Here is a 57,671-nt window from a genome sequence, read left to right as displayed (position 1 = left end):
CATTCAGCTTCATAGGCTACTAAATAGTCACCTACAGGAGCTAATAAGTTTCCAGAAGGATCACGAGTAACGCTGACAGTAAGTGCACCAGTAGCTTTAGCCTTTTTTAAAGCTTCTACTACTTCTTCAGTGTTTCCAGATTGAGATAGAGCGATCACTGCTGTTTTTTCATCTAAATTATAAGGTGTAGAATCTAAAAAGTCATAGCCACTATAAGCTTTAGAATTAATATTTGAGTATTTTTCAAATAATATAGTAGCAGTTTCACAAGCACAAAGAGGTGAACCACAAGCTACAAAATAAACTTTGTTAATTCCCCTTTTAGCCATTTCATTAACTATGTTTCTAATTTTAGGAACGTCCTTTTCTAATACTTTTTCAACTTCTGTAACCATATTTTCTGTAACAAGAAAATCTACAGTGGACTTATCAATATTCAACATATAAATACCTTCTTTCTATATCATTTATTAAAATGTACATTATAGTTACATTTATCTCCTCTTGTATAGGTCTTTGTAAATTCTATAACTCTTCCAGTATCATCATAGCTAGTACATTGAAATAACATTACCCAGGAAGGTGTATCTAGAGATAAAAGTTTACTATGCTTATCATCTAGTCGAATGATTTCCAAGGTTTCATCTGCAGTAACAAGATTTATATTATAAACCTCAAAGAGTTCATATATTGAAAAAAAGGATAGATTAATTTTATCTAAATTAGGTAGTATATATTTTGGAATATGAATGAATTCTAGGGATATAGGTTCTTTGTTGGCATAACACAGTCTCTTTATAACATAGATATCATCATCTTCATTTATATTAAACTTTTTACTCAAAAGTTTTCCAGCAGGTTTGGTAGTTTTATTTAGTATAGTGGTTTTTGAAGGTGTATTCTTATCTTTCATAGTTTTAGTAAAACCTCTTAAGGTATATAAGTCTCTTTCAATTTTAGAATTAAGAACAAATACACCCTTACCTTTAATACTCTTTAACAATCCTTCACGGATAAGAATGGATATAGCATTACGTACTGTTAGACGATTTATTCCATAGGTATTAGATAATTCATTTTCAGAGGGAATTGCTGTACCAACCTTGAATTCACCACTAATAATTTTATCCCTTAAGATATCCCTTAGTTGAGTATATAAAGGAGAGGAACCACTTAGTTGTTTTTTTGAATTATTCTCAGTCATTACCAAGCACCAAAATATTTTAATGTTTTAGATGCAGTTTTAGCACCAAGAAGCATGGATTCTTTTATGGAGCTTTTATTAAGAATACCCTTTAAAAAACCTGCTATGAAGGAGTCTCCAGCACCTAAAGTGTCAACTACCTTTGTTTCTATGATGTCTTGAAAAATAAATTCTTTACCATCATAGGCAACACTGCCCTTATTGCCAAGAGTTACAACTACTATTTTAGGTCCTTTACTATGAATATCCTTCATAAAGTTTTTTATATAGTCATCTATTTTAGAATAAGAAAAAAATGCATAGTCTACATAATGGATAGTTTTATTAATAAGAGAGTCTTCTAATTTAGTAGCATAATCAAAAGAAATAGGAATATTTTTTTCTTTGATGTGGCAAAGGTAGTTTTCAGTTTTACCCCAATAGGCTGTATGAAAAAGATCATGGTTACAAATGAAATCTAAATCGTCATTAGTAAGTGTAAATTTACTTAATACACCTTCATAATAATTTCCCATGACTCTATCTCCATTTATTAATGCAACCTCTGTTATAGCTGTAGCCCCTTCTAATACCCGAACATGAGAAGTATCTACCCCTTTAGAATTAATGGAATTAATCATTAATTCTCCATATTTATCATTACCAACCACTCCAACATAGGAAGAGATTTCATTTAATTCTTTCATATATACTGCTACATTTACGGGATTTCCACCAGGATAACTTTTACCTAAGTTTAAATATACATCCATACAATTATCACCTACAGTAGCTATTTTCAATATAATCAACTCCTATCTTGTTAATACACTTTTTAGTTTCACTCTATCTGCACGTATTACAGAGTAGAAAAATTCTACGGGAAAACCTTTTTCTTCTAGAACAGTACCCTTGAGGTAGAAAAGGGGAAAACCTTCTTCAACTTTTAAAAGTTCTGATTCTAAGGCTGTAGCATAGGTCATGGATATTTCTTCCCAACCACTCTTTAAATTTAGATTAAAATCCTTTTTTAAAACCTCATATAAAGAAGTTTTTTCAAAATCTTTTCTAATTAGCTCATCATAATATTTGGAAGATAGATAACTATTTTCTATAGCAAAGGGCACGGAGTCTACTGATCTTAATCTAATTAGTTCACATAAATTGTTATTAGAACTTTCCTTTAGGTTTTCATAGGCTAAAGTATTATCATTTAATAGCTTTAATGAAAGTAATTTGGTAGATAAATTTAAAGAATTTTCATCTATAAATTCATGGAAAGAGTTTAGACTTTGTAAATTTTTTTCAAGTTTAGGCTCTGATAAAAAAGTTCCTGAGCCTTTCTTTTTATATAATTTACCATGATTAATTAATTGGTCTATAGCTTTTTTTAAGGTAGTTCTATTACAATCCCACATACTACAAAATTCTCTTTCGGAAGGAAGTTTGGTATTAGGTAATAAATTATTTTCAATAATATAACATTGAATTTTTTCCATAAGTTTTTCTCTATTGAGAAGGAGTGAATTATCCATAACATTATCCTTTCTACAAGTTTCTATTTTCATATAAACAAGTTCACATAAAAACTATACCACTTACAATATAATATACTATTAAAATATTAAAAAGTAAATATTTACTTTTAAATACATAAAATAAAAAATAAAAGGCTATATGAAAATGATATAGTAATATTACTATTTCACTTTTATATAGTCTTTTAATTATATTTGAAGATATGTTGAATAGATAAATTTAATATAACTATTAAATCTTAATAATTATATTACTCAATACTATATTTCTTTTAAAAGCACTTCATTATAATCTAATCTTGGTCTTTGCTTAGGAGTTTGGTCAGGATATCCTATAGGTAATAAGGCCAAAACATCATATCTGTCTTCAAGATTTAGAAGTGCTTTAACTTTTTCTTTATCAAACATCATAACCCAACAGCTTCCGAGTCCTAAATCTGTAGCTCTAAGAGTGATATGATCAATAGCTATAGCTACATTTAAGTTTAGATAAGCTTTTAAGGAAGCAGTATCAATGCTTTGTTTCCCTTTATTATAATTTTCATCTGCATTATTTAGAGGGGTATCAACAAATGCTTGAGCTTCTTTAAGTTCCTTCATTCTTTCTCCAGTCGATGTGATAGAATTAGTATCAACACAACAAGCAATTATAGCTGGAGCAGCAGAAACAAAAGGTAAAGGAGTACAATCTTTTAGCTTAGTTCTTGCCTCCTCACTTTTTATTACTATATATCGTGCAGGTTGAAGATTTGTACCAGAAGGCGCCAATCTTCCAGCTTCAATTAATTGGTGAATGTACTCTTCAGGTACTTCATCAGGCTTAAATTTTCTTATACTTCTTCTGTTTTGTATTACTTCTAATAGTTCCATAGAAACACTCCTTATATTTTAAGTAGATTGTAATAAACTTATTTATTTTATATACTAATTATATATTTGCGTAATTAGTTTTAATAGTATGCACTTTTGTGTAAGATACTATATAAAAGGAGAGTAATGTTGAAATGTCTGGTACAAATAAAAATAAATATAAGTGTCCATTAGAATATACTCAAAAGTTAATTGGAGGAAAGTGGAAGCCTATTATTCTTTGGTATTTATCTACAAAAGGTATAATGAGGTATGGGGAGTTAAAAAGAGCTCTAACAAATATATCACATAAAATGTTATCTCAACAGCTTAAGGAGTTGGAAGGCGATAAATTAATTCATAGAGAGGAATACCATCAGATTCCACCCAAAGTAGAATATTCTATTACTGATAAGGGAAGGACATTACTTCCCTTATTGGAGCTTATGCATAAGTGGGCTGTAGAAAATATTGAAGAATGAAATCATATAGACAAATATAAATATTAATATTAGTATGTATAGAAAGTATGCTTTTAAATGAGCATACTTTTTTTATATAGATTAAGATTTTAGCAAATTAGGAACAGCTTAAATTTTAAAGTCTTGATATAATAAAGATACCCTAGGGAAAAGGTCGTGATAAAAGTGAATTACAGTAAGGATATTGATAGGTGTATTGAATTTATAGAAAATAATATTAAGGAAGTTATTACTGTGAGTGAAGTTGCTGAATATGTGGGATATTCTGTAAACCACTTTTGTAGAGTTTTTACTTTATGTAAAGGTATATCTATAATGGAGTACCTTAGAAAACGTAAGCTATCATTAGCAGCATTAGAACTATTTAAAGGAAGAAAAATTATTGATATTGCCCTTGAATATGGATTTGAAACACCTAGTGGATTTTCAAAGTCCTTTCGGAAAGCTTTTGGATATAGTCCAACACAATATATAGCTAGAATGGATGGATACTTTAATAATGGAATAACATTTAAAATTGGAGGTTATATTATGAAGCCTATTATTGTTAAAAAGCCAGCTTTTAAGGTAGCTGGATATGGAATAAATACTAATATTGGAGGAACAAGTTATACAAAGGATATTGCATCCTTTTGGAGCAATTATGATGGAGAAAATTTAGAAACAAAGATGTATGAAATCTTAAATCCTCCTAATCATGGGGAAGTTGGTCTATGCGTTCCAACTGATAAAGGGGGAAATGTATGCTATCTTTTAGGAGTCATTGTTGAGGATTTCTCTAAAGTTACAGAGGATATGATTACAGTGGAAGTACCAGAGGCGGAGTATGCAGTATTTACAACTCCTCCAGTGGATGTTACTGTAGACCCTAACCAAGATAAGTTTTCAGAAGTGATTAAAGAAACTTGGAAATATATATTTGAAGAATGGTTTAAAGATAGTGGATATATCTATGACGAAGATAAATTAGATTTTGAATTTTATGATGAGCGTTGTCATTATCGAACAGATACGATTATGGAAATTTATGTTCCAGTAAAAAGGCTACTTGAAAATTAGTTAAATATTAAAGTACAGGCTAAACTTTTGGTGAAAATCAGAAAAGAATTTTGAATTAGAGCATATGAAAAATAATAAATATAATACTTGATAAATGAGAGAGCATTGCTATATAAAGAGCATGCTCTCTAATTTTTATGTGCTTGTTAATAATACCTAATGTATTTTTAGCCTAGACTAAGGTGAAATATTTATATTAATATTGTAAACTATAAATTAATACGTTGGTTGACAATAAAGAGATTCTTAATTATAATCACAGTATAAAGTAAATATTTTAAGGAGAGAATTATGAAAACTACCAAGAATACGAGAAATTTGATTTTAGTAGCTATGTTTGCAGCCTTAACTGCTATTGGTGCATTTATTAAAATACCAATACCTTATGTGCCTTTTACTCTTCAATACTTATTTTGTGCTTTAGCAGGAGTTATCTTAGGCTCTAAACTCGGTGCACTATCCCAAATAATTTATGTTATGGTTGGACTTGCAGGTGTACCAGTATTTACTGAAGGGGGAGGGCTTAGCTATGTATTTAAACCTACCTTTGGATATCTTATAGGATTTATAGTGGCAGCTTATGTCATAGGAAAGATAAGAGAAAAGATTAAGGAATTAAGTTTTATTAAAGCTATAGGGATGCTTTTAGCTGGACTATTTTTTATTTATTTATTTGGAGTTATATATCTTTATGCTAGCTATAACTTATATCTAGGAAAACCAATGTCACTATATTTTGCATTTTTTAATGGCTTTGTACTATGCATATCTGGAGATTTGATTTTAACAGCCTTTGCAGCGTATGTAGCAATAAAAATAGTACCTATATTCAAAAGGTTTGGATACATTTAATAAAAGTGAAAGAAGGCTTGAGGTATGAAAAGTTTTATTAAGGATTTAGAGATAAGAATTTTATCAGGTGAATACATAAATTTTCAAGAAGCAATGGCATTAACAGAACTTAGAAAGAATGATGAGATTGAACAATTATGTCTTAGTGCTAATAATATAAGAAAAACCTTTTGCGGTAATAAGGTAGATCTTTGCTCTATCATGAATGCAAAATCAGGTAGATGTTCTGAAGATTGTAAATTTTGTGCGCAATCTGTTCATTATAATACTAATGCAGAAGTCTATGATTTAGCTTCAAAGGAAGTAGCATTAAAGTTAGCAAAGGAAGATGAATCAGAGGGAGTAAATAGATTCTCTTTAGTTACTAGTGGTAGAGGGATTACAAGTAACGATTTTGAGAAAGTTTTAGATATATATGAAAACCTTAATAGGGAATTAAAGATTGAGTTATGTGCCTCTTTAGGAATACTTGATTACCATAAGCTACTTAAGTTAAAGGCAAGAGGAATAACTATGTACCATCACAACTTAGAAACAAGTAGGGAATTTTATAAGGAAATATGTACAACTCATAGTTATGAAGAAAGAATAGACACCATAAAGGCTGCACAGAAGGCAGGTATACCTGTATGTTCAGGAGGAATTATTGGACTTGGTGAAAGTTGGGTTGATAGAATCAATCTTGCTTTTCAATTAAAAGAACTAAAGGTTATGTCTATTCCAGTGAATGTACTTAATCCTGTAAAAGGTACTCCCCTAGAAGATTCTAAAAATTTAAGTCAAGAGGATATTTTAAAGACCATTGCTATTTTTAGGTTTATAAACCCTAAAGCTTTAATCAGATTAGCTGGTGGTAGAAATCTCATTAGGGATTTGGGGAAAGAATGCTTTAACTCAGGTGCAAATGCTACTATTACTGGAAATTATTTAACCACTTCTGGTAATAAAATATGTGATGATAAGAAAATGATAAGTGAACTAAAGTTGGAGGTTAGAAGTAATGGCTAAGGGGATATTTGTAGTTGGAACGGATACAGATGTAGGAAAAACTGTTGTAACCGCAGGACTGCTTCATGTTCTTAGAAGTAAAGGGCACAGAGCAACATATTTTAAGGGAGCTTTAAGTGGGGCTATAGAAAAAGGTGATAAACTAATTCCTGGAGATACTGACTTAGTAAGCCAGGTTAGTGGATTAAAGGAACCCTATGAAAATATAACTCCATATATATTTAAGACAGCAATATCTCCACATTTAGCTGCCCAAATAGAAGATAATCCTATTGAGCTAAATATTATAAAGGCTAAATTTGAGAAGCTAAAAGAAAAATATGATTTTATAATTGCAGAAGGTAGTGGTGGTATAATATGTCCTCTAATAAATAGGGATGAAGAAATATATACACTAGGTGACCTTATTAAGGATTTAAATATGAGTACCGTGGTTGTAGCTAGAGGTGGAGTGGGAACAATAAACCACACAGTACTTACTGTGAAATATATAGAGTCCATGGGAATCAAAGTAAAAGGAATTATTATAAATAATTATGAAGACAATTATATAACTCAAGACAATATTAAGGTTATAGAAAAACTTACTGGAATTTCTATTGTAGGTAAATTTAAAACTATAGATAACTTGGATAAAGGTAATATAGATAATATAAGAACTGTTGCATCAAGGATTTTTAATGATAAAAGTATTATAGAATGGATGGAAGAATTGTAGTAAAGGGTAGGTGTTTATATGAAGGATTATGTAAAAAGAGATTTAGAATATATATGGCATCCTTGTGCACAGATGAAGGATTACGAAGAGCTTAATCCTATAGTTATTGAAAGAGGAGAAGGGGTTTGGCTTTATGATATTCATGGAAACAAGTATTTAGATTGTATATCATCTTGGTGGACAAATACCCTAGGTCATAGCAATAAAAGAATAAATAAAGCCATAAAGAATCAAATTGATGAAATAGAACATGTTATCTTTGCTAATTTTTCAAATAAACCGGCTATTGACTTAGCAGAAAAGTTAGTAAGCATAACACCAGAAGGATTAAATAAAGTATTTTATTCAGATAATGGATCTTCTGCAGTGGAAATAGCTTTAAAGATGAGCTTTCACTATAATATGCAAAGAAATAAAACTAAAAAGAAGAAATTTGTAGCTTTAAGTGATGCCTATCATGGAGAAACTTTAGGTGCTCTATCTGTGTGTGATATTGATGCCTTTAATATGATATATAAACCCTTACTTTTAGATACTCTTAGGATTGATGGACCAGATTGTTATAGGTGTAAATATGGTTGTACTAGAGATAAATGTAGTGCTAGATGCTTTGAAGCTATGGAAAAATGTTTAGTTGAAAATCATGAAGAGATAAGTGCTGTAATAGTTGAGCCAATGGTTCAAGGTGCAGCAGGAATGAAAATTTATTCACCTATTTATCTTAAAAAGCTTCGTAAGCTTTGTGATAAGTATGATGTACATTTGATAGTAGACGAAATTGCCATGGGATTTGGAAGAACAGGAGAGATGTTTGCATGTAATCATGCAGATATAAGCCCAGATTTTATGTGCCTTTCAAAGGGTATTTCTGCAGGATATATGCCAATGTCTGTAGTTATGACTACTAATGAAATATATAATTGTTTTTATGGTGATTACTCAGAAAGAAAATCTTTTTTACATAGTCATACCTATGCAGGAAATGCTATGGCTTGTGCTATTGCTTTAGAAAATCTAAAAATATTTGAAGAAGAAAATATAATAGAAAATAATAAAGTTAAGGGAAGATTAATAGAAAAACTTACAATAGAAAGAGCAAAGAATTGTAGTCATATAGGAGAAGTAAGAAGTATAGGCATGATAACTGCTATTGAAATAGTAAAGGATAGAGATACCAAGGAGAGATATTGTTGGCAAAGTAGAGTAGGTTATGAGATTTATAAAATAGCATTGAAGAAAGGGTTACTATTAAGAGCTATAGGTGATGTACTTTATTTCATACCTCCTTATGTAATAAGTAAAGATGAAATAGAATTTATGATAGATATTTGCTTTGAAAGTATAGAAGAATATTTTAAGTATAATTTTAAAATAGAATAACAGTAAAATAAATATGTAAATATTAAACTAGTATTATATATAGATATTTAACTATTAAACTAGTTAAATAATTAAATAGTTAAATAGTTGTTCTGTTTATGCGGGTTTCAGGGATGTTTATAGGCATATAAAAAATACAAAGAGTATGGGGGCATTAGGGGCATACTCTTTGTATTTTTCTGTACTTTACGATGTTTTTATCTTTAGTTTATTTAAATTATGTTTTTATCTTTAGTTATATAAGTAATATATATAAAAACTATTATTAGTTTTTATTTGATTTTTAATTACCCTTTTTTCCTGGATTTTCAGGTTTGTTAGGTGTTTTTTCTTTAGGTTTTTCAGTATTGTTGTTATTTTTTTTCTCAGTTACTTCAGATTTTTTATTAGCTTTATTCTCAGTCTTTTCAAGCTTGTTAGTAGCTTTTTCTATTTTATTCTGAGATTTTTGGCTAGATCTTTCCTGAGTAGCTTTAGTATCATTGGTATTTTCAGCTTCTTTAGTTAGGGCTTTATCAGTTTTTATTTCATCTGCCACTTCTGTACTATCTGTAGTTGATTCTTCAGTAGATTTATCTTCATCAGAAGTTTCAGTTTGTTCTATTTTAGCTTTCTTATTTTCCTTGATAGCACTCATAATTTCTTTAACAGGTTTATTTAACCACTCTTCAAGAATAATGCTTTCTGGATTTGAGGAACTATTTTGTAGTTTTTCAACTAAATTTAGTTTACCAGGTGTTACACCCAGTTCTTTGGCTTTTTGTACTCGTTCAAATCCAACACTTATAGTTTCAAGGGTAATATCTTCACCTATTTCTTCAATTTCAGTTTCTAAACTTTCTTGTAGTTTTTCAGCAAGTTCATCTGATTTTTCTTGATCTTCACCAGAAGTTGCAATAATAATTCCACCATCAATGTCATTATCAATGCTATTATCAAAATAACCATCTTCACTAATTTGATTAACTGTTTCAGCAACTGCATCTTCAATTTTTTGATTTTCAAGCTTGTCCAATTCAAGTTCATTAAGAATTTCCTGACCATCATCATTAACTGCAGTTATACTAATTACCTTGTCAAAACGATTTAAAGAATATTCAATAGAAGGATTTACATCTAAACTCACATAGGAGTAAGGTGTTTTATAGGCCCATAGTGTTATGCCTCCTACAATTGCAATCATAGCTGTTAAAGCAGAACACATTACCAATTTATTTATATTTTTTAAATTGCTACTTTTCATTTCAATCACCTGCCCAATGATATAATTTTTATCTTTTACTTTTGATATGCAGCCATCTTCAGAAAGAACTGCAGCATAGCCAGCCTTGATTTCTACAACAACAGATTTCATTTATTAATCTCCTCTCTGATGTACCTGAAATAGTAAGCTAGATTTGGATACTCTCCGGATAGTATCTCTACTGCTGCTATTATATATTTTCGGTGACGTTCTAATATTTTTCGGGGTACATTTAAATTTTTTTCAATTATTTTTAATGGTAGCTGTTTTGAACTTTGTAATTCATTAATTAATATTGGGTTATTGAGTAAATATACTACAACTTTTGCACAGGACGATTTTGTCTTTTTAGCTTTAGGTGAACATGTAGATAAATCTAAAAAAGAAAAGCCATAATAGAAAAATACTTCATTTGCAGCTTCAATCTCAAATTTTAGTGTATAATTTTCTTGGTGAATTATCTTTTCTGCGACTGCAAGTCCAAGTGCAATATCTTTATCATTTTCATTTTCGTCTAACTGACAATTAAATATGGCAGGATTTACGGACAATTCTAAGTTATATTTCTTCTGAAGCCTAAGATAATCAATAAGACGCCTACGAATTATAAGCTCGGCAAAACTGAGAAAATTTCCTTTAATTAATTCGTAGCCTTTAATTGCTTGTACAAATGCCTGAAGTGAAACAGACCATTCATCATCACTTTTAGTTATGTATTTTCGGGTTATTCTTGATGTACATTTCAAAATAAACAATTCATTTTGCTCAATGAAACTATTTAATAGATCCTGATTAGTAGCAGCATCTATAGCCATATAATCTATTTCTCTCAACATGGCACCTCCTTATTCTTATTATTCTATCATCTAAAAATTATTAGGTAAACCTTTAGAACTATAAATTACTAAAGCAAATTTCCGAATTTTAAAATAGATTTTTTAAAAACTTTAAGATATAATATATTTAGGAAAACGAAATATATTATATCTTAAAGGTGGAATATTATGAAGCAAATATTTAAGTATTTAAAACCTTATAGAGTAAACATGCTTATAGGATTTTCAATAAAGTTTACTGGAACTATTGTAGAACTAGCAATTCCATGGATTTTGTCTTATATGATTGATGAAATTATTCCATTAAAGCAGGTATCTCTAATTTTAATTTGGGGTGGAATTATGCTTTTATGTGCCATTTGTGCAGTAACTTTTAATATATTAGCTAACAGAATGGCTTCAAAGGTGGCAAGAGATACCACAGAGCGAGTTAGAAATGATTTATTCTCTAAAATGATATGTCTTTCTGATAGACAAGTGGATGCTTTTACACTACCTTCTTTAATTTCTAGAGCTACCACGGATACTTATAACATCCATCAGATGGTGGGAATGATGCAAAGACTAGGTATTAGAGCTCCAATAATGCTTATTGGTGGAATAATTATAACATTGACATTAGATCCATTACTAACTTTAGTAATGATTTCAGTAATGCCTATTATTTTTATCACTATTATGTACATATCAAAAGTAGGTATCCCTATGTATTCAATTGTTCAGAAAAAAGTAGATGATTTTGTACGTGTAGTTCGTGAAGATGTTACAGGAATTCGTGTAATTAAGGCTTTATCAAAGGAAGAACATGAGAAGGAAAGATTTAATGCTCGCAATGATGCTACAGTAATTCAAGAAAAGAAGAGTGGTATGGTTATGGCTATACTAAATCCAGTAATGAACCTTTGTTTAAATGTGGGGACAGTATTTGTTATTTTGGCTGGAGCTTACAGAGTAAATAGTGGAGCTATTAAACCAGGAGCAATAATTGCATTTTTAACATATGTAACGTTAATATTAAATTCACTTTTATTTATTTCTAGAGTGTTTACTAATTATTCCAAAGCAAGTGCTTCCGCTAAGCGTATCACTGAAATACTAAATGAGAAAGAAGAATTACCAATTAGGAATATACCAATTATAGATACAGATTATGCTATTGAATTTAGAAATGTCTCTTTTTCTTATAATCATAAAGAAGAAAATGTGAGTAATATAACCTTTGGAGTTAAAAAAGGTGAAACTCTAGGTATTATAGGAGCTACAGGCTCAGGAAAATCTACTTTAATTAAATTATTAATGAGATTTTATGATGTAGATCAGGGTTCTATTTATATAAATGGACAAGATATTAGATCTATTAATATGAAAAAATTAAGAGAAAAGTTTGGAGTGGTATTTCAAAACGATTTTATAAGCACGGATACAATTTATGAAAACATTAGGTTTGGAAGAACTCTAGAGAATAGTGATATAAGATCAGCAGCAGATTATGCTAAGGCAACTGAGTTTATTGAAGGCAAGGCAGAAGGCTTTAATACTAAAGTTGCAGTAAGAGGTGCAGATTTAAGTGGTGGACAAAAACAAAGAATGCTTATAGCCAGAGCCATAGCAGCACACCCAGAAATATTAATTTTAGATGATTCTTCTAGTGCTTTAGATTATAAGACAGACGCTGTACTAAGAAAAAATCTTACAGAACATTTTAAAGATACTACAACTATAATGATTGCTCAAAGAATTAGTTCAATTTTTAATGCAGACCACATCTGTGTATTAGAAGATGGTTATGTTGTAGGGTATGGAACTCATGAAGAACTTATTGAAAGTTGTGATGTATATAAAGAAATTAATAAGTCTCAGATGGGAGAATAAGTTATGGAAATCAAAGTAAAAAGGAGGACATTTTTAATTTATGAAGGATAGAAAAAAGAATACATTAAAAAGAGTAATGTCCTATTTATTTGAATACAAGATATTAATTATCATAGCAATTATATTATCCATAGGTTCTAACGTATTTGCCTTAATCGGTCCAATGTTATCAGGTTATGCTATAGATAATATTAATGTTGGAAGAGGGGCAGTAAATTTTTCTAAGATATATTATTACTGTGGACTTATGATTGGATTCTACATTTTATCTTCTATTTTAGCTTATATTTTATCAGTACTTATGCTAGAAATTAGCAAGAGAATATCCTATAGACTAAGAAAAGATTTATTTGATAGATTATTATCTCTTCCAGTGGGATATTTTGATACCCATGCAACAGGAGATATCATAAGCAAAATTTCCTATGATGTAGATACTTTAAATTCTACCTTAACATCTGATTTAGTGAGCATTTGCTCAAGTATAATTACTGTGATTATATCCTTTGGGTCTATGGTTATGATATCTGAAAAGTTAGTTTTAGTATTTGTATTTACAGTTCCTATGTCTATTATACTTACTAAAAGAATAACTAGGGTAACAAGACCAATGTTTCGTAATCGTTCAAGAAAATTAGGGGAACTTAATGGAATGGTAGAGGAGTTTGTATCAGGTCAAAAGACTTTAAAGGCTTATCATCAAGAAGAAAACACAAAGAAAAAATTTGCAAGTAAAAATGAAGAAGCAGTAAATGCTTATTATCGCGCTGATTATTATGGTTCTATGGTTGGTCCTTCAGTTAACTTTATGAATAATTTATCACTAACTCTTATCAGTATTTTTGGTGCTATTATGTATCTTTTTGGACAAATGACTTTAGGAAACATATCTTCCTTTGTACTGTATTCTAGAAAATTTTCAGGACCTATTAATGAAGCGGCTAATATCATGGGAGAATTTCAATCGTCCCTTTCTGCTGCTGAAAGAATTTTTCAGTTAATGGATGAGCTATCGGAGGTAGCAGATAAGGAAGGAGCTAAAGAGCTTGTGGATATGGAAGGAAATGTGAAGGTAGAGAATATTTCCTTTGGATATAATAAGAATAAGATTATTCTTAAGAATCTTAGTATGAATGTACCTGCTGGAAGTATGATTGCTATAGTAGGCCCTACAGGAGCAGGAAAAACTACTTTAATTAATCTTCTCATGCGATTCTATGATGTTAATGAAGGGGATATTAAGGTAGATGAAAATTCAATATCACAGGTTACACGTAAGAGTTTAAGAAAAGCTTATGCTATGGTACTTCAAGATACATGGCTATTTGAAGGAAGTATATTTGAAAATATTGCTTATGGCAATGAAAATGCAACTATGGAAGATGTGGTAGAAGCAGCTAAGGCAGCTAAAATTCATTCATATATAAAAAGACTTCCTAAGGGCTATGATACAGTAATTACTGATGATGGAGCTAATGTATCTAAAGGACAAAAACAATTACTAACCATAGCAAGGGCTATGCTTTTGGATGCAAAGATGCTTATTTTAGATGAAGCAACTTCTAATGTTGATACTAGAACAGAAATTCAAATTCAGCAAGCCATGAGAAATTTAATGAAGGATAAAACCTGCTTTGTAATTGCACATAGGCTTTCTACCATAAGGAATGCAGATCATATTCTAGTGGTTAATAATGGGAATATAGTTGAACAAGGAAATCATGTGGAGTTATTAAAACAAAAGGGTTTTTATAGTCAATTATATAATTCTCAGTTTGAATAATTAATAAAAAAGGCTATCTTCAAATAATTAACTAATACTATAAAAATAAATTTGCACTTAACAATATAAGTGTAAATTTATTTAATGGTATTAGTTTTTTTAGATAGCCAAATTTATATTCAATTTAAGTAATTACTTTAAATTAAAATTTAATGTTGTTGCTTTTATTTATTATAAGATGAATCTTATCTATTCTTCTATCATCTAAGGCTAAAAGTTTTAGGGTTACATTATCTATTTGAACTTGATGGTTATTTGTGTCCTTAGGGAAAGTTCCAAAGGTTTCAAGGAATAAACCACCTATGGTATCTGCAACCTCTGAATCTAAAGAGAGATTTAAAAAATCATTCAAATCAGATAGAGTAAGTAATCCACTAACTATATAGTTTTCCTCATCTACTTTTTCTATTTCAGGTTGTTCATCATCATATTCATCACAAATTTCTCCCATTACTTCTTCAATAATGTCTTCTATGGTAACAATACCTGAAAATCCACCATATTCATCTATTAATATAGCCATATGATTCCTGTTTGTCTGAAGTTCTCTGAATAAATTATCAATAGAATTTGTCTCAGGAACAAAATAAGGTTTTTTCATTATATCTTTAATAGAAATATTATCTATGCCCTTTTCTACTATGCTTGCAAATATATCTTTCATATAAAGCACGCCTACAATATTATCAAAGTCCTTATCATAGACAGGTATTCTAGAAAAACTTTCACTCAGGATATAACTTATGTTATCTTTAATGGAATCATTTACTTCTAGTAGATAAGCCTCTGTTCTTGGTGTCATAATTTCTTTAGCCATGGTGTCATCAAACTCAATTATACCATCAATCATCTCACGTTCTATCTTATTAATAGCGCCCTGTTCTTGGCCAATTTCAATAAGACTTCTGATTTCTTCTCTTGAAACCTGATCTTCCATACCATCTGTCTTAATTCCAAAGAGTTTCATTATAAGATTAGTGGAGCAAGATAAAAACCATACGAAAGGTTTAGTAAATTTAGCTATAAGAACTATAGCTTTTATAGAAAACATAGCTACCTTCTCTGAATTTTGAAGAGCTATTCTCTTTGGAACTAGTTCTCCTAGAACTAACGTTAGATAAGATATAAGCAAGGTTATAACAACTAGAGCTATTTTATCACTGTATGGTATACCAAATCCAGATAGTGTATCTGAAAAGCCTACAGAAATAGATGTAGCTGCTGAAGCAGATGCAAAGAAACCTGCAAAGGTAATTCCTACTTGGATAGTAGATAAGAAATTATTAGGATCCTTTAAAATTTTTTGAAGAAGTAAGGCCTTCTTATTACCTTCATCCGCTAAAAGATTTAGTTTAGTTTTGTTTAAAGATACAATTGCCATCTCTGCAGATGCAAAGAAAGCATTTATTAAGATTAGTAAAAAGATTAGAATAAAACTGCCACTGGGGCTCCCGTCCATTCTTATATTCCCCCTTATTTTAAATGTAGTGAGCTTATTATAGCATACTAATTTATAGGTAATCAAATAACAGACTTAATTATTTAAGGTTAAATATGGCAAAAGAATCAAGTCTCCTTATTAAATCTATGGATATATAGTATTTACTTTAATACTCTATGGTTTAATTAGCTATTAAATAAAAAAGCTATTGACATAGATATTCATAGTCATTATAATGATATGTAATAAAATATTTAATATAATACTTATCAAGAGAGGTGGAGGGATAGGCCCTATGAAACCCAGCAACCAATGTGTTCATCTACATATATGGTGCTAAATCCTACAGTATGAGCTGAAAGATAAGAAGACGATTGTTACAACCTCTTTCAGTGAAAGAGGTTTTTTGTTTTCAAATTGTTTTTAGAAATTATACTATTTAAAATTTAATAATGAAACTCTTATCAAGAGAGGTGGAGGGATAGGCCCTATGAAACCTCGGCAACCTTCAGACCCATTTGTCTGAAAAGGTGCCAATTCCTACTCTAATTTTACAAATTTAGAGAAAGATGAGAGGGAGCTATAACATGGGTACCCTTGTATGTAAATCCCCTTTCATCTAGATTATTTAGATTTAGATGAAAGGGGATTTTATGTTATCTAATAAAATATTTTAAGGAGAGATTAAAATGGGAGAAAGAAAATTTAAATTTGATACGTTACAAGTTCATGGAGGTCAGGAAGTAGATAGCGCAACAGGCTCTAGAGCAGTTCCCATATACCAGACTACATCCTATGTTTTTAATAGCGTTGAGCATGGAGCTAATCTATTTGCTTTAAATGAAGAAGGAAATATTTACACTAGAATAATGAATCCAACAACGGATGTTTTTGAAAAAAGAGTGGCAGCTTTAGAAGGGGGTGTGGGTGCTCTTGCAGTTGCATCTGGTTCTGCTGCAATCACATACGCAATAATTAATATAGCAGGAGCAGGAGATGAAATAGTTGCAGCTAGCACTTTATATGGAGGCACATACAATCTTTTATCTACTACTCTTACTAAGTTAGGTATTAAAACCGTATTTGTAAATCCAGATATCATAGAAAATTTTAGAAAGTCTATAAATAACAAAACTAAGGCTATTTATTTGGAAACTATAGGAAATCCAGGGATGAATCTTATTGATATTGAAGAGGTAGCCAACATTGCTCATGAGCACAATATACCACTAATTATAGATAATACATTCGGGACACCATACCTTATACGTCCAATAGAACATGGAGCTGATATTGTAGTTCATTCTGCAACAAAGTTTATAGGGGGACATGGAACTTCAATAGGTGGAATAATTGTAGATTCTGGAAAATTCCAATGGTTGAATAACCCGAGATTCCCTGAGTTTAACAAACCAGATTCTAGTTATAACGGTATAGTATATGCAAAAGATATAGGAGCAGCAGCTTATATTGTAAAAGCTAGAGTGCAACTTTTAAGAGATACAGGAGCATCCTTAAGTCCTTTCAACTCATTTTTATTTTTACAAGGACTGGAGACTCTTTCATTGAGAGTAGAAAGACATGTGTCAAATGCTAAAAAGATTACGGAGTTTTTACAACAACATCCACTTGTATCATGGGTAAATTATCCTAGTTTAGAAGGTAATAAATATTATGCTCTTTCACAAAAGTATTTTCCAAAGGGTGTTGGTTCCATATTTACATTTGGGATAAAAGGTGGAGTAAAGGAAGGAGTAAGATTTATTGAATCACTTAGCATATTTTCTCATCTTGCTAATGTTGCAGATGCAAAATCTCTTGTAATACACCCAGCAAGTACTACTCATGCTCAATTAAATGAAAAAGAACAATTAAATGCCGGAGTTACATCAGATATGATAAGACTTTCTATTGGAATAGAAGATGTGGATGACCTTATAGAAGATATAGATCAAGCTCTTAAAAAAGCAGTTTTAAAGGAATGGTGATGGAATGTCCTTAATAATAGATAAAAATCTTTTATCAGTAAATAAGTTAATTGAACATGGAATCCAAATAGAAGATGCTTCTCACAGTTACCATTCAGATGTGATACGTATTTTAATTGTAAATTTAATGCCTAAAAAGTGTGAAACAGAATTTCAGTTTTTAAGTATATTTGGCAATATGAATACAAGTATAAAGGTAGATTTCTTGTATATGAAAACCCACACACCACGAAATACAGATAAAACCTATTTAGAGAAACATTATAAATCCATAAGTCAGGTAGCAAATAGTAATTATGACGGGGCTATTATTACGGGAGCTCCCTTAGAATTTTTAGATTTTAATGATATCGAATACTGGAAGGAACTACAGAGAGTAATTGATTATTCTAATAAAAAGGTTAAGTCTACATTATATATATGTTGGGCAACAATAGCAGGATTATATCACAATTTTGGAATAAATAAATGTGTAACAACAGAAAAGATCTTCGGAGTTTTTCCTCATGTAATTGTAAATAAAAAGGAGCCTCTATTAAAAGAGCTTAGTGATGGATTTATAGTTCCTCATTCAAGATATGGGAGAGTTAGAAAACAGGATATAGAAAAAATAAAAGAATTAGAAGTCCTATGCGAATCAGAAGAATCAGGTATCTATATAGTAAGCACTAGAGATAAAAAACAAATTTATATTACAGGACATCCTGAGTATGAGAGCTGTACTTTAAAAAAGGAATATGAAAGAGATATAAAAAGTGGATTTAATATAAGCGTACCTAAAAATTATTTTCCAAGTGATGATTCTAGCCAAGAAATTAACTTAGATTGGAGTAGTAATTCACAGCGTTTATTCTCAAATTGGGTAAGAGAATGTTTAGTAAAAAGTTAAAATATGCAACTAATTATATTAAAAGAGGAGTGATATTTTTATGAATATAGGATTATTAGGATTTGGAACTGTAGGCACAGGAGTTTATGAAATTATATATAAAAGAAAAAGGATTTTTAGAACATTAGTGGGTGATGAACTATCTATAAGTAAAATTCTTATTAAAGATATAAATAAGGATAGGAGTATAAAGGAGTGTAAAAATAAACTAACAGATAATCCTTATTTTATTTTAGATGATCCAGATATAGATATAGTCATAGAAGCAATAGGTGGAATAAAAGAAGCTTATGAATATATAAAATATGCTTTAACAAAAGGGAAACATGTTATAACTGCAAATAAGGCGGTGGTTGCAAGGCATATGAAGGAACTTATAGATTTAGCAAATAAAAATAAAAGAGCATTTTTATATGAAGCTAGTGTGGCAGGTGGGGTTCCTATTGTTAAACCTTTAAAACAACAAGTAACCTTAAATGATATTAAAGAGATAAATAGTATATTAAACGGTACTTCTAACTTTATATTAAGTAAGATGATTAAAGAAAACCTAGACTTTTCACAGGCACTAGATATTGCTCAAAAGTTAGGTTATGCGGAAGCAGATCCAACGGATGATATTGACGGATATGATGTTAGAAGAAAATTAGCAATTTTATCTACCATAGCTTTTAAAAGAGAGATAAAAGAAGAAGATATTTACTGTAGAGGCATTAGAACTATTAAGTCAGTAGACATAAAGGCAATAAAGGAATTAGGATATACGGTAAAACTATTAGCAAAGGCTTCATTTAAAGAAAATAATTATTATTTATCTGTAGAGCCCAATATTTTGTCTAAGGATTCATTTTATGCAAAGATAGAAGATGCTAATAATTTAGTGTCTATTATTGGGAATGATATAGGAGAGCTGAAATTTTATGGTGCAGGTGCGGGTAAACTACCTACAGCAAATGCTGTGGTAAGTGATGTTCTTGATATTATATATAATAATTATGGAAGTTGTGGAATAAATCGGGAAGAAGATAAATTATGCAATAATACAGATTTAGTTAAAGATATATATTATATAAGAATAAGTCCTAAATATGGATTAAATGAGAAGGTATTAAACCTTATTAAAGAAGAAAAAATAGTTGATAAAATGATAAAAACTGGTGAAAATATTATATTTACCTCTAAAGATATAGATTATGTGAAAATAAGTAAATTTATTAGTAACATTAAAAACTTCATTAATGATGAGTTTTATGCTGTTATTAGATAACAAATATTATATTATTCTAAGAGGGGGTATAGTAAATGCATATAAAAGAGTTATTTAAGGAAAAAGAAGTAGTTTTTTCTTTTGAAATATTTCCACCTAAACTTACATCGCCAATAGAGACTGTATACAATACTTTAGAGGGATTACAAGGTTTGAATCCTGACTATATTAGCATTACCTATGGAGCAGGTGGAAGTGTTAATAATAATAGAACATGTGAGTTATCATCTTTAGTTAAAAATAAATATGGTATAGAGGCATTAGCACATTTAACGTGTATAGGTTCTACTAAAAGTGAAATAAATGAAATTTTAGAAAATTTGAATGAAAATGGAATCGAAAATATATTAGCTTTGAGGGGAGATGTTCCTGAAGGAAATCCCTCAATAGGGGAGTTTAATAATTCTCAAGAACTAATAAACCACATAAAGGAAACCAAGGAATTTGGAATAGCAGCAGCTTGCTATCCTGAAGGACATATTGAAAGTAGAGATATAGAGAGGGAAATTGAAATATTAAAGTTAAAGGAGAATGCAGGAGCAGAGTATTTAATTTCCCAGTTATTCTTTGATAATAAGTATTTCTATAAATTTTTAAATTCTGTAGAGAAGAGTAATATAGAGATACCTATTCAAGCAGGTATTATGCCAGTAACCAATAAAAAACAAGTTGAAAGGATAGTTTCTCTTTGTGGAGCTAATCTACCCTCCAAGTTCATAAAAATAATAAATAGATATGAGCATGATAAGGATGCACTGAGGGATGCAGGAATAGCCTATGCATTAGAACAAATAGTAGATTTAGTTTCTACTGGTGTAAGGGGAATACATCTTTATACAATGAACAATCCATATATAGCTAAAAGAATCACTAATAGCATTGGCTCAATACTAAATTCTATAAATAAAAGACAAGTAATTTAATATATAATTAATGAATAAGGGAGGTGGAGCTTGCCCATGAATAAATTTCTACAAAATAAAGATGAGGTTTTAAGATATTTAGGCTATAAAAATCAAGTTTTAGATAAAGTTACTAATGATTTAATTGATGAATTAATGGATGAAATGAGAAGTTTAATTAAAGCTAGATATGTATATAAATTCTTTAACATTAAGAAAGAGAAGGATAGAATATGTATTTTAAATAGCAATTTTAGTATAGCAGGAGAAGATATTAGAAAGCACTTGGATAAATCAGAAGTCTTTATCTTAATGGCTGCAACTCTAGGAAATAGTGTAGATGAAAAAATAAGATATTATGAAAAGATAAGCATGACTAAGGCATTAATACTAGATGCCTGTGCTACAACAGCTATAGAAGAACTATGTGATAGAATATGTGAAGAGTTGGAGGAAGTTGTACAAAATGAAAACAATACACTAACATCTAGGTATAGTCCTGGATATGGGGATTTATCCATAGATATACAAAAGAGATTTCTCGCTATGCTCAGTGCAGAAAAATCTATAGGGCTTACTGCATCCTCTAATAGTATTTTAATACCAAGAAAATCCGTTACAGCCATAGTAGGGGTTGTTAAAAGAGAGAATAATAGCATAAAAAAGATAAGCTGTTTACAGTGTAATAAATATTCTAATTGTATGTTTAGAAAAGGGGATGATAGATGTGGGAATTAAAGAAAAATTGAAAGAAGGAATTTTAATTTTTGATGGTGCTATGGGTACTATGTTGCAAAGTAGTGGATTACAGTTAGGTGAATTACCAGAAATATTAAATATTACTGATTCAAAAATAATAATTGAAATACACAAAGCTTATATTGAAGCTGGTGCAAATTTTATTACTACCAACACCTTTGGAGCTAACGAAATTAAGCTTAAAAATAGTAATTTTAGTGTAGAGAAAATAATTCATTCAGCAGTAGAAAATGCAAAAATAGCTACTAAGAATAAACAAGTATATATAGCTTTAGATATAGGTGCCATTGGTGAATTATTAGAGCCTATGGGGACTTTAACCTTTGATGAAGCTTATAATATTTTTAAAAGGCAGATTATTCAAGGGGTAAAAAGTGGTGTTGATTTAATTTTAATAGAAACAATGACAGACTTATACGAAGCAAAGGCCGCAGTATTAGCAGCTAAGGAAAATTCAGATTTGCCAGTATTTTGTACAATGAGCTTTGAGGCAGACAAGAGAACTTTCACAGGGTGCAATGCCACATCTATGGTAATGGTACTAGAAGGGTTAGGCGTAGATGCTCTTGGAGTTAACTGTTCTTTAGGACCTAAAGAAATAGAACCTATAATAGATGAAATATTAAACATATCTAAAGTGCCTGTAATGGTACAACCTAATGCAGGATTACCTAATATTATAAAGGGTGATACGATATTTAATATTTTACCAGAAGAATTTGCAGTTTACGGAGCAAAGTTTAAAGAAAAAGGTGTAAAAGTAATAGGAGGATGCTGTGGTACAACAGATAGACATATAGAAAGTTTAGTAAAAGCTTTAAAGAAAGTAAAAATAAAAGACAAGAAATATAGTCCTTTAAGTGGTGTATGCACTCCTACTAAAGCAGTAATTATTGATCAGGTCAAAGTAATAGGAGAAAGGATAAATCCTACAGGTAAAAAATTATTTAAGGAAGCATTAAGAAACGGAGATATAGATTATATTCTAAGGGAGGCTATAGCTCAAGTTGATGCAGGAGCCCATATTCTAGATGTTAATGTAGGTCTTCCGGAAATAAATGAAGAAGAAATAATGGTTAAGGTTATTAAAGAAATACAATCCATATTAGACGTACCTCTTCAGATAGATTCTACAAATGCTAAAGCTATAGAAATGGGATTAAGATATTATAATGGTAAGGCTATAGTTAATTCAGTAAATGGAGAAAATAAAGTGTTAGAAAATATATTACCTATAGTAAAAAAATATGGAGCTGCTGTAGTGGGGCTTACTTTAGATGAAAGAGGAATACCTTCAAGTGGGGAAGAAAGATTTAGAATAGCTGAAAAAATAGTAAAAACAGCAGAAAGTTATGGTATAGATAAAAAAGACATATATATAGATTGCTTAACATTAACAGCTGCTGCCCAACAGAAAGATGTTAAGGAAACTTTAAAAGCACTTTCTTTAGTAAAAGAGAAGTTAAATGTAAAGACTGTACTTGGAGTATCCAATGTATCTTTTGGATTACCTAATAGGGAAATTCTAAATAAAACATTTTTAGCAGCAAGTTTATTTGCGGGTTTAGATTTACCTATAATAAATCCCTTAAATAAAGATATCATGGACACAATAGTAGCCTCTAAAGTTTTATGGAATGAAGATAAGGGAGCAAAGGAATATTTAAAATATAATAAAAATACATCTAAAGAGCAAACACCTATAAAAAAAGATGTAAACAATATTCAAGATGATTTATTTAAAATAATATTAAAAGGTATTAAAGAAGAAGCCCAAATAGCTACAGTGAAGTTATTAGAAAATAAACAGCCACTAGAAATTGTAAATGAATATATAATTCCTACCTTAGATATTGTAGGAGAAAAATATGAAAATGGACATATATTTCTTCCACAACTAATCCAATCTGCAGAAACAGTAAAAGAATCCTTCAAGGTCATAAAAGATAAGTTAAGCAAAGGAACTGATGCTGAGATTTCAAAAGGAAAGATAGTATTAGCTACTGTAAAAGGTGATATACATGATATAGGAAAAAATATAGTAAAGGTACTTCTGGAGAATTATAACTATGAGATTATCGATTTAGGAAAAGATGTTTCTAAGGAGAAAATAGTAGAAGCTGTTATTAAAAATAATGTTAAGCTAATAGGACTTAGTGCACTAATGACTACTACTGTTAAAAATATGGAAGAAACCATATTCGAACTAAAAAGGACTAAGTCAGATTGTGTAGTTATGGTGGGTGGAGCGATACTTAATGAGGAATATGCAAATATGATTAAAGCAGATTTTTATGCTAAAGATGCAAAGGAATCTGTAACCATAGCTAGGAAAGTATTGGGATAAAGCAAGTTACATCTTATTAAAAATTAATAATAATAAAATATATGTACATAAATAAAATAAGTTGACATTTTTTATTTATGTGCATATAATAAAATATAATAATTTAAATATACAAATACATTGAAGAAGGAAAGTAGTATTTAATGAAGATTCAGAGAGAATATCCATTAGCTGAAAGGATATTTATTAGAATTATATATGAAGTGCCCTTTGGAGTACGATACCGAATTAAGTAGGCTATCGCGGTTTTAACCGTTATATTAATAGAGTATGATAGTACTTGAAGAGTGGGGTTATTTTTTTACCAAATAGAGTGGAACCGCGGATATTATCCGTCTCTAAGTTTATCTTAGAGGCGTTTTTTTTAACTCCAAAATCGCTTAAAGATAGTATGAAGTTAATTATTTAGATTAAAAATAAGTATATTGTTGATTTATAGTTTTACAATTGAAAATTTTATGGAGGAAATATATTATGAACTTTTTAAAATCGCTTAAATATGATATAGACTCAGTTTTTCCAAGAGATCCTGCAGCTAGAAGTAGGATTGAGATATTTTTATTATATCCTCACATAAAGTCTCTTATATTTTATAGAATATCTAATTTTTTATATAGAAAAAAATTATTCTTTTTAGCAAGATTTATTTCAAATGTCAGTAGATTTATTACAGGCATAGAAATACATCCAGGAGCTAAAATAGGAAGAGGTTTATTTATTGATCATGGAATGGGGGTGGTAATTGGTGAAACAGCAGAAATTAAAGATAATGTAACTATGTATCATGGAGTTACACTTGGTGGAACGGGTAATGAAAAGGGAAAACGGCATCCAACTATAGGAGAGGATGTAATTATTGGAGCTGGTGCTAAGGTTCTAGGAAATATATATATTGGTAAAGGAACCAAAATAGGAGCTAACTCAGTAGTACTGCAATCTACAGAAGAAAATTCAACTGTAGTAGGAATAGCTGCAAAACCTTTAAATAAAAAATAGTATTAAATTTTAGTAAAATATAGGGAGGAATTACTCATGAAAAAGATTTATAGGAGTTTAACAGAATTAATAGGAAATACACCATTGCTAGAGCTTTCGAATTATAATAAAAAGCATAATTTAAAAGCAACTATAGTTGCAAAATTAGAATACTTTAACCCAGCGGGAAGTGTAAAGGATAGAATTGCAAAGGCAATGATTGATGATGCAGAGGCTAGGGGAATTTTAAATGAAGATTCCGTTATTATAGAACCAACTAGTGGAAATACTGGTATAGGGCTTGCTTCAGTGGCATCAGCAAGAGGATATAAAATTAAATTAGTGATGCCAGAAACTATGAGTATTGAAAGAAGAAACTTGATGAAGGCTTACGGAGCCGAGATTGTGTTAACTGAAGGTGCTAAAGGAATGAAGGGAGCCATAGCTAAGGCTGAAGAGTTAGCTAGTGAAATTCCAAATTCATTTATTCCCGGACAATTCGTAAATCAAGCTAATCCAGCAATTCATAAAGCAACTACAGGACCAGAAATTTGGGAAGATACTGATGGTGAAGTAGATATTTTTGTAGCTGGAGTTGGAACAGGTGGGACTATAACTGGAACGGGTGAATTCCTAAAGTCAAAAAATTCAAATGTGTCAGTTGTAGCAGTAGAACCAGAAGATTCACCTGTGTTATCAGAGGGTAAAGCAGGACCTCATAAAATTCAAGGAATAGGTGCTGGATTTATTCCAGAAACTTTAAATAAAGAAGTTTATGATGAAATCGTAAAAGTATCTAATGATGATGCTTTTGATACAATTAAGGAACTAACAAAGACTGAAGGATTGTTAGTTGGAATATCTTCAGGAGCTGCATTAAAAGCAGCTACAGAATTAGCTCTTAAGCGAGAAAATGAAGGGAAAATTATAGTTGTTTTACTACCGGATACTGGAGAAAGGTATTTATCAATTCCAAACTTTATATAGAGTATAACTAGTTAAGGAGAAGGGATAAATTTATGCCCTTCTTTTTGTTAATTGAAATTTAAATAATTCATATTGTATTGAAATAATATTTAATATAACATTATATATAGAAATAAATGATAATAGTTAAATTAAGTGTTAGGGGCGAGGTCTAGTGGCAGATAAAAATGGAGATGAATATGTAGTTTTATCCTTAAACCAATTAATAATAGATAATGAGGGGAAAACGGGGATACCCTTCGAGGTACTGAGAAAGGTCTTTGGGTTTTCCATAAATGTAAAGGGACCTCATATTTATATAAAAAGTGCCTCAGATAAATTTGAAATTGCTAAAGATAAATATAATAGTAAAGAGGGCTCTACAGATAATTTTTTAGAAGACTTTAAATTTTTAAAGGAGAAATTTTCTTTTAAAGAATATTACCAGGGCTCTCTAATATATAGCTCAGATTTAAGGGGACTTAAGCACTATGATGTATTAATTACGGAAAATTCAACTTGGTGTAATATAACCCTAAGAGGAGACTATGTGAATTATTGTGATTTCTCAAGTAATAAAAACATAATAGCTCCACTTATGAAATTTTATTTTCCTAAGGGTTATGATAAAATTCTTAAGGATATTTTAGAAAAGGAAAATGCAAGATACATATGTGATGAAAGAGATGTGCTTATAAGAAAGGATTTTGATGGTAATACCAAAGAAATCGTATTTTCTCAGTTAGGTGGAAGTTTGTAAAATAAAAAGAGATTTTTTAGTAGAATTTCAATAAGAAATACATAGGATTTATTTTTAATTTAAAACTTATGGAAAATACAAAATAAGGAATACTCTTATATGGCATTCCTTGTTTTGTGAGAAAATATTTATATTTAATCTTATTTGTTCTTGCATAATAAGTTCCAAAGTGATGTAATGTAAAATAATATAGTAGTAGCAAGTAGCAAGTAGCAAGTAGTAATTAAAATTTGAATATATTTAAATGTTTAAAAGAATTATATTATAATTTAAGTACGCAGCAAATATTAGCCATAAAAGATATGGTATCTGTAAATATGCAGCACATTTATTTATCTTATAAAAATTAAATATCATAAAGGAAACTAATACTATTAATACTAAAATCCAAATGAAAGCAAAGGTAAATTGATTTAAGTTGAAAAATATTATAGACCAAAAGAAGTTGACTATCAGTTGAACTGTATAAAGTTTAAGACTATATTCTTTATATGGAGAATTTGATTCATAAACTATATAGGCAGAAATACCCATAAGTATAAAAAGAATAGTCCACACAATTGGAAAGACAATAGCTGGAGGAGCTAAATCAGGCTTTATAAGATTAGCATAAACTTCTCTACTATTTCTTGTAAGTAGTGAAGAGAGAAATCCGGTTCCTAAACTGAGTATTAAACTAATTATTAATGGTTTTAATTTAATGGTATATATATTTGACATATTTTCACCTCCTTAATGCTATAGAATTTAAATTTAGAGTTCATATAAAGTATATTAAAACTATTATAAATTAGTACTTATATAATAATCATATTATTATGAATATATTTTAGATATAATTACATAATACTTATTTGTGAGTGAAACTCATATTATAGAAGGGGATTAAGATGAATAATTTATTACATCCAGTAAATGAGAATAAGTTTAAAGAAATAGTTAATATAAGATTTAACAACATTAATGAAGGATTTAATAATTATAAGAGTGCAATGTTAAAAAGCAAAACTTTAGAGGAAGCTGAAGAAAATATAATTAAATTTATGGAGGAAGTTATAATATTAAATGGTGATGATAACTCTTTTGTAGATTTATATTTTTCTACTTTAGAAAAAGAAGATAAGGAAAGACTAATAGGGTTATTGGAAGAAAAAGATAAAGAAATAATGGAAAGTATTAAGGATACTTTACAGGGAGACACAATTTATTTTAGGTTAACAAAAGACATCATACCATTTATAACTAGATTAAGTACTAGAGAAGTTCTATTCTGTACTGTATATTTCACAAAATACCCATTTACTATATGGGGTAACTATAATAAAAAACTTCCATGTTTTTATAAGGTAGATAAAGTATTGGATTTATATACTGATATTGCAAAGGAATGCGATGTTGAAGTTATTGTTTAATAATAGCTATTATTGACTAATTTATGAGTTAGTAATACTATAAGTATATAGCTATAAGGAAAATTACAGTTATAATATAGGGTATATATGGAGGAATTCAACATGAAAAAATTTATTTGCAAAGTATGTGGATACATATATGAAGGTGAAAAATTACCAAGTGATTTTGTTTGTCCAGTCTGTGGCGTGGGATCAGAGATGTTTGAAGAATTGAAGGAAAGTAATTTATTTAGTAAATTTAAAGTACTTAATAAGGTGAAAGAAAATGATGTAGTTACATCTTTTTATTTAACTTCTATAGATAAAAAAGTTTTAAAAACACATAAGGCTGGACAATTTATTTCTATAAAACCAATAACTGAAGGGGATAAATCTAGTGAGGTTAGACAATATTCCTTGTCTATGAAGCCAGGAGAAGATTTTTATAGAATAAGTGTTAAGAGAGAAGATAAAGGATTAATTTCCAGATATCTTCATGACAATATAAATGTAAATGATGAAGTAGAAATAACAGAACCATTAGGTGAATTTATATTAAAGGATAACAGTAAACCCTTAGTGCTTATAAGTGGTGGAATTGGAATAACGCCTATGATGTCTATGCTTTATAAGGCTATAGAAGAAGGACGAAAGGTAAAATTTATTCAAGCAGTTATAAATTCAAATGTTCATACTTTTAAAAATGAGCTAAGGGATTTAGCTAAAAAATATGATAATGTAGACGTAGAATTTTTCTATAGTAAGCCATTAGACAATGATAAACTTGGAGAAGATTATCAATTTGAAGGATATTTAACTAAGGAATGGATTGAAAAAAATCTATCAAAGGATGAAGAATTTTATTTCTGTGGACCTTTAGGATTTATGAAAATGATATATGATGCCTTAAAGGCAATGGGAGTGTCAGAGGATTATATAAATTATGAAATGTTTGGTCCATCTGCTGACTTATCAAAAATGTAGTTTACAGGGATATTTCAAAGTATATTTGAAGTATCCTTGTATTTTTTTATATTCTCCTAAATAGTTATGAATATTTTAAGCTTTAAAGCAAAGAATAGCATTATTAATAATTATAGAGGTGAAATTTATGAAAAAGTTATTGTATATAACTGTAAACTCTAAACCGGAAGAGTTATCTGCTAGTAAAACAGTAGGTAGAGCATTTGTAAATAAATTTTTAGAAAAGCATAAGGAGTTTATTCTAGAAGAATTAGACCTTTATCAGTGTCACATACCTAGACTTGAGTATGAATACTTTGAAAAAAGAAATTGTATGATTAAGGAAGAAGATTTTAGTAAGTTGAATGAAAAACAACAAGAAGAAGTTCATAAAATTGTAAAACTTGTGGATCAATTCAAAGAAGCTGACTTATATGTAATAGCAGCACCAATGTGGAGTCTTTCCTTTCCAGCTCCATTAAAGGAATATATTGATTGTATAGTTATGGATGGAAAAACTATAAAAATATCAGAAAACAAAATGGAAGGACTATTAAATGACAAACCAAGGGCTATGGTATATATCCAATCATCAGGGGCACCTATTCCATGGATGTTAAGGTCTATTTTTAATAAAGGACTTGATTATGTAAGAGATATAATGAAGTATATAGGAATTAAGAAATTTGAGGAACTATTGGTGGATGGAACAGGTTTTACTGAAGAAGAAAGAAGAGAAGCTATAGAAGAGGCTAACAAAGAAGTAAATAAACTTATAGAAGAAATTTGGGAAAAATAATTAATATATCACAAAAACTGTTAATATTCTACATATTAATAGTTTTTTTGCGTATACATAGGATGTTTTTTTTACTAAAGTGTTTATTATAATTCTGTTGATACGATTATAATTGTGTAACCTTTAATAAACAAATAAATTATATATTTTTATTAATAAGATTACTATTTAATTTTAATATAGTTATATATTATAGAATATTGAAGAAGTTTAAAATTAGACCAAGAAAGGAGATGGATATGAAATATATGCTTGTAGAAAAAATAATATATAAAAAGTAAAATTGCATGTGTTGAGTAAGCAATGACTTATATGTAAGACTGGAATTAATTATAGGGGGAGAATTATGTTTAAGTTTAAGCGTTTAGGAACTAAAATGACTGTGTTTATAGTAGGCATAGTGTTAGTTGGAATGTTAACAACTCAATTAACAACTACTATAATAATGAAACAAAATCTTAAAGAAGATACAAGTGAAAGAGGAACTACAGTAGTAGCGGAATTAGGAAAGTCCTTTGAAAAGGAGCTATTACAGTATGAAAAAGATTTAAAATTAATTGGAGAAGAAAGTGCTTTTAATAAGGAAGTGCTTAAGGATTCTGTAGCTTTAGAAGAGGTATCATCATTATTTAAGAATTATACTGAATCTAACTCACAGATATTAAGCATATATGTAGGATTTCAAGATAAAAGTATGCTTGCAGAACCTACATGGGAAGTGCCAGCAGACTATGATGTAACCCAAAGAGAATGGTATATAGAGGCATCAGGAAGCCCAGAAGATGTAATATGGACAGAACCATATATTGATGCCGACAATAATGTTCCAGTAATTACAGCAGCAAAAGCTATAGTTGAAAATGGAAAAGTAAAGGGAGTATTAGCTGTTGACTTATCTCTAGAAAACTCTTTAAACAATGTTAAAGAGCATAATGTAGGATACAAAGGTTATGCATTTTTAGTTAGCAATGAAGGAGTTGCACTATACCATCCAAAATTAATTAATGAAAACCTAAAAGAGCAACCTATGTTTGGTGAGATTTTCAAATCAGAATCAGGTTCTTATAAATTTAATGAAGGTAAGGAAGATTTAGAAGTATATTACTATACTATACCAAACTTCAATTGGAAAGTAGGAGCTGTATATAGTGAGAAAGATATGCAAGCTAGTATAATTGAAATTAATAATTTTACTATGGCTATAACTTTTGTAGTGATGCTAGTATTAGCTATAATATTGTTTATACTTATAAAAAGAATATCTAATCCTTTAGTTAAGTTATCCAAGGAAGCAAAGTTAGTAGCAGAAGGTGATTTAACAGTAGATATAAAATCTAAATTGAAGGATGAAATTGGACAAGTAACTAATAACTTTAATAGCATGGTTAAGGATATTAATAATATAGTATCTAATGTACAAAAATCTATATATCAAATCAATAGTGCTAGTGAAAATCTAAGTGCTATATCAGAAGAAACTACAGCTTCAACAGAAGAGATAAATGCTGCAGTTGCAGAAATAGCTAGAGATACCTCAAATCAAGCAGAGACTATTGTAGGCATAGTAGACAAGGTAGAAAAACTTAATGAATCCATTGAAGATATTAATAATATTATCAATAAAATGAATGAACTATCCAATTCTTCTACAGCAGCATCGGAATTAGGCTTAGAAAATGTAAGTAATTTAAATATAAAAATTAATGAAAACACTACTGAACTTAATAAGGTAAATGACATATTCCAGGGATTAGTTTACAAGCTACAAGAAATAGATAAGGTTATCGATATGATAACTAATATATCTGATCAAACTAACTTACTAGCCCTTAATGCAAGTATAGAAGCAGCCAGAGCTGGAGATGCTGGAAAAGGATTTGCTGTGGTAGCAGAAGAAGTTAGAAAATTAGCAGAGCAATCTAGTGATGCAACAAATAAGATTAAGGAATCTTTAACTAATATAAATAAAGAAACTAATAATGTGAAAAGTGCAATACTTTATGCTAATGATATAAACAAAGAAACTGCAAGTGCTGTATTAAGTACAGAACAATCTTTTAATTCTATTAATGATGAGTTACAAGAAATAGTTGAATTAATAAGAGAAACAAGTCATAGAACAGAAGATATTAATAACTATAGTGGAAATATCTTAGGTGGAGTAGAAGACATTTCAAATAATGCACAACAGAATGCATCTACCGTTGAAGAAGTTAGTGCTTCTATAGATGAACAAAGCGTTGTATTTGGAAGTATAGCACAACACTCTGAAGAATTATCACAATCTTGTCATGATTTATCACAATTAATTAATCACTTCAAAGTAAGTAAATAGAAATATTTATTAAACCATGATAATGAAATAAATTATGGATAAAATAAAGGGTATCTCAAGTTTTGGAGATACCCTTTATTGTTACATAGGGTTATAACAAATATTTAATAAAGTAGTTGTAGGATTTTCTATAATCACTGAATCAACTCCATAAACATCTTTAATTAACTTAGAAGTAAGAATTTCTTTAGGTGTACCATAAGCAACGATTATACCTTCTTTTAAAACGTAAAGTTTGTCACAATACATTGCTGCAATATTTAAATCATGAATTGCAGCCACTACTTCTATGTTAAGATTTTTTACAATACTCATAAGCTGAATTTGATATTTTATATCTAAATGATTAGTTGGCTCATCCAAGATCAAACATTCAGTTTGTTGTGCTAATGCTCTAGCAAGAATAATACGTTGTTGTTCACCACCGGAAAGAGTTAAAAAGCTTCTATTTATAAAATTTACCATTCCTACTTTATCTAAGGCATCATAAATTATATCGTAGTCCTCTTTTGTATCTCTATCTAAAAATTTTTTATGTGGAGACCTACCCATGAGTAATATATCTTTTACAGAAAAATCAAAATTATAATTATTATGTTGAGAAAGAACAGCTAATTTTTTAGAGCTTTCTCTTACTGTAATTTTACTTAAGTCAATATCATCTAATTTTATTATGCCACTATTGGGTTTTAAGTTTCTATAGATACACTTTAATAAGGTAGACTTACCACTACCATTTGGTCCAATAATTCCTATGAATTCTTTATTATTAGCATTAATATTAATACCCTTTAGAATATCAGTATCGCCAATTTTAACTTTTATATTCTCTGTTGAAATATGCATTAATTGCTACCTCCAAATCCATAGGATTTTTTTATCATAAGCCATACAAAGCAAGGTGCACCTATCATAGAAATTAATATACCAATTGGAACCTCGGTGCCTTTTATTATAATTCTAGATAGTACATCTGCCCAAATTAGAAATATTGCACCTAGTATAGCGCCTATAGGAATTATTTTTTTATGATCTGTACCAAATAGTATTCTAACTATATGGGGGATTATAAGTCCAATAAATCCAATCATACCTGAGGAATATACTATTACACCAATCATTAAAGAAGTAATAATTAAATAAATGATTCTAAATTTATGTAAATCAGTACCTAAAGTAACAGATACTTCATCACCTAAAAGCATTAGGTTTAGAGTTCTATATTGGGTCATAAAGAATAATGTTCCTATAAAAATAATAGGAAGTATAAAAGAAATTTCATTCCAATTAGCACCAGCCAAACTACCCATAAGCCAAAAGCTAATATTTTTCATTCCTTGAGAATCATTGGTAATATAAACTATAAAGCTTGAAAATGCACTACATACAGAGCTGAGAGCCATTCCGGAAAGAAGTAATTTTACAGAATTCGTTCTTCCACCTATATTAGAAAGCATTAAAACTAGCATTGAGATAGAAAAAGCGCCTATAAATCCCATTATTCCAATATAACTGCTACCTAAACTTGCGCCAATGCCGAGTAGAATTGCTAAAGTAGCCCCAAGGGATGCTCCAGAAGATATTCCTAAAATATAGGGGTCGGCTAACGGGTTTTTAACAATGGCTTGCATTACAATTCCAATTACGGATAATCCCATTCCAACGGCTATAGCTAAAACTGTTCTAGGCATTCTAATCAACCATATAACATCTATTTTAGCAGCACTTGTAGAGAGCTCACCTATATTAAAAAGTTTATAAAGAATAATCCCATATACTTCTTTCATGGATATATTTACTGAGCCAATAGCAACAGCTAGTCCTATTGAAAGAATAAGTATTATTAAAAGAACAAGAGAAGTACCTATATAAATAGGCATTCTCTTAAAAATATTAGAATATCTAGTTCCGTATAAATTTTTATTTTTAATCATCATAATTACTACTTACCTAAAGTTCCATATAAACCTTCAGAGAAAGTATTTATTCCATCTATAGTTCTGATGCCACTAGAATACATTTCTCCTAAAGATATAGGATATACTTTTTTATTTTTAATAGCTGAAAGTGTTTGAAGAGATTCATCTTTTAAAATTTTATCTACTTCTTGTTGAGGAATGTTTTCATCGCCTCTATCCATATAAACTACAAATATACAATCAGGGTTAAGAGTTATTAAATCTTCTTTGCCAATACTGTTTCCTTCGGGATTTAATAAATTAGCTCCAAGTTTTGTTATCATATCACCAGCTAAAGTATTAGCTCCATAAGTACTTATTTTATCATCAAAGAATTCTACAACTAAAGTATTTTGTTTATCTTTATTTTTAACTGAATTAGCAGTATTTTCAACGGACTCAGTAATTTTATTCACTAGAGCTTGTGCTTTATCTTCAACATTGAAAATTTTTCCTAAGTTTAAAATGTCAGTAATTTCATTATCAATAGTTTTTTCTATAGCGATACCACTATTTAAAGATATATATGTATTAGTGCCATTATCATTCCAATAAGATACATCACCAAGATTTTTATCCTTAAAAAGTGAATACCAACCAACAATGAAGTCTGGTTCAGACATAACCACAGTTTCTTTTGAAGGAGTAAATTCCTTTAAATAATTAATTTTTTCAAAAGCAGCTTTATATTCTTCCTTTACAGGATGGTCGAGACCAGCAGCAGCCACTATTTTATCTTCAAGACCTAAAGCAAGAAGGGTTTCTATAGAGTTTTGATATACAGCAAAAACTTTTTCTGGCGCTTTATCAAAAGTTAGTTTTATAGGTTCTTTTATGAAGTTATAAGTTTCAATTGTTACTGGATAATGAGAATCTTTAATTTCATTTTGAGGTGGATTAGATTTCTCAGTAGAAGTGTTTTTATCAGATTTGCTATTACTACAACCTACTAGACTAAGGATAAGTAATACGCTCAATAGAAGTGAAGTAATTTTTTTAAAATGTTTCATTGTAATTCTCCTTTAACATTATAATTATAATCAGTTAAATATTATAATTTGTATGAATATAAGGATACTCTTGATAAAACCATAGACAAAAGCATAGTTGTCATGGCGAATATCACTCTTTACTCGAAGAGTATCGATATTTTTAATATTGGTAAGTATCCTGACTTATAGATCATTATATTAATTAACCTTCCCAAACAAAAGTTCAGTGGTATAAATAATTAATACTCCCTAATTACAGTAGCGGTACTGTGTGGAAATTTCATCCATCTTCCTTTGAAACCAATATCATTCATATACTATTATATTTCAACAATCCATACTTTATCATAGTTGAGAAAGGTTGTCAATGAATAGAAAGGAAAAACTCTTTAAATTTCCGGCAGACGCAAATATATTCTATACTGAATATATTATTTAAAATAACAAAGAATAGAAGTGTGGGTATATCAACCATGGAACACGAATAGTAAATATGTAATAATAAATATTGATTAATAAAAACTATTAGGTTATAATGGAAATATATAAATAAGAGATTTAAGGAGGAATATGAAATGTCACTAGAACAAATCGTATGTTTATGTAATGGGGTTACTTATGCTCAAGTAAGAGAGGCTATGGCTCAAGGGGCTAGATCAGTAGAAGATATTCAAGCTGCTACAGGAGCAGGAGATGTTTGTGGAGGATGTATTGAAAGAATTGAAAAAATATTAGGCGATGTATGCACATGTAGAAATGTTTCTACTGAAGAGGTGGTAAAAGCAATACAAAATGGAGATACTACCGTAGAAAAAGTAGGTGTAACTACAGGGGCAGGAACAGCATGTGGAAAATGTAAATGTGTTATTGAGAGTTTAATTGAATCAAATAAATAATATGTTTTAATGTTACAAACAATTTCATTAGCTGTAAATCTAAAATCTAAAAATATAGTGTATTGAAATGTGATTTATAGTAATACTATTATAGAATAATTACATTATATATGATTAATTATGTTAATCATATATGTCTATATTAAGGAGGAAGAATAAATGTCAGAAAATAGAATTATATGTACTTGTCAAGATGTAGACTATAATACTATAAAGAAAGCCATTGAAGATGGTGCTAAGACTGTAGATGATATAATGGAAGCTACAGGAGCAGGAACTGTTTGTGGAGGATGTATTAGTGAAATAGAAGAAATTCTTCAAGAAGTAAAAAAATAATTAATAGAAATTTTTAGGTCTATATTGATATATAAAGTAGTTATATCAACATAGACCTAAATTAATTTTCATATTTATTAGTTTTTCATTTGATTTTTCACATCATTTTTTAATTCTTTAGCTATTGTTTTTCCTCCAACCATAGCTTTATTGTACAGGTTTTTAGCTAATTGACCTTCTTCTCTAACTTCATCTTTCATTTGGTTTTTAAGGTCGTGAACAAATTTCTTATTTGAAATAAATTCTTTAATATCTTCCTTTTTTTCACCATACTGAATTTTAACTTCAGTATACATATCCTTAACTTCACTAGTAACTTTATTCATACCTTCTTTAACTTCATCACATATTTTATTCATAAAAATCTCCTCCCATAAAATTATTTCAAATGAACTTTAGTGTAATATATTAGAACTCATTATAAAAAATAAAAGTAAAATTTAATTCTATTTTCTATATAGTTTACTCAAATTACAAAATAATATTTAATGAATTTAATGGATATTTAATTTTTCGATTTACTAATAAATTTAAGTGATTCTATTGAAAAATATAGTAATAGAATGTACTCACTCCATGTACTAATAAAATAAAGAACCATAGATTAAAATGTATGAAAAAAGTATTATATATGTATTATTAAGTAATAAAATCTAAAAAAAGTAATATATATATTTAAAAAATATTGAAAATATGGTATACTAAACATGAATTGAGTATACATGTGTTGAAGTAGAATAATCTTCATGTATAAAAATATGGTACAACCAATATAGTTAAAAATTTAACTATTCAAATGAAAGCAATATAATTGATAGCAACAAATAGCTACATAAAAAATATAACTATTTGCTGATATAAAGAAATCCATATATTTATTAAGGGGGAAAGAAAATGTTTAAAAAATTTACAAATGGTTGTGTTAAATTAGTTCAAAATTACCTACCAGATCCATTTTTATTTTGTATCATTTTAACTTTCATAATCTTTATTTCAGGTGTTTTATTCACAGGACAATCTCCATTATCTATGATTATTCATTGGACAAATGGATTTTGGAGTTTATTAGCATTTGCAATGCAAATGGCATTGGTTCTTGTTTTTGGTCATACCTTAGCTAGTGCACCAGCATTTAAAAAAATTACAAAGAAACTAGCTAGAATCCCCAAAACACCAACCCAAGCAATCTTATTAGTTACTTTTGTATCTTCTATAGCATGTATATTAAACTGGGGATTTGGATTAGTTATAGGAGCAATATTTGCAAAAGAACTTGCAAAGGAAGTAGATGGTGTTGACTATAGGCTTTTAATAGCTTCAGCTTATTCAGGTTTCTTATTATGGCATGCTGGACTATCGGCATCAATTCCATTAACTCTTGCCACTGGTGGAGAATCTTTAGTTAAAGCTACAGCAGGAGCAGTAAGTGCTGCGGGAGTACCAACTAGTGAGACTATATTTTCACTATTTAATCTAGTTATAGTAGGCGTTTTAGTAGTAACTCTACCACTTATAAATAGAGCTATGCACCCAGATAAGGGCAGTGTTGTAGTTATAGATAAAGGGTTATTAGAGGATGAAGAAGTATTTGTAGATATGCCAAAGGAAAATATGACTCCAGCTGATAAGTTAGAAAATAGTAAGATAGTTACTTGGTTAATTTCAATAATGGGATTTACCTATATAATATATTATTTTATTACTTCAGGATTTAATTTAAACCTTAACATAGTAAACTTTATATTTTTATTTTTAGGCATTTTGTTACATGGAACTCCTAAGCGATTTATAAATGCTCTAATGGAGGGCGCTAAAGGAGCGGGTCCTATATTACTTCAGTTTCCATTTTACGCAGGTATAATGGGAATGATGACAGGAGCAAATGCAGAGGGAATATCTTTAGCTGTATTAATGTCAAATGTGTTTGTAACTATTTCAAATAAAGTTACATTCCCAATGTTCTCATTTTTAAGTGCAGGATTAGTTAATTTCTTTGTACCATCTGGGGGTGGACAATGGGCTGTACAAGCGCCTATTATGATGCCAGCTGGAGCAAAACTTGGAGTAAGCACGGCTAAAACAGCAATGTCAATTGCTTGGGGAGATGCATGGACAAATATGATTCAACCATTCTGGGCTTTGCCAGCACTTGGAATAGCAGGTCTAGGAGCAAAGGATATTATGGGATTCTGTATAATAGATTTATTATACTCAGGAGTGATAATTGCAGTAGGCCTCACTGTTATAGGGATGTAGAATTATTTTATAAATCTATATACTTAGAATAAATGCTGTCTACAATATAATACAAAGGACTTTTATAAAAATATATAAATAATCTTATATACAATATTGAGCATGTACTTTAATATTACGAAGCGCTTTAGCCTTAATAATATAAGTACTTGCTCAATATTTTTTCACACTAAGTTATTTTATGATAAATTAGTTAGTTTACAATCAGATTACCTACTCCTACATTTAGATCAAAGGTGTATATATCTTCACCAGAAGTTTTGGCATTTATATCTATGCTACCTATACCAGTAGAAGTATCTAGCTTTACAGGAGAGTTATTTGGAATAGATATAACAGTTTTACCTACACCACCATCATAAGTTAAGTCTCCTCCAACTTCAGCAAAGATAATTGAAAGATTACCTACACCACCATCAATATCTATATCACCACATTTGCTAGAAAGATCTATGGTTGTATTTCCAACTCCTTGTTCAAGCTTTAGATCTTGAAAAACTATATCTTTCAAGGTAAGATTTCCAGCACCACCTTCAACCTTTAATTCATTAATATTTATTCCATTAATAGAAATGTTACCAGCACCACCATGTAATTCTAAATCCTTATTAAAATCTTTAGGAATATTAATAGTAATTTCTCTAGATGTAGATTTATTAAAAAATCCTAAGTTTATAGAAGAATTTAAACCATGTTCTTTAATGTTGAGGGTATTTCCTATAACATCAATTGTGGTTTTATCTACAAAGGAACTAGATCCCCTGCAAGTTATAGTGAAATCTGAACTGTCAACAGAGTTAATATTTACATTAGAAGCATGGATTTCAATATCTATATCTTCTATATTTTTCATAGGAATGGTTTTGGATATGTCTTCATCATAGGTGGTTAAATTTCCATTATTATCAAACTCATCAAAGTTATTACTAATATCATCTAAATTATCTAGAAAGTCTGTACCGAGATTCCCAAATAATTTATCATTATTAAAATTCACTGAATTACTATTCTTAGGTCGAGATTTCACACCAAACTCTACATTACAACCTACAAGAAGAGTAGTCGTAAGTATTAGAGTAGGAATTATAATAAAAAGTTTCTTCTTCATAAAAAACACCTCTATTTTAATAAATTAATTAAATTATATCTAGTTTTTTGTCTATTCTATTGGCAGCAACTATTTGAAGTATAATTAGGGCTAATATATCTATAATTATTGCAAATATATCTAATTCAATAGCTCCATATTTACCTATGGTCATATACATATAAGGTAAAAAGTATAATATTAAATTAGCTAAAAAGGAGTAAATAATATTTCCAACAATACTAGCACCTATTACAGCCAATACGCATAAAGCAGTGCTTCTAATATAGGAACCTAGTATTGCGATTAATGCAGTTATAATTAAATAACTTATAATAGTACCTAAGGACATAGATAATGAAATATTAAGAACTATGGATGGAAAATTGCCAGAGTTAACCATAGCACTTAAAGCTACAATTATAGTAATAAAAAGATTTATAAAAATTAATTCTAAAAGATTACCTAGAATAAAATCTATACCAGATATAGGAGCTAAAAATAAAAGTCGCCCATATTCCTTTGATAATTGCATAGAAAATATTATTATATGAGCTATAAAATTCGTAGCGATAAGAATTGAAACAGCTGGTATTAGATCTAACCCTTGAGTGAACTTAGACAAAAATGAACTTGACCCAAGAGCTAAAACTAGAATAATAGCTTCTATTAAATACATAATTCTCAAGGTTCTAAAAGAATATTTAGCTATACTAAAAATATTTTTCATTTTAATTGATTTATTTTTAATTATTTTATTTTCCATAATATTCACCTATTCTGCAAATACCTTTCTATATATTTTGTCTATAGACGTACCATACTTTATACGTAACTCTTCTGCATCACCTTTTTCAATTATTGAGCCATCACCTAAAAATATTACTTCATCAAAAATCTGCTCAAGTTCTCCTACATAATGAGTTGTAATTATCATTGAAGCATTACTATCTAAATTATCTATAATTGCATTAATTATCTTATCTCTACTTATAATATCAACTCCAGAAATAGGTTCATCAAGGATATATAAGTTACAATTTCTACTTAAGGTTAGGCTAAGAGCAACCTTTTCTAACATTCCTTTAGATAATGATTTAAGTTTTGCATCTGTTTGGATATTCATAAATTTTAATAAGCTTAGAGCTTTAGATTCATTAAAATCATAAAAGAAATCTTTATAAAACTTAAGAGCATCATTTACCTTCATCCACTTAAATAGATAATCTTTTTCCTGTAGGTATGAAACAAACTGTTTAGTTTCCCTTCCAACTGACATGCCGTTAATAGTTACAGTTCCTAGAGTGGGTTTAAAGAGTCCAGATATAACATTTAACAAGGTTGTTTTTCCTTGACCGTTTGGTCCAAGGATTCCAAGAACTTTTCCTTTTTTCAAGTTAAAACTTATCTCATTTAAAATATGCTTGGCTCCAAAATTTTTGGATAGAGTAGTTATTTCTAGTACATTATCACTGAATGTGTTTAAATCAACATTATTTAAAAGTTCATCTTTAGTTACTATGGTAGTTGCGTCATTCTTCAAGATTATTCCTCCTCATACATATTCATAATTAGTTCTAAAATTTCTTCTTTAGAAAACCCTAAGGTTTTACTTTTGTGGATAAAATCCCTTAGTAATTCTTTAGAATATTCTTTTCTTAGATTATCTATTATAGTTTCATCCTCTGTTAAAAATTTTCCGATACCCCTTTGAGTATTTATTAATCCTTCATTTTCAAGCTCAGAATAAACTCTTAATATAGTGTTTGGGTTAACTTTGAGTTCACTGGCATAATCCCTAACAGACAATAATCTCTCCCCCTTTTTAAGTTCTCCAGAAACAATTTTCATTTTCATGTAATTTTTTATCTGAATATATATAGGTTCCTTTGAGTTTAATTCTAACTCCATTTCATCACCTCATCTTATCAGTTATAGTGTCTTAATTACATGATACACTAGTACTGACTTAAATGGTATTGTTTAAAAGTGCCATATAATCTGATTAGAGTAAAATAGATATAAATTACTCTTGTTTTCTCTAATTTATAAGGAAATAAGCAATTTAAAAGATAAAATACTACAAAATAATCCAATATATAATAATTCATGTCATTAATTTGTTACTATATATTGTAATATATTACTTTAAAATGTATAATTGGTAGTGTGAATATACACTTGTAGAGAAATATGGAGATATAATATAAATAAATATACATATATGAAAAAGCTATAAAAATTAACTTTTATAATAATTTCAGTGCAGTGAAGAAAGATATAATAAGGGAGATGGAAGTTTATGGAACAGGTTTTTAATAGTCTGGATGATATGATATTAGTAGTTGATAGTAAAGAAAAAGTTCTATTTGCAAACTCTAAGTTAATAGAACGGTTTGAATTAAATGAAAAAGACTTACAAAAATCTTATAGAGACATAGCTTTACAACAAGATAGGGATATACTAAGGGAACTTATATGTAATTTTGAAATGTATACTAATAGAGTTATAGAGTATACGCTTTCTTTACAAGGGTTAGGCAAAATTCACTGTGATGTAAATGTTAACAAAGGGATGTGGTGCGGAGAGTCAGCTTTTTTTGTTACGTTAAAAGAAAAAGGAATATATAGTAAAAAAGATTTAGAAATACTTGTAGACAATCTACCCTATAGCATGTGGATGAAGGATGTTGAGGGCAAATATATATATGCAAATACTCAATATGTAAAAAACTTGGATGTTGATAAGGAGAGGGTTATAGGAGCTTATGACTGGAACTTTTGTGATGAAGACCAATGTGATTATTCAAGTGAAACAGATCATGAAGTAATTGTTGACAAAAGACCAATACTATATGAAAGAGTGATTCATAACTCAGAAGGTGATATTTGGCTTGAAACTTATAAGGCTCCAATATTAGACCAATATGGAGACGTAAAGTATATAATTGGTGTTTCAAGGGATATAACTTTTAACAAGAAGATAGAATCAGAATTGTTGGATAGCCATAAGCAATTTTATGCTTTAAATGAAGTAGTAAGCAATGGTTATAATGAAAGTAGTGGAAGATTTGATAATTTTAAAGAAGATATTATCCAAAAATTGGGTGTGGATGATATAAATATATGGACTTATGACGATAAGGAAGATAAACTTAATTGTAAATGTTATCTAGGAAAGTATAATGAAAGAGATATTGATAATATAGAACTTCCAATAACTTATGAAGAGTTGGAGGGATTTTTTAAAGAAGAAGGAGCAGAGGGAATAAAACTCTTATGTGATAGAAAAAACTATCCTAATAAAGATATATTAGAAAAAAAGGGTGTAAAATTTGTTGGAGTTTATAAGCTAGAATACAACAATAAGATTATAGGAGCTGTAAATTTTTTATATAGTAAAATGGATGATGCAAAATCAAGTAATGAAAAGTTCATAAGAATCTTATGTAATCAAATTGCGGTAATAATAAAAAATCATAGTTTATCTAAAGAGATTAAATTAGAACTTAAAAAACGTATGGAAACAGAAAGTGAATTACAATTATTTTTAGATACAGCCATTGATTTAATGGTTATAATTGGTGATAATGATAAACATAGAAAGTTAAATTCAGGGTGGGAAAAGACTTTAGGATGGAGCAAAGAGGAACTTTTAAAGATGAAGTGGACAGATATAATTCACCCAGAGGATTTAGAATTAAAGAATGAATTTATAAAAAAATTAAAAACAGAAGAAAAGATAATGAGTTTTAAGATTAGACTTATGTGCAAAAGTGGAGATTCAAAGTGGATTCAATGGAATAGTAGATATTTAAAAAGTAGAGGAATATCTATATGTACAGGTAAGGATGTAACAGAGCAGCATCAGTTAGAAGAGCAAAGAAAAAATTATGAGGAAGCAATAAAATTAGAGAAAATTAAAGGTGAGTTTTTCTCAAATATATCTCATGAATTTAAAACTCCTTTAAATATTATTCTTACAACTATGCAACTTATAAATAGTAATATAGAAAAAGAGCGTATTAGTGCTGACAAAGGCGTGGCTTTAAAAAGATACATGAATTCTATTAAACAAAATTCTTATAGATTATTAAGGCTTGTTAATAATCTAATAGATATAACTAAGATAGATGCAGGATATTATAAATTACAACTTGAAAATCATAATATTGTTAATGTGGTAGAGGATATTACTATTTCTGTAGCTCAGTATGTGGAAAATAAAGGAATTGAGTTAATATTTGATACAGAAATTGAAGAAGAAATAATTGCTTGTGATCCAGACAAAATTGAGAGAATAATGCTTAATTTATTATCCAATGCAATTAAGTATACAAAGGTAAATGGAAGAATTGAAGTATATTTAGGTATCGAAGACGGAAAAGTCTTTATATCAGTTATGGATAATGGAGAAGGAATAGAAAATGAAAAGGTAGATTTAGTATTTAATAGATTTATTCAAGTGGATGATATCTCAGAAAGAAGATATGAAGGTAGTGGAATTGGATTATCACTGGTTAAATCCTTAATCGAAATGCATGGTGGTAACATTAATGTGACAAGTAAGGTTGGGGAAGGTACTAAATTTACATTTTATCTTCCAATAAGGATTGTAGAAATGGAGGAGGGTGAAAAAGACCATGTGCCTCATAAAAGTGAAATGATAAGTTCAAAGGTAGAAAAATGTAATATAGAATTTTCGGACATATACAATTAATGTGACTCCTAAAATCATTATTAGAAATTTTATTTTAGTTTATTATTTAGTAGTATATAAATATTATGATATAATAATGTTTATATCACTAAAAGATAAAATATAAATTATAAGGAGTTGTGTTGCTTCATATCATGATGAATAGAAGCGTATATTATGAATAAGACTAGAAAAATTATTTTTGAGGCCGCGATAAAAGTATTTTCAAGCAATGGTTACGAGAGTGCCACTATGGATGAAGTAGCAAGCGAAGCTGGAGTTGCAAAGGGAACTTTATATTATCACTTTAAAAGTAAAGAGGAATTATTTTATTTTGTCGTACAGACAGGAATTGATTTAATAAACAGTGAAGTTGAAGAATCCATAAAAGAAATAAGTGACCCTATAGAAAGATTGAAGGAATCTGCTAGGGTTCAGTTAAAATATGTGTATATTAATAAGGATTTATTTAGAGTAATAATGAGTCAGGTATGGGGACAAAAGGAACGTCATGAAGAAATAAGAGAGCAGGTAATGAACTTAATTAATATGAATTCTAAATTTTTAGAAGGAATTACAAAGAGTAGAAATATTTCTGGCGAAGATTCAGATATATTAAGTTACTGCTTTATAGGGGTATTATTTTCATCTGCACTCTATGAAATTATAAATAATGATAATTATAATCATGATGAAGTAGTAGAAAAATTTATGGATTACATTAACTATGACATAAGGTTATCTTGAGATATGAGATATGAAATATGAAATATAAATAAAAAATAATATACAATTTTAATAGAAGAGTTTTCTAACTAGAAGAATAGCAAGTTAGAAAGCTCTTTTTTAATGTTTTTGAAAAGGATAACAGTAAAAATATTCTTTAATAATATTGACTAGTCAGTGCAAAAATAGTATATATATAATATTGACTGTAAAGTATAAAAAATTAAAGAAGGTGATAGTGTGAACTTTTTAAAAATTGCCGGTAAGGATATAAAAAGCATTTTTAAGAACAGATTCATAAGAGTATCGGTTATTGCAATTATTATAGTACCATTACTATACTCATTGTTGTACTTAGATGCATTTTGGGATCCTTATGCGCGAATTCAGGATATGACCATAGCCGTAGTTAATGAGGATGGTGGTGCCTTACTTGATGGAGAACAGGTGAACTACGGTGAAGACATTGTAGAAAACCTAAAGGGAAATGAAGAGGTTGGCTGGGATTTCACTAGCAATGAAAAAGCCAATGAAGGTTTAGAAAAACAAGGGTATTATGCTAAATTTGTAATTCCAGAAGATTTTTCAGAAAGTGTTGTGGCTGCAAAAGAAGGTAAGCCTCAGGTAGCAGATTTACAATTTGTTTGTAACGAAAAGAAAAACTTTTTAGCAGCTCAAATCAATTCACAGGTTGAAAAATTACTAAAAGAAGAAATTGTAGGAACAATTTCAAACAACTATGTCACTGTTGCTTTTGATAAGTTATATGAAGCAAAAGATGGATTTATAAAGGTAGCTGATGGAAGTGAAAAACTTTATAATGGAATTGGTGAACTAAATGAAAAGGTACCTATGCTAGCGGAAGGTGCTAATAAACTTGGAGATGGTTCAGCACAATTAAAAGATGGACAAGGTGCTCTTAACTCTGGAATAAAGTCAATAAATAATGGCTTATCAGAAGTGAATAGTAAGGTGCCAACTTTAGGTTTAGGTGTAGATAAGTTATATTCTGGTTCACAACAAGTGACAAATGGACTATCAGAAGTGAATAGTAAGGTTCCAGCCTTAGGTTCTGGAGTAGATAAGTTATATGATGGTTCACAGCAAGTGACAAATGGACTATCAGAAGCAAATAGTAAGGTTTCAAATTTAAGTCCTGGAGTAAATAAGCTATATGATGGTTCAGGTGCATTAACAGGAGGAAGTAAAAGCCTTTATAGTGCATTTAATACAAGAATTTATCCAAATGTAAATTTACTTAAAGATGGAGCTAATAAGTTAAATGGTAAATTAAAAGATGGAGAAAGTAGAGTAAAAAAATTAAAAGAAGGTGGAGAAAAATTAAAAACTGCTAGTGATGATGTAGCAGCATCATCAACAGCCATAAATAAGGGATATCAAGAATCAGTTAAAGGTGGAGTTGATAAGCTTATAAGTGGCGTTAATAAATCTTCAGAAAAAATGAAGGATATATCTGAAGATATTATAACAGCAGTTAATTCAAATCCTGAAGTAGCAAAAGATCCCAATATTCAAGCTGCACTTGTAAATATACAAGCTTTAAACAAAGAAACTAGTGAAACACCAAAGCAGATACAAGAATTACAAGCAGGAACTAAGAAATTTGGGGATAACTTAGGAGAGTTTAATGGTTCTGTAAATGAGTACACTGGTAAGGTTAATGGATTTGCAACAGGTACAGTAGCTTTAACAGATAGTGTGAATGACATGGGTGTAGCAGTAAACAAAATAAGTGGAGGATTAAATTCCTTAGAAGCTGGACTTAATGAAAATACTAAAGATTCTTTTGGGTATGGATTAAAATCAGTATCAGACAATATGGCTGCTTTAAATTCAGGTCTTGGAGAATTAAAAAGCAATATTCCAGCCTTAAGTGGAGGAATACAAGCTTTATATAATGGATCTAGTGAAATCTATGGTGGTCTTGGACAGCTAAGAAGCGAAGTTCCAACTTTAAGTGGAGGAATACAAGCTTTATATAATGGATCTAGTGAAATCTATGGCGGTCTTGGACAGTTAAGAAGCAATATTCCAGCTTTAAGTGGAGGAATACAAGCTTTATATAATGGTTCAAATCAACTAGTAGATGGTTCTAATGCACTGGTTGATGGACAAAACCAACTAAATAATGGAGTGTCAGAGTTAACAGGAAAAGTACCACAATTAGAAGATGGGGTAGATAAGTTATATAAAGGGTCAAATGAGCTTGCAACTGCTTTAAAAGATGGTGCAGGAGAGATGAAATCCGGACTTAAAAATTCCTCTGAGGAAATGGGTGACTTTGTATCAGCTCCAATAAATATGAAAAATGAACCAATAAATAAAGTGCCTAACTATGGAACAGGTTTTGCACCATACTTTATATCACTATCTTTATGGATAGGTGCAATAATGATGTTCTTCGTTATCTCAGCTAAAACTGATGATGATGCTAATTTATCCAAGTTTGATAAAGTTATAGGTAAATACTTATCCTTTGGATTTATAGGTTTATTACAAGCATTACTTGTAAGTGCAGTTGTAATGGGACTAGGATTAACCCCAACAAGTACAGGTATGTATTTTGCATCCATAGTATTCTTATCATTGGTATTTATAGCAATAATTCAATGTTTAATATCCCTATTTGGAGATGCAGGAAGACTTTTAGGAATAGTATTATTAATACTTCAACTAACAGCTTGTGCAGGTACATTCCCGTTAGAGATAGTACCTAAATTCTTTAAAGTGATTAATCCATATATGCCATTTACTTATAGTGTAGAATTATTAAGAGAAGTTATTTCAGCCAATACAATTAATTATGGAATAGTCGGAAAAGATTTCTTAATCCTTGGAATTGTTCTTCTTGTATTTTTAACAATATCAATAGTATTTAAAAATGCAGGGGAAAATCTCCAAAATATAATTGAAGGAAGAAAAGGAAAATCAGTGGAAAATATAAAAGAACAATCAATGTAACAGTAAACTTATTATTACAAAAAATCCTAACAATAGCTGGTTGTAAAATATAAATGTTCGTGTTATAATGACAATACAATTGGTAAGACTCGTATATAATCGGTAATATGGTCCGAAAGTTTCTACCTGCAAACCATAAATTTGCAGACTACGGGGAGTTGTATTTTATTATAACTATAATCATTATAGTGATGAATCACAGCACCTCAATTTTTATTGAGGTGCTTTTATTTTTTGATTTTAATAAATCTAAGGAAGTAGCTAACCCTTAGATAAAATTAAAAGAATATCTAAAAGGAGATGAACTTATGAATAATGAAGAACTATTAACTAATGATATTGAATTAACTTATGGTGTTGATGATAACCCAACTTTAGTTAAAAAGATATTATTTGGTTTACAGCATATATTTGCAGCTTTTGGAGGGATAGTAGTAGTGCCTCTAGTAATAGCAAGTGCATTAGGATTTGATGCAAAAATAACTACAACATTAATAAGTGCAACAATTTTAGCTTCTGGTATTGCAACCATAATTCAAGCTAGAGGTTTCGGAGTTATAGGTTCAAGGGTTGCTTGTATCATGGGTACAGACTTTACCTTCGTTTCACCAGCTATTTCAGTGGGAACAGTACTTGGACTTCCAGGAATAATTGGAGCTACTATTTTAGGAGCATTCTTTGAAATTATTTTAAGTTACTTTATTAAACCACTTATGAAATTATTTCCGCCAATAGTTACGGGAACAGTGGTATGTTTGATTGGACTTACATTATTACCAGTATCTATTGATTGGGCTGCAGGTGGAGTTGGAGCTGCAGATTATGGTAGTATTAAGAATTTATCAATAGCCATGTTTGTTTTAATTTTTACCTTGATTTTAAATAGATATGGAAAAGGTATGGTTAGTAGTGCATCTATTTTAATTGGGATGGTTGCGGGATATATAATTTGTATTCCTTTAGACTTAGTGAGTTTTACAGCTATTAAAGAAGCTAGTTGGATTTCCTTCCCTAAAATATTTGAATATGGAGTAACCTTTGATATAAAAGCTGTAATTGCATTTATTCCAGCATATTTTGTAACTACTATAGAAACTGTTGGATGTCTTAAGGCTATTGGAGAAACTTCTCAGATACACATGGATGAAAAACGTGTGGGTGCTGGTGTATTGGCAGATGGTATAGGAAGTATGTTAGGTGGAGTAGTAGGTTCTTTCCCAAATACTACCTTTAGCCAAAATGTAGGATTAATAGCATTAACAAAGGTAGCAAGCAAACACGTTGCAGTTATGGCAGGAATAATTATGGTGATTTTAGGTTTCTTACCTAAACTAGCAGGTCTAATAAGTGGAATACCACAACCAGTTCTTGGTGGAGTTGGAATAGTAATGTTTGGAACTGTTGCAGCAGCAGGAATAAAGACTTTAAGTAGAGTAAGACTTACTGAAAGAAATCTACTTATAATAGCTACATCTATAGCTTTAGGTCTTGGAGTTACCTTTAGGCCAGATGTTATAGCACAATTACCAGAAGGATTAAAGATGATTTTCTCATCAGGAATATCTACAGGAACTATAACTGCTTTAATATTAAATTTAGTATTAAAAGAAGATAAAGTAGAGAAAATAAAAGTAGAAAAAAGTGAGGTGGCATAATGGAAACTTTAAAAAATCGCATATTAAAAGATGGACATGCGTTAAATGAATCTGTATTAAAGGTAGATTCTTTCTTAAACCATGGAGTAGATGCTAAATTAATGCAGGAAATAGGAACGACCTTTAAAGAACATTTTGAAAACCATGGAATAACTAAAATCTTTACCATTGAAAGTTCAGGGATAGCTCCTACAGTTATGACCGCACTTCAAATGGAATTACCAATGGTAACACTAAAGAAACAAACATCTAAGATTTTAAGTGGAGATGTATATCAAACTACAGTACATTCTTTTACTAAAGCTGTAGATTATGAGTTAACTTTATCAAAGAAATTTATATCACCAGAGGATAATATACTTATAATAGATGATTTCTTAGCCTATGGAGAAGCAGCACAAGGTGCTATAAGATTGGTAGAAGAAGCTGGAGCAAAGGTTGCAGGAATTGGAATAGTCATAGAAAAATCCTTCCAACCAGGTCGTAAAAATCTTGAAGATAAAGGTTATGAAGTATATTCACTAGCAAGAGTTAGTAAGCTTGGTAAAGATATTATAGAATTTGTAGAAGAAAAATAAAAAAAGGTGCATGGGCACCTTTTTTTATTTTGTAATACGCTAATATCCATATTGCATATTCATGAATCTCGCAAACCCGCACTATGACAACAAATAGTTAACTATATAACTAGTTTTATATATGAATAGTATCCTATATAAATATTTATATAGGGTTATATTTTCATATATATCTATTTACATAGTTTAAATTTTATCTAATAATTCTAGATAAATGATTTTGTTAATAAAATTGTAATAATATTCAATGTGGACTAATAAAATGAATGGAGTGATAAAATTTACAAGGAGGATTTTGTATGGGTGTTGCTTCATTAGTAATGGGAATTTGTAGTATTGTATTTGCTGTAATTTCATGGGGGTGCCTATGGTGGTTATCTCTAATTTTAGGCGTTGTAGGTGTAGTATTAGGAATTATAGACATGAAGAAAAAGAAAGAATCAGGTGAAGCTTTTGCAATGGCTAAAGGTGGATTTATATGTTCCATAATAGGAATATGTATGGCTATTATATTTTTAATATTTATTGTGGGATTAGCTTCATTAGGAGCAGCAGTATAAAATTATATCATTAAAAGATGTCTGTATAGGCATCTTATTTTAGTTACAAGGAGGTTAAAAGTTGAAAAGTGAAGGAATAATAAAAGAATATAATATTTTTAATGTGATATTAATTACTTTAGTAATAGCTATGATATTTTTACCCTTTATATCTAGAGCTGTGAATAAATTATTTCCTATTACCTATGGATGCCTTTCTTATAGAATTTTAGGAGAGCCTTGTCCTCTTTGTGGATTTACTAGAGATATGAGAAATATTATATCTAGTGATATTTTTGCTCCTAAGCTAAACTTATTATCAGTACCAGCAGTTTTATTAGGGATATTTGAAATTTTTTTTAGAATGAAAATATTATTATCAAAGAAAAAATTAATGGATAATAAATTTAGAATTAAGATAATAAAATTTGATGCTATATATCATATATTTATGTGCTTTTCTTTTATCATCTATGGAATTCTATTTTATATATTAGATTTATCAAGGATTTAGAAGATGTAATAATTATTTCATTTTTGCTCAGTATAATAATTCTATCCTTTGGAAAACTTAATATATAGTATAGTTAAAACCCACTGAAAAGGAGAATGCATTTAGTTATGAATACACGTGTACCTTATCATAATTATATAGTTGTAATACCAAATGGAGACGTATTAGGCTTTGGAGAAGAGGATGATGCAAGAAAATATGTGGCAGGATATTATGTAGGAAAAATAGAAGAATTATCAGATGATATAAGTAAAGTCTATGTTGATTATGGAACAGATCCCCTTCAAGCTTCAGTAGATATATGTACTGAATTAGGAGCCTATGAAGGAGATTGTATTATTTATGATTTAGATAGTTTCATAGAAAATATTCAAAACTCTGGTATATTTGAAGATGAAAAGGAAGAACTTATACTAAAGCTTATGCAAGAAAAAATAAATTTGAATATTAATGATTATCAAGTAGATGACCTTTTATATGATACAAAAGTAGTTCCTAATCGAGATTAAAATACAAAACTTTCCTAAGATAAAATAATTTAAATAAAATTTGAGCATGTCTCTATATTGGAGTACATGCTCAAATTTTATGAAAAATAAATATATATTTGTAAAAATGTTACTTAATTAAGCATTAAATATGATTGTTCATAAGTCTGTTACGTGCCATAAGCATTTCCTCATCAAGGTGTGTTGTAGTACCAGCACAGTTTAACAGCATTGTGCTAATATCATCAGGCATTTCGCCCTCATATTTATATCTAAGCTTATGTTCTAGGCTTGCCCACGTATCCATTGAAATTGTTCTAAATTGAATCTCTACAGGAACATTTTCAACTTTCTTTGAAAAGAATACAGGAACACTAACAACTAAATGAAGGCTACGATAACCATTATCTTTTGGATTTTTTATGTAATCACGTTCCTTAATAATAGTTAAATCAGTTTGTGCCTTAATTGAAGCTGCAATTTCATAAACATCACTGAGAAAAGAGCAAATAACTCTAATTCCAGCAATATCAGTTAAAGTTTCTGCAGACTCAATAGAGAGTTCTAATCCTCTTCTTTGAAGTTTTTCAAGTATACTCTCAGGAGCTTTAAGTCTAGATTTCATATGTTCAATAGGATTATAAGAGTGAATACTTTTATATTCATCATTAAGTACTGCAAATTTTGTTTCGATTTCACGAAGGGCACAACGATATTTTAAAGAAAGAGATTTAAAATCTTCAATTTGGGTACTAAATTGTGAAATATCTATGTTTTTAAGATCCTTAAAAGGCAATTGTGGCATAATAAATTCTCCTTTGTATATGTATTAGGTCTTATAATAGTATAATATAAATTGCTTTTTTATTAAAGTGGGCATAAAATTAATATAGAAATATTAATGAGAAAATAACATAAGACTTTGGTTAATAAAAGGTAGTCAATGACTACCTTTATTTTATAAAAAATTAACTGACTCACTTAATACTTTCCCAATAGAATCGTGAATAACTAAGTCTGCTCTAGAATCAGCAGAAGTACTACTTTTATTTATAAGCACTAGATTTTTGCCTTTAAAATAGTTTATAAGATTAGCTGCAGGATAAACCACTAGAGAAGTTCCACCTATAATTAATGTGTCTGCTTTTGAGATAGCATCGATAGCTCCTTTAAGTACACTTTCATCTAAACCTTCTTCATATAAAACTACATCAGGTCTAACAGTTCCACTGCATTTAGGACAAGTAGGTATTCCCTTAGAATTTAAAATAAAATTCATATCATAGCTATCATTACACTTAATGCAATAGTTTCTATGAATTGAGCCATGAAGTTCAAATACATTTTTAGAACCAGCTGCTTGATGAAGTCCATCAATGTTTTGAGTAATGATTGCTTTAAGTTTGCCCATTTCTTCAAGGTTAGCAAGGGCTATATGTGCTCCATTAGGTTTTGCTTCAGGATATATAAGCTTTGCCTTATAAAAATTAAAAAATTCCTCAGGAAATCTTATAAAATAAGTATGAGAAACTAGTTGTTCAGGAGAAAGAGTCATGTTAAGTCTTGCGTTAAAAAGACCATTGGCACTTCTGAAATCGGGTATGTTAGATTCGGTAGATACTCCTGCTCCACCAAAGAATACTATGTTATTACTATTTCTTAAAATTTGTGTTAGTTTTTCTATTTCAGTATTCATATAATCATCTCCATAAATTATTTATTAATCCTATTATGACACGAAGTTATAGAAAATAAAATATACTTATAGAACATGTTGGATAATACTGTATTTGGTGTTATTATTAATAGTGGTATTAAAATGATAGTAAGGATATAAATGGATATTTAAATTGAGGCAAAAGATATCATATTAAGAAAAACAAAGTTAAAATATAAAGAAACACCATTTTACTATTACAGGTATAATAAAAAAATAATTAAATCGTTATACAAGGAGGTACTAAAGTTGGAAAATATAGTAGTACTATATCAATCAAAGTATGGAGCTACAAAAAAATATGCGGAATGGTTAGCAGAAGAGCTATCAAGTGACATAATTGAAACAAAACAAGCTGATATAGAACAAGTTGCAAAATACGATACAATTATTTTAGGTGGAGGTATTTATGCAACAGGTATAGCAGGAGTATCTTTTCTAAGAAAGCATTATGAAAAACTAAAGGGTAAAAGAATAGTAGTTTTTGCAGTGGGAGCATCTCCATATGATGAAAAAGCTATGACTGCTATAAAAGAGCGTAATTTTAAGGAGAAACTTAATGAAATCCCATGTTTTTATTGTCGTGGTGCTTGGAATGAGAAAAGTATGTCTTGGAAAGACAAAACCCTTTGTAATATTCTTAAAAAAGCTGTTGCAAAAAAAGACTCTAACAAATACGAACCTTGGGAAGCTGCATTAATGCAAGCAATTGGCTCTAACTTCGATTGGACAAATAAAGAAAATCTTAAGCCGCTTATTGAGTTTATACAAAAAAATTATAATGATATTTGAGATATGAGACATAGAGTAGGCTAATAACTATGACTTATAACCATAAAGTTGAATATCACTCAAGTTTTTTCAACTTAAGTATGAACTACTCTCCATTGTTGACAGTTGTAATTAAGCTTATAATAAAAGTACTAAAAAGGCTCAAAGGCGGAGGTAGTGAATATGAATAGATTAAATATTGGAGAGACTATTTTACATTTAAGGAAAGAAAAAAAGGTTACTCAAGAGCAGTTGGCAAGTATGATTGGAATTTCAGCAGGAGCAGTAAGTAAATGGGAGACTGGAAATTCAACACCAGATATTTCTTTATTAGCGCCATTGGCAAGAGCATTGGATACCTCTTTAGATGTTTTACTTTCCTTTCAACAAGAACTTTCTGAAGTAGAAGTAATTAATATAAAAAAAGAATTAGTTGAAGTATTTTTACATCAGAGTTATATGGATGGTGAATTAAGATGTAAAGAATATGAGAAAGAATACCCTAATAGTGTATATTTAAAATTGATAATTGCACAATTGATTCAAATGTATTCTATGATGTCAGGTAATGTTTCAGAGGAATGTATAAAATCAAGAATGGAGTATTGCTTAACTTTGCTTTATCAAGTTACTGAAAGTAAGGTTTCAAAGTATATATCAGTAGCTTTATTTTCTATTGCTAATATACAAATGACCTTAGAAAACTATGAAGAAAGTGAAAAGGCCCTTAAGGAATTATCAAATTCATTTATAGATCCCATGGTACTATATTCGTCATTGTTACAGAAGCAAGGAAAGAACAAAGAAGCGGAAAATATGTGCAAAGGAATGCTTATACAGTATTTAAATCAAAGCAATGCAATGATAGCAATATTAGCAAGGCTCTCAAAAGGTGAACATAATTATGAAAAGGCAGTTTTCTATTTAGATGCTCTAAATCAAGTAGAGAGTATATTTAAAATAGGGATGGGTTCAGGAGCATATAATTACTGTAGGCTATATATTGAAATAGGGGACAAGGAGCTTGCTGCAAAATGGTTTAACAATTATGTAAAAGAGCTACTTTCTACAGAATATGATTATAGCAATAACCCTTATTTTGAAAATCTTAAACTAGAGGTAAATGTGGAAGGGCAGAAGATAATAAGAAAAAAACTATTTCAATCACTTATGGATGAAGAAGATTTGAAAGTATTATGTGGAAGCCTAGAGTATGAAGAGGCAATTAAGGCACTAAAAAATACTGTTTCTGAAATGTAAAAGTGGATTTTGTATGTTCATCAGAAAAGTAAAATAAATAATATGTGAGTTTTGACTTTGAGATATTCATTGAACTCTATTTTGAAAAAAGAGGGTAATGGAACATTTATTTACATTTTTTTAATGCATGGGAAACATGTTGAGAAAAAGGGATGATACTTGTTAAGGTAATCAATACTATCCAAGGAAATAAAAAGGGGCAAATTATGGTTTATTATAATGAAATATATTATGATTCTGCCTATGGAGTTATGGAATATTATCCATGTAAGAAGGAGATTATCTATTTAGAGATTAATGTTGAATAAGTAAAAGATTACAGTATAATTTTCATGTAAATAAAGTTTAATATAATATAAAGGCTATTATATTAGGTATATAAATAAAGGGGATAGTAAAAATATATCGTAGCAGATGTAAAATTAATAAAGTGAGGTAGTATTTATGAATTTAGAAATGGTCACAATAGCAGTAGCAGAGTTAGAAGAATCAGAAAGATTTTATAAAGAAATTTTAGAATTAAAAGAAGTACAAAGAATAGATACTCCGGAAGGAATACACATTATTTTCTTAAAGGATGAAGAGTCTGGAACTATTGAATTAATAGAATATCCAAATAGCTTTAAAGAATTAAAAAAAGCTAATGGTTCAAATATCTCTATTGTATTTAATGTAAATAATTTCAATGAAGCGGTAAGAAAATTAGAAGAACAAAATGTAAAGGTGATTAATGGACCTATGGAAAATTATATATTTATAAATGATCCAAATGGCGTGAAAATTGGAATTAGACAAAGGCATTAAAAGATACATTAGCATGAAAAGATTAATTTGTCATGGTGATAAATGTAAATTTCATACTATGAAATTATAAATAATAGTAATGCAAATAACCAGTTAATTTATTTNNAAATAAATTAACTGGTTATTTTATTTTTAGATATAGATAAATTATAAATGTAAATATAATAAACTCTTCAAAAAAATTATTGATAAATTTATTTTTTATAAAACCTTAGATAAGAAATCTATAGTTCTAGAGTTTTTAGGATTTCCAAAAAGTTCATCTGGAGTGCCTTCTTCTAGAATTTTTCCTTCATCCATAAATAAAATTCTATCTCCAACTTCTCTTGCAAAGCCCATTTCATGGGTTACTACCACCATGGTCATACCTTCTTTGGCCAGTTCTTTCATAACATTTAAAACTTCACCAACCATTTCAGGGTCTAAAGCAGAAGTAGGTTCGTCAAATAGCATTACATCTGGACTCATGGCTAAAGCTCTGGCTATTGCTATCCTTTGCTTTTGTCCACCAGATAAGGAGCTTGGATAAGCACTAGCTTTATCTGTTAGACCTACCATTTTTAAAAGAGATAGAGCTTTTTCATTAGCTGATTGAACCTTTTCACCTTTTACCTTAATAGGTGATATAGTTATGTTTTCTAATACTGATTTATGAGGAAAGAGATTAAATTGCTGGAATACCATTCCCATTTTTTCTCTTAGTTTATTTATATTAGACTTTTTATCAGTGATATTATTTCCTTCAAATATAATTTCTCCTGAAGTCGGCTCTTCTAGTAGATTAAGACAACGTAAGAAGGTAGACTTACCAGAACCAGAAGGGCCAAT

Annotated in this window: 56 protein-coding genes, 4 riboswitches and 1 other annotated feature (2 of these 61 cut by a window edge); of the genes, 36 read left to right on the top strand and 20 right to left on the bottom strand. The window is 29.4% G+C overall.

Annotated features, from left to right (window positions below; all coding sequences use genetic code 11):
* The 5 genes from frlB to B2P65_RS04445 form a co-directional block, all read right to left on the bottom strand.
* Positions 1-443: the 5' end (the start) of a fructoselysine 6-phosphate deglycase gene (gene frlB / locus B2P65_RS04465; protein WP_346879672.1), read on the bottom strand. It extends 583 nt beyond the left edge of the window; the window shows 443 of its 1,026 coding nt (coding positions 1-443); it begins with the start codon at positions 441-443; its stop codon lies off the left edge, out of view.
* Between the two features lie 20 nt (positions 444-463).
* Positions 464-1,204, bottom strand: coding sequence for a GntR family transcriptional regulator (locus B2P65_RS04460; protein ID WP_346879671.1), 741 nt, complete (start codon positions 1,202-1,204; stop codon positions 464-466).
* The gene (gene frlD, locus B2P65_RS04455; protein WP_346847602.1) at positions 1,204-1,986 is read right to left on the bottom strand and encodes a fructoselysine 6-kinase; all 783 of its coding nucleotides are present in this window, start codon (positions 1,984-1,986) and stop codon (positions 1,204-1,206) included. The genes B2P65_RS04460 and frlD overlap by 1 nt, the downstream gene beginning before the upstream one ends.
* A gap of 12 nt (positions 1,987-1,998) precedes the next feature.
* Complete coding sequence (locus B2P65_RS04450; protein WP_346879670.1) at positions 1,999-2,682, bottom strand: GntR family transcriptional regulator; 684 nt, start codon at positions 2,680-2,682, stop codon at positions 1,999-2,001.
* Between the two features lie 300 nt (positions 2,683-2,982).
* The gene (locus B2P65_RS04445; RefSeq protein WP_346847600.1) at positions 2,983-3,591 is read right to left on the bottom strand and encodes a nitroreductase family protein; all 609 of its coding nucleotides are present in this window, start codon (positions 3,589-3,591) and stop codon (positions 2,983-2,985) included.
* Positions 3,592-3,725: 134 nt separating this feature from the next.
* On the opposite strand from B2P65_RS04445, the gene B2P65_RS04440 reads away from it, so the two are divergent.
* The 6 genes from B2P65_RS04440 (at position 3,726) to bioA (ending at position 9,069) form a co-directional block, all read left to right on the top strand.
* The gene (locus B2P65_RS04440) at positions 3,726-4,052 is read left to right on the top strand and encodes a helix-turn-helix domain-containing protein (RefSeq protein ID WP_346847599.1); all 327 of its coding nucleotides are present in this window, start codon (positions 3,726-3,728) and stop codon (positions 4,050-4,052) included.
* A gap of 165 nt (positions 4,053-4,217) precedes the next feature.
* Positions 4,218-5,111 carry an AraC family transcriptional regulator gene (locus B2P65_RS04435; RefSeq protein ID WP_346847598.1) on the top strand — a complete coding sequence of 298 codons (894 nt, stop codon included), beginning with the start codon at positions 4,218-4,220 and terminating at the stop codon, positions 5,109-5,111.
* Between the two features lie 291 nt (positions 5,112-5,402).
* On the top strand, positions 5,403-5,963 hold the full coding sequence (locus B2P65_RS04430; RefSeq protein WP_346879669.1) for a biotin transporter BioY: 561 nt from the start codon (positions 5,403-5,405) through the stop codon (positions 5,961-5,963).
* Between the two features lie 24 nt (positions 5,964-5,987).
* On the top strand, positions 5,988-6,971 hold the full coding sequence (bioB, locus tag B2P65_RS04425) for a biotin synthase BioB (RefSeq protein ID WP_346879668.1): 984 nt from the start codon (positions 5,988-5,990) through the stop codon (positions 6,969-6,971).
* Positions 6,964-7,689, top strand: coding sequence for a dethiobiotin synthase (gene bioD, locus B2P65_RS04420; RefSeq protein WP_346879667.1), 726 nt, complete (start codon positions 6,964-6,966; stop codon positions 7,687-7,689). The genes bioB and bioD overlap by 8 nt, the downstream gene beginning before the upstream one ends.
* 18 nt (positions 7,690-7,707) lie before the next feature.
* Complete coding sequence (bioA, locus tag B2P65_RS04415) at positions 7,708-9,069, top strand: adenosylmethionine--8-amino-7-oxononanoate transaminase (RefSeq protein ID WP_346879666.1); 1,362 nt, start codon at positions 7,708-7,710, stop codon at positions 9,067-9,069.
* A 283-nt stretch (positions 9,070-9,352) separates the two neighbouring features.
* On the opposite strand, the gene B2P65_RS04410 is transcribed toward bioA, so the two are convergent.
* Both B2P65_RS04410 and B2P65_RS04405 read right to left on the bottom strand, forming a co-directional pair.
* Positions 9,353-10,423 carry an anti-sigma-I factor RsgI family protein gene (locus B2P65_RS04410; RefSeq protein WP_346879665.1) on the bottom strand — a complete coding sequence of 357 codons (1,071 nt, stop codon included), beginning with the start codon at positions 10,421-10,423 and terminating at the stop codon, positions 9,353-9,355.
* Positions 10,420-11,145: a hypothetical protein gene (locus B2P65_RS04405; RefSeq protein ID WP_346879664.1), complete on the bottom strand. Its 726-nt coding sequence runs from the start codon at positions 11,143-11,145 to the stop codon at positions 10,420-10,422. Before B2P65_RS04405 ends, B2P65_RS04410 begins: the two co-directional genes overlap by 4 nt.
* Positions 11,146-11,316: 171 nt before the next feature.
* Between B2P65_RS04405 and B2P65_RS04400 the strand changes: the two genes are divergently transcribed.
* Together B2P65_RS04400 and B2P65_RS04395 are read left to right on the top strand one after the other, a co-directional pair.
* Positions 11,317-13,020 (top strand): ABC transporter ATP-binding protein, encoded by a 1,704-nt coding sequence (locus B2P65_RS04400; protein WP_346879663.1) that lies wholly within the window; start codon positions 11,317-11,319, stop codon positions 13,018-13,020.
* Positions 13,021-13,060: 40 nt separating this feature from the next.
* A complete protein-coding gene (locus tag B2P65_RS04395) occupies positions 13,061-14,803 on the top strand; it encodes an ABC transporter ATP-binding protein (RefSeq protein WP_346879662.1) in 1,743 nt (580 codons plus the stop codon).
* 142 nt (positions 14,804-14,945) lie between these two features.
* On the opposite strand, the gene B2P65_RS04390 is transcribed toward B2P65_RS04395, so the two are convergent.
* Entirely contained in the window at positions 14,946-16,262 is a 1,317-nt protein-coding gene (locus B2P65_RS04390; protein WP_346879661.1) for a hemolysin family protein, read from the bottom strand.
* A 245-nt stretch (positions 16,263-16,507) separates the two neighbouring features.
* Positions 16,508-16,613: riboswitch (SAM riboswitch) on the top strand.
* Between the two features lie 89 nt (positions 16,614-16,702).
* A riboswitch (SAM riboswitch) is annotated at positions 16,703-16,820 on the top strand.
* A gap of 113 nt (positions 16,821-16,933) precedes the next feature.
* On the opposite strand from B2P65_RS04390, the gene B2P65_RS04385 reads away from it, so the two are divergent.
* The 9 genes from B2P65_RS04385 to B2P65_RS04345 all read left to right on the top strand — a co-directional run bounded on the left by B2P65_RS04385 (position 16,934) and on the right by B2P65_RS04345 (position 27,097).
* Positions 16,934-18,232, top strand: a complete 1,299-nt coding sequence (locus tag B2P65_RS04385; RefSeq protein ID WP_346879660.1) for an O-acetylhomoserine aminocarboxypropyltransferase/cysteine synthase family protein — start codon at positions 16,934-16,936, stop codon at positions 18,230-18,232.
* A 4-nt stretch (positions 18,233-18,236) separates the two neighbouring features.
* Positions 18,237-19,121 (top strand): homoserine O-succinyltransferase, encoded by an 885-nt coding sequence (locus tag B2P65_RS04380; protein ID WP_346878203.1) that lies wholly within the window; start codon positions 18,237-18,239, stop codon positions 19,119-19,121.
* A gap of 40 nt (positions 19,122-19,161) precedes the next feature.
* On the top strand, positions 19,162-20,388 hold the full coding sequence (locus B2P65_RS04375; protein WP_346879659.1) for a homoserine dehydrogenase: 1,227 nt from the start codon (positions 19,162-19,164) through the stop codon (positions 20,386-20,388).
* A 35-nt stretch (positions 20,389-20,423) separates the two neighbouring features.
* On the top strand, positions 20,424-21,311 hold the full coding sequence (metF, locus tag B2P65_RS04370) for a methylenetetrahydrofolate reductase [NAD(P)H] (RefSeq protein ID WP_346879658.1): 888 nt from the start codon (positions 20,424-20,426) through the stop codon (positions 21,309-21,311).
* A gap of 36 nt (positions 21,312-21,347) precedes the next feature.
* On the top strand, positions 21,348-22,028 hold the full coding sequence (locus B2P65_RS04365; protein ID WP_346879657.1) for a methionine synthase: 681 nt from the start codon (positions 21,348-21,350) through the stop codon (positions 22,026-22,028).
* Complete coding sequence (locus B2P65_RS04360; protein ID WP_346879656.1) at positions 22,018-24,396, top strand: homocysteine S-methyltransferase family protein; 2,379 nt, start codon at positions 22,018-22,020, stop codon at positions 24,394-24,396. The genes B2P65_RS04365 and B2P65_RS04360 overlap by 11 nt, the downstream gene beginning before the upstream one ends.
* 111 nt (positions 24,397-24,507) lie before the next feature.
* Positions 24,508-24,739: a binding site (T-box leader), on the top strand.
* A gap of 131 nt (positions 24,740-24,870) precedes the next feature.
* Positions 24,871-25,392: a serine O-acetyltransferase EpsC gene (gene epsC / locus B2P65_RS04355; protein WP_346847582.1), complete on the top strand. Its 522-nt coding sequence runs from the start codon at positions 24,871-24,873 to the stop codon at positions 25,390-25,392.
* 36 nt (positions 25,393-25,428) lie between these two features.
* Complete coding sequence (gene cysK, locus B2P65_RS04350; RefSeq protein ID WP_346847581.1) at positions 25,429-26,358, top strand: cysteine synthase A; 930 nt, start codon at positions 25,429-25,431, stop codon at positions 26,356-26,358.
* A gap of 154 nt (positions 26,359-26,512) precedes the next feature.
* Positions 26,513-27,097, top strand: a complete 585-nt coding sequence (locus tag B2P65_RS04345; RefSeq protein WP_346847580.1) for a hypothetical protein — start codon at positions 26,513-26,515, stop codon at positions 27,095-27,097.
* Between the two features lie 240 nt (positions 27,098-27,337).
* Here B2P65_RS04345 and B2P65_RS04340 read toward each other — a convergent pair whose 3' ends face one another.
* Entirely contained in the window at positions 27,338-27,817 is a 480-nt protein-coding gene (locus B2P65_RS04340; RefSeq protein ID WP_346847579.1) for a TspO/MBR family protein, read from the bottom strand.
* Positions 27,818-27,987: 170 nt separating this feature from the next.
* On the opposite strand from B2P65_RS04340, the gene B2P65_RS04335 reads away from it, so the two are divergent.
* The 4 genes from B2P65_RS04335 to B2P65_RS04320 all read left to right on the top strand — a co-directional run bounded on the left by B2P65_RS04335 (position 27,988) and on the right by B2P65_RS04320 (position 32,585).
* Positions 27,988-28,509, top strand: a complete 522-nt coding sequence (locus B2P65_RS04335) for a hypothetical protein (protein WP_346879655.1) — start codon at positions 27,988-27,990, stop codon at positions 28,507-28,509.
* Between the two features lie 102 nt (positions 28,510-28,611).
* The gene (locus B2P65_RS04330; RefSeq protein WP_346847577.1) at positions 28,612-29,472 is read left to right on the top strand and encodes a rubredoxin-like domain-containing protein; all 861 of its coding nucleotides are present in this window, start codon (positions 28,612-28,614) and stop codon (positions 29,470-29,472) included.
* 127 nt (positions 29,473-29,599) lie between these two features.
* Positions 29,600-30,250 (top strand): FMN-dependent NADH-azoreductase, encoded by a 651-nt coding sequence (locus B2P65_RS04325; RefSeq protein WP_346878208.1) that lies wholly within the window; start codon positions 29,600-29,602, stop codon positions 30,248-30,250.
* 346 nt (positions 30,251-30,596) lie between these two features.
* Complete coding sequence (locus tag B2P65_RS04320; protein ID WP_346847575.1) at positions 30,597-32,585, top strand: methyl-accepting chemotaxis protein; 1,989 nt, start codon at positions 30,597-30,599, stop codon at positions 32,583-32,585.
* A gap of 81 nt (positions 32,586-32,666) precedes the next feature.
* On the opposite strand, the gene B2P65_RS04315 is transcribed toward B2P65_RS04320, so the two are convergent.
* From B2P65_RS04315 to B2P65_RS04305, 3 genes are read right to left on the bottom strand one after another with little or no spacing between them, the layout of a single operon-like run.
* Entirely contained in the window at positions 32,667-33,431 is a 765-nt protein-coding gene (locus B2P65_RS04315) for an ABC transporter ATP-binding protein (RefSeq protein WP_035132043.1), read from the bottom strand.
* On the bottom strand, positions 33,431-34,519 hold the full coding sequence (locus B2P65_RS04310; RefSeq protein ID WP_346879654.1) for a FecCD family ABC transporter permease: 1,089 nt from the start codon (positions 34,517-34,519) through the stop codon (positions 33,431-33,433). The genes B2P65_RS04315 and B2P65_RS04310 overlap by 1 nt, the downstream gene beginning before the upstream one ends.
* Before the next feature lie 8 nt (positions 34,520-34,527).
* Positions 34,528-35,553: an ABC transporter substrate-binding protein gene (locus B2P65_RS04305; RefSeq protein WP_346879653.1), complete on the bottom strand. Its 1,026-nt coding sequence runs from the start codon at positions 35,551-35,553 to the stop codon at positions 34,528-34,530.
* 133 nt (positions 35,554-35,686) lie between these two features.
* Positions 35,687-35,855, bottom strand: a riboswitch (cobalamin riboswitch).
* Between the two features lie 255 nt (positions 35,856-36,110).
* Between B2P65_RS04305 and B2P65_RS04300 the strand changes: the two genes are divergently transcribed.
* Positions 36,111-36,431 carry a (2Fe-2S)-binding protein gene (locus B2P65_RS04300; RefSeq protein WP_346847572.1) on the top strand — a complete coding sequence of 107 codons (321 nt, stop codon included), beginning with the start codon at positions 36,111-36,113 and terminating at the stop codon, positions 36,429-36,431.
* Between the two features lie 159 nt (positions 36,432-36,590).
* Positions 36,591-36,767, top strand: coding sequence for a (2Fe-2S)-binding protein (locus tag B2P65_RS04295; RefSeq protein ID WP_035132038.1), 177 nt, complete (start codon positions 36,591-36,593; stop codon positions 36,765-36,767).
* A gap of 77 nt (positions 36,768-36,844) precedes the next feature.
* Here the strand turns inward: B2P65_RS04295 and B2P65_RS04290 are convergent, their stop codons facing one another.
* On the bottom strand, positions 36,845-37,126 hold the full coding sequence (locus B2P65_RS04290) for a hypothetical protein (RefSeq protein WP_346879652.1): 282 nt from the start codon (positions 37,124-37,126) through the stop codon (positions 36,845-36,847).
* Between the two features lie 535 nt (positions 37,127-37,661).
* On the opposite strand from B2P65_RS04290, the gene B2P65_RS04285 reads away from it, so the two are divergent.
* Positions 37,662-39,023, top strand: coding sequence for a short-chain fatty acid transporter (locus B2P65_RS04285; protein WP_346847570.1), 1,362 nt, complete (start codon positions 37,662-37,664; stop codon positions 39,021-39,023).
* A 193-nt stretch (positions 39,024-39,216) separates the two neighbouring features.
* Here B2P65_RS04285 and B2P65_RS04280 read toward each other — a convergent pair whose 3' ends face one another.
* Genes B2P65_RS04280 through B2P65_RS04265 form a run of 4 tightly spaced genes read right to left on the bottom strand, consistent with a single transcriptional unit; the run spans position 39,217 to position 42,021 of the window.
* Positions 39,217-40,131, bottom strand: coding sequence for a DUF4097 family beta strand repeat-containing protein (locus tag B2P65_RS04280; RefSeq protein ID WP_346879651.1), 915 nt, complete (start codon positions 40,129-40,131; stop codon positions 39,217-39,219).
* 28 nt (positions 40,132-40,159) lie between these two features.
* Complete coding sequence (locus tag B2P65_RS04275) at positions 40,160-40,876, bottom strand: hypothetical protein (RefSeq protein WP_346847568.1); 717 nt, start codon at positions 40,874-40,876, stop codon at positions 40,160-40,162.
* Between the two features lie 9 nt (positions 40,877-40,885).
* Entirely contained in the window at positions 40,886-41,653 is a 768-nt protein-coding gene (locus B2P65_RS04270) for an ABC transporter ATP-binding protein (protein ID WP_242844107.1), read from the bottom strand.
* Positions 41,654-41,655: 2 nt separating this feature from the next.
* Entirely contained in the window at positions 41,656-42,021 is a 366-nt protein-coding gene (locus tag B2P65_RS04265) for a GntR family transcriptional regulator (protein ID WP_150841796.1), read from the bottom strand.
* Between the two features lie 391 nt (positions 42,022-42,412).
* Here B2P65_RS04265 and B2P65_RS04260 point away from each other — a divergent pair, with 391 nt between their 5' ends.
* The 8 genes from B2P65_RS04260 (at position 42,413) to B2P65_RS04225 (ending at position 52,312) form a co-directional block, all read left to right on the top strand.
* Positions 42,413-44,830, top strand: coding sequence for a PAS domain S-box protein (locus B2P65_RS04260; RefSeq protein ID WP_346879650.1), 2,418 nt, complete (start codon positions 42,413-42,415; stop codon positions 44,828-44,830).
* 156 nt (positions 44,831-44,986) lie between these two features.
* Entirely contained in the window at positions 44,987-45,556 is a 570-nt protein-coding gene (locus B2P65_RS04255) for a TetR/AcrR family transcriptional regulator (protein ID WP_346847566.1), read from the top strand.
* Between the two features lie 219 nt (positions 45,557-45,775).
* Positions 45,776-48,517, top strand: coding sequence for a YhgE/Pip domain-containing protein (locus B2P65_RS04250; protein ID WP_346879649.1), 2,742 nt, complete (start codon positions 45,776-45,778; stop codon positions 48,515-48,517).
* 69 nt (positions 48,518-48,586) lie between these two features.
* Positions 48,587-48,688, top strand: a riboswitch (purine riboswitch).
* A gap of 137 nt (positions 48,689-48,825) precedes the next feature.
* Positions 48,826-50,172: a nucleobase:cation symporter-2 family protein gene (locus B2P65_RS04245; protein WP_346847564.1), complete on the top strand. Its 1,347-nt coding sequence runs from the start codon at positions 48,826-48,828 to the stop codon at positions 50,170-50,172.
* On the top strand, positions 50,172-50,750 hold the full coding sequence (locus B2P65_RS04240; RefSeq protein ID WP_346847563.1) for a xanthine phosphoribosyltransferase: 579 nt from the start codon (positions 50,172-50,174) through the stop codon (positions 50,748-50,750). The genes B2P65_RS04245 and B2P65_RS04240 overlap by 1 nt, the downstream gene beginning before the upstream one ends.
* 299 nt (positions 50,751-51,049) lie before the next feature.
* A complete protein-coding gene (locus B2P65_RS04235) occupies positions 51,050-51,310 on the top strand; it encodes a hypothetical protein (RefSeq protein WP_346876595.1) in 261 nt (86 codons plus the stop codon).
* Between the two features lie 61 nt (positions 51,311-51,371).
* Positions 51,372-51,803, top strand: coding sequence for a hypothetical protein (locus B2P65_RS04230; protein WP_346879648.1), 432 nt, complete (start codon positions 51,372-51,374; stop codon positions 51,801-51,803).
* Positions 51,804-51,910: 107 nt separating this feature from the next.
* Entirely contained in the window at positions 51,911-52,312 is a 402-nt protein-coding gene (locus tag B2P65_RS04225) for a hypothetical protein (protein WP_346879647.1), read from the top strand.
* Between the two features lie 124 nt (positions 52,313-52,436).
* Here B2P65_RS04225 and B2P65_RS04220 read toward each other — a convergent pair whose 3' ends face one another.
* Both B2P65_RS04220 and B2P65_RS04215 read right to left on the bottom strand, forming a co-directional pair.
* The gene (locus B2P65_RS04220) at positions 52,437-53,096 is read right to left on the bottom strand and encodes a GTP pyrophosphokinase family protein (protein WP_346879646.1); all 660 of its coding nucleotides are present in this window, start codon (positions 53,094-53,096) and stop codon (positions 52,437-52,439) included.
* 153 nt (positions 53,097-53,249) lie between these two features.
* On the bottom strand, positions 53,250-53,987 hold the full coding sequence (locus B2P65_RS04215; RefSeq protein ID WP_346879645.1) for an NAD-dependent protein deacylase: 738 nt from the start codon (positions 53,985-53,987) through the stop codon (positions 53,250-53,252).
* Between the two features lie 270 nt (positions 53,988-54,257).
* On the opposite strand from B2P65_RS04215, the gene B2P65_RS04210 reads away from it, so the two are divergent.
* The 4 genes from B2P65_RS04210 to B2P65_RS04195 all read left to right on the top strand — a co-directional run bounded on the left by B2P65_RS04210 (position 54,258) and on the right by B2P65_RS04195 (position 56,843).
* Complete coding sequence (locus tag B2P65_RS04210; RefSeq protein ID WP_346876591.1) at positions 54,258-54,800, top strand: flavodoxin domain-containing protein; 543 nt, start codon at positions 54,258-54,260, stop codon at positions 54,798-54,800.
* A gap of 162 nt (positions 54,801-54,962) precedes the next feature.
* Positions 54,963-56,039, top strand: a complete 1,077-nt coding sequence (locus B2P65_RS04205; RefSeq protein WP_346876590.1) for a helix-turn-helix transcriptional regulator — start codon at positions 54,963-54,965, stop codon at positions 56,037-56,039.
* 152 nt (positions 56,040-56,191) lie between these two features.
* A complete protein-coding gene (locus tag B2P65_RS04200; RefSeq protein WP_346879644.1) occupies positions 56,192-56,347 on the top strand; it encodes a hypothetical protein in 156 nt (51 codons plus the stop codon).
* Between the two features lie 136 nt (positions 56,348-56,483).
* Positions 56,484-56,843, top strand: a complete 360-nt coding sequence (locus B2P65_RS04195; protein WP_346847557.1) for a VOC family protein — start codon at positions 56,484-56,486, stop codon at positions 56,841-56,843.
* Positions 56,844-57,044: 201 nt separating this feature from the next.
* Here the strand turns inward: B2P65_RS04195 and B2P65_RS04190 are convergent, their stop codons facing one another.
* A protein-coding gene (locus B2P65_RS04190; RefSeq protein WP_346876711.1) for an amino acid ABC transporter ATP-binding protein crosses the window boundary here: on the bottom strand, positions 57,045-57,671 show its 3' portion. 96 nt of this gene lie beyond the right edge of the window; the window shows 627 of its 723 coding nt (coding positions 97-723); its start codon lies off the right edge, out of view — the gene reads right to left on this strand; it ends in the stop codon at positions 57,045-57,047.

This window comes from Clostridium sp. UBA3061 (assembly GCF_002367465.1).
Lineage (GTDB): Bacteria > Bacillota > Clostridia > Clostridiales > Clostridiaceae > Clostridium_J > Clostridium_J sulfidigenes.
This window is presented reverse-complemented; position numbering and strand designations above follow the sequence as displayed.

Bases quoted from the DNA above. Each gene is read 5' to 3' on its own strand.
- B2P65_RS04460 (WP_346879671.1), bottom strand. From the start codon at position 1,204: ATGACTGAGAATAATTCAAAAAAACAACTAAGTGGTTCCTCTCCTTTA.
- B2P65_RS04450 (WP_346879670.1), bottom strand. From the start codon at position 2,682: ATGGAAAAAATTCAATGTTATATTATTGAAAATAATTTATTACCTAAT.
- B2P65_RS04445 (WP_346847600.1), bottom strand. From the start codon at position 3,591: ATGGAACTATTAGAAGTAATACAAAACAGAAGAAGTATAAGAAAATTT.
- B2P65_RS04440 (WP_346847599.1), top strand. From the start codon at position 3,726: ATGTCTGGTACAAATAAAAATAAATATAAGTGTCCATTAGAATATACT.
- B2P65_RS04430 (WP_346879669.1), top strand. From the start codon at position 5,403: ATGAAAACTACCAAGAATACGAGAAATTTGATTTTAGTAGCTATGTTT.
- bioB (WP_346879668.1), top strand. From the start codon at position 5,988: ATGAAAAGTTTTATTAAGGATTTAGAGATAAGAATTTTATCAGGTGAA.
- bioD (WP_346879667.1), top strand. From the start codon at position 6,964: ATGGCTAAGGGGATATTTGTAGTTGGAACGGATACAGATGTAGGAAAA.
- bioA (WP_346879666.1), top strand. From the start codon at position 7,708: ATGAAGGATTATGTAAAAAGAGATTTAGAATATATATGGCATCCTTGT.
- B2P65_RS04410 (WP_346879665.1), bottom strand. From the start codon at position 10,423: ATGAAATCTGTTGTTGTAGAAATCAAGGCTGGCTATGCTGCAGTTCTT.
- B2P65_RS04400 (WP_346879663.1), top strand. From the start codon at position 11,317: ATGAAGCAAATATTTAAGTATTTAAAACCTTATAGAGTAAACATGCTT.
- B2P65_RS04395 (WP_346879662.1), top strand. From the start codon at position 13,061: ATGAAGGATAGAAAAAAGAATACATTAAAAAGAGTAATGTCCTATTTA.
- B2P65_RS04390 (WP_346879661.1), bottom strand. From the start codon at position 16,262: ATGGACGGGAGCCCCAGTGGCAGTTTTATTCTAATCTTTTTACTAATC.
- B2P65_RS04385 (WP_346879660.1), top strand. From the start codon at position 16,934: ATGGGAGAAAGAAAATTTAAATTTGATACGTTACAAGTTCATGGAGGT.
- B2P65_RS04380 (WP_346878203.1), top strand. From the start codon at position 18,237: ATGTCCTTAATAATAGATAAAAATCTTTTATCAGTAAATAAGTTAATT.
- B2P65_RS04375 (WP_346879659.1), top strand. From the start codon at position 19,162: ATGAATATAGGATTATTAGGATTTGGAACTGTAGGCACAGGAGTTTAT.
- metF (WP_346879658.1), top strand. From the start codon at position 20,424: ATGCATATAAAAGAGTTATTTAAGGAAAAAGAAGTAGTTTTTTCTTTT.
- B2P65_RS04365 (WP_346879657.1), top strand. From the start codon at position 21,348: ATGAATAAATTTCTACAAAATAAAGATGAGGTTTTAAGATATTTAGGC.
- epsC (WP_346847582.1), top strand. From the start codon at position 24,871: ATGAACTTTTTAAAATCGCTTAAATATGATATAGACTCAGTTTTTCCA.
- cysK (WP_346847581.1), top strand. From the start codon at position 25,429: ATGAAAAAGATTTATAGGAGTTTAACAGAATTAATAGGAAATACACCA.
- B2P65_RS04340 (WP_346847579.1), bottom strand. From the start codon at position 27,817: ATGTCAAATATATATACCATTAAATTAAAACCATTAATAATTAGTTTA.
- B2P65_RS04335 (WP_346879655.1), top strand. From the start codon at position 27,988: ATGAATAATTTATTACATCCAGTAAATGAGAATAAGTTTAAAGAAATA.
- B2P65_RS04330 (WP_346847577.1), top strand. From the start codon at position 28,612: ATGAAAAAATTTATTTGCAAAGTATGTGGATACATATATGAAGGTGAA.
- B2P65_RS04325 (WP_346878208.1), top strand. From the start codon at position 29,600: ATGAAAAAGTTATTGTATATAACTGTAAACTCTAAACCGGAAGAGTTA.
- B2P65_RS04320 (WP_346847575.1), top strand. From the start codon at position 30,597: ATGTTTAAGTTTAAGCGTTTAGGAACTAAAATGACTGTGTTTATAGTA.
- B2P65_RS04315 (WP_035132043.1), bottom strand. From the start codon at position 33,431: ATGCATATTTCAACAGAGAATATAAAAGTTAAAATTGGCGATACTGAT.
- B2P65_RS04310 (WP_346879654.1), bottom strand. From the start codon at position 34,519: ATGATTAAAAATAAAAATTTATACGGAACTAGATATTCTAATATTTTT.
- B2P65_RS04305 (WP_346879653.1), bottom strand. From the start codon at position 35,553: ATGAAACATTTTAAAAAAATTACTTCACTTCTATTGAGCGTATTACTT.
- B2P65_RS04300 (WP_346847572.1), top strand. From the start codon at position 36,111: ATGTCACTAGAACAAATCGTATGTTTATGTAATGGGGTTACTTATGCT.
- B2P65_RS04295 (WP_035132038.1), top strand. From the start codon at position 36,591: ATGTCAGAAAATAGAATTATATGTACTTGTCAAGATGTAGACTATAAT.
- B2P65_RS04290 (WP_346879652.1), bottom strand. From the start codon at position 37,126: ATGAATAAAATATGTGATGAAGTTAAAGAAGGTATGAATAAAGTTACT.
- B2P65_RS04285 (WP_346847570.1), top strand. From the start codon at position 37,662: ATGTTTAAAAAATTTACAAATGGTTGTGTTAAATTAGTTCAAAATTAC.
- B2P65_RS04280 (WP_346879651.1), bottom strand. From the start codon at position 40,131: ATGAAGAAGAAACTTTTTATTATAATTCCTACTCTAATACTTACGACT.
- B2P65_RS04275 (WP_346847568.1), bottom strand. From the start codon at position 40,876: ATGGAAAATAAAATAATTAAAAATAAATCAATTAAAATGAAAAATATT.
- B2P65_RS04265 (WP_150841796.1), bottom strand. From the start codon at position 42,021: ATGGAGTTAGAATTAAACTCAAAGGAACCTATATATATTCAGATAAAA.
- B2P65_RS04260 (WP_346879650.1), top strand. From the start codon at position 42,413: ATGGAACAGGTTTTTAATAGTCTGGATGATATGATATTAGTAGTTGAT.
- B2P65_RS04255 (WP_346847566.1), top strand. From the start codon at position 44,987: ATGAATAAGACTAGAAAAATTATTTTTGAGGCCGCGATAAAAGTATTT.
- B2P65_RS04245 (WP_346847564.1), top strand. From the start codon at position 48,826: ATGAATAATGAAGAACTATTAACTAATGATATTGAATTAACTTATGGT.
- B2P65_RS04240 (WP_346847563.1), top strand. From the start codon at position 50,172: ATGGAAACTTTAAAAAATCGCATATTAAAAGATGGACATGCGTTAAAT.
- B2P65_RS04235 (WP_346876595.1), top strand. From the start codon at position 51,050: ATGGGTGTTGCTTCATTAGTAATGGGAATTTGTAGTATTGTATTTGCT.
- B2P65_RS04225 (WP_346879647.1), top strand. From the start codon at position 51,911: ATGAATACACGTGTACCTTATCATAATTATATAGTTGTAATACCAAAT.
- B2P65_RS04220 (WP_346879646.1), bottom strand. From the start codon at position 53,096: ATGCCACAATTGCCTTTTAAGGATCTTAAAAACATAGATATTTCACAA.
- B2P65_RS04215 (WP_346879645.1), bottom strand. From the start codon at position 53,987: ATGAATACTGAAATAGAAAAACTAACACAAATTTTAAGAAATAGTAAT.
- B2P65_RS04205 (WP_346876590.1), top strand. From the start codon at position 54,963: ATGAATAGATTAAATATTGGAGAGACTATTTTACATTTAAGGAAAGAA.
- B2P65_RS04200 (WP_346879644.1), top strand. From the start codon at position 56,192: ATGATACTTGTTAAGGTAATCAATACTATCCAAGGAAATAAAAAGGGG.
- B2P65_RS04195 (WP_346847557.1), top strand. From the start codon at position 56,484: ATGAATTTAGAAATGGTCACAATAGCAGTAGCAGAGTTAGAAGAATCA.